Here is a 57671-nt window from a genome sequence, read left to right on the forward strand (position 1 = left end):
ATGGGGCGTTGCAATAAGCTTCCTTCACCATTAATGTTAATTGGAAAATTATTTAATGCAATTAATGGGGTAAACATTCTTATGCCAAGGCCACTTTCGCCACAATTAATTTCGTTGGTAGTTGCATGAATGCCTTTTGAAGATATGATGATGCGATTATTTTCGTTTTGTACTGTTGCTCCTAATTGTTGAATTACTTGTAATGCTGCTCGATCATCGTTTGAGTAACCCGGATTGTTAATAATGCTGGTACCCGTTTTAACCAAGGCTGCAGCACAGGCTCGCTGCATAGAACTTTTAGAAGCAGGAGCTTGAATAGTGCCTTTTATTGTAGATGGATGAATAGTTGCTATCATGTAATTAAATTATGATAATTGTGTATACATTTTTTCAAGATCTTTCAAAGGAATGGGAAGAATAACGCCTTTGCCAATTTTTTCCAATAAAATATAATGCACTTCTGCTTGTTGTCGTTTCTTATCCATTTGCAGCATTTGCATTACTTTTTCTGTATTAAAAGAAAAGGTGGTAGGTAATCCAAACTTTGTTAATAGATTAGATACTGCCTCTGCTTTTTTAAATCCTAATATTTGTTGTGATAGAAGGGCTGCATAATGCACACCAACTGCTACTGCATGCCCATGTGAAAGCCCATATTCATTTTCAATAGCATGACCTAAGGTATGGCCAAAGTTTAAAAGTTTCCGTTCACCCTTTTCATTTTCATCGTTCTTAACCACAGCCATTTTTATTTGCACATTTTTTTGAATCAACTGGTTTAATTGCAATTTATTTTTCTTTAATGCTGCCGGGTTTACCTTTTCTAACATAGTAAACATAGCTGCATTTTTTATGCATGCATGTTTTATTATTTCGGCAAAGCCATTTTGCCATTCCAGTTCAGGCAGTGTATTTAAGAAAGTAGTATCATACAAAAGAAATGAAGGCTGACGAATAGTGCCAATAATGTTTTTATACAAATTCCAATCAACACCATTTTTACCGCCAATTGAAGCGTCAACCATGGCTAACAAGGTAGTTGGCACAAAACCAAATGCTACACCACGCATATAAATAGATGCAACAAAACCGGTTATATCAGTAACCACACCGCCGCCTACGCCAATAATTGTAGCAGTTCGGTCGGCTTTTAGTTCAATTAATTGTTCAATAATTAACTGAACAGTTGCTAAATTTTTGTTGGATTCACCGGCAGCAATTACAATGGTTTTCCAGTTTTTAAATGCCGATTTATGTAATGCATAAACGTTAGCATCTGTAATTATAAATGTACTTTGAACATTCACTAACTGTTTTAATTGCTTAAAAGATGCATTAAAATAAAAATTTATTTTATTTTGGTTAACTTGAACAGATTTTTGAAGCATGTTACAATAAATTGGTTGCACAAATTGTAAAAACGGTTTGGCAATTGAACGCAGTTATATTTGCCAACAAAAAAATACAGCCAATAACTGTTTACATTATTGGCTGCAAATATTATGCGTTCATAATTTTATTTTGATGCTGAATACTTTCCATATGAACAGCATCGAAATACCGTGTAATGAATTCGCGGCTTAATCCCAATTTTTCACCTTTTGCGTATGCACGTTCCAAAATATGGTTCCAACGATTGGTTTGTAAAATAGTAATGTTATTTTCTTTTTTATACAAACCAATTTTTTCGGCTACTTTCATTCTTTGACTAAGAATTTGCATGAGTTCATCGTCTAAATGATTGATTTGTTGACGAAGTTTTTCCAATGCAGCATGGTATTCGGCAGAAGGTACATCTTCTTTACGCCAATTAATACTTCCAATCATTTCACCTAAACGCTCAGGCGTAATTTGTTGTTTTGCATCGCTCCAGGCATGATCGGGATCAATATGGCTTTCAATAATTAATCCATCATAATCCAAATCAATGGCGGTTTGAGCAACATCTTGTAAAATATCGCGTCGGCCGGAAATATGCGAAGGATCATTAATCATTAACATACCCGGATTTCTGCGCTTCATTTCAATAGCTAAATGCCACATAGGTGCATTACGATATTCCGTATTACCGTAGGAACTAAAACCACGATGAATAAGCCCGATATGTTGAATGCCAGCTTTAGCAATACGCTCCACTGCACCTGTCCACAATTCCAAATCAGGGTTAATGGGGTTTTTAATAAGAACAGGAATATTAACGCCTCTTAAAGCATCAGCTACTTCCTGAACACTAAAAGGGTTAACCGTTGTTCTGGCACCAATCCATAATACATCTACGTCAAAATTCAATGCATCTTCTACTTGCTTTGCGGTAGCCACTTCAACTGTAGTTAAAAGTCCGGTAACTTTTTTGGCTTGCAATAACCAGGGTAATCCCTTTACTCCTATGCCTTCGAACTGGCCGGGACGTGTACGAGGTTTCCAAATACCTGCTCTTAACATATCTACCTTACCCGTTGCGGCCAAACGGATGGCAGTTTGCAATACCTGCTCTTCAGTTTCAGCGCTGCATGGGCCACTAATGATGAGTGGGCGCTTTTGCCACACATCCATTACGTTTTTTGTTTGTTGGGTTGCCTGCTCCATGTTGTTACAATTTGTTGTTGATGAATGGTTGTTTAATTGCTTTGCATAAATAATTGTTGACCGCATTATTTACTTAAGCAAAAGTTTTTATAATTAATTGGCTTCGTTCATTCTAATTTTTCTGCCACGGTAATTTTTTCCATCTAGTGCTTTAATCATTTTAGATGCTGATTTCTTTTCAATTTCAATCCAGCTGTTCATTTCACGTAAATCAATTCTACCTAAAACATCTTTCTTCAACTCGCTCATATCTAAAATAAACTGTAAAAAACTGGCTTTATAAAAACCATCTTTACTACCTAAATTAATAAACAAACGAGTAGTATCAGAGTTGGCTGCATGATTACTTTTTTCATAATTACGGCTACGCGATTTTTCGCTAAAGTTTGTGTTACGCGTTTGATTGTCACGTTTATCGCGCCGTGCTTCCCGTACATTTAAATCTTCAGCATTTTCATAATATTTTAAAAACCGATCAAATTCAAGCGCTGCAATACGGGTTAACACTTCTTCTTTAGTTATATCGGCAAACTTTTCACGAAGCATGGGCACATAAGTTGCATATCGATCATCCGATACATCTGTTTGCAATAACTTATCCATGAATGCATAAAATTGTTTGCGGCATACATCTTTTCCTGATGGTAACTCTAATTTATGAAAAGGGCTTTGCACCAATTTTTCAATAGAACGGATTTTATAAATTTCTTTGGTATGCACCAAACTCATACAAATACCGGTACTGCCTGCTCTTCCGGTACGGCCACTTCTATGCGTGTAAACCTCGGTATCGTCGGGCAAATCGTAATTAATAACGTGTGTAATTTCTTTTACATCAATTCCACGAGCTGCTACATCTGTTGCTACTAAAAGTTGTAATGATTTTTCGCGAAACTCACCCATCACTTTATCGCGCTGTTGCTGCGACAAATCGCCATGTAATGCATCAATATCATATCCATCACGAGTTAATTTTTCTGAAATAGTTTGTGCATCTGCTTTTGTACGAGTAAAAATAATACCATAAATACCCGGATTAAAATCAATCAATCTTTTTAATGCTTCATATTTGTGATGCGCATTTACCACATAATATTGATGGTCAATATTTTTATTGGCAGTATTCACTTTTCCAACCGTAATTTCAAAAGGTTCGTGCATGTATTTTTTACTTACCCTTTTAATTTCCGGTGGCATGGTTGCACTGAAAAGCCAAGTAGATTCTCGTTTTGGAGTATTTTCTAAAATAAATTCAATATCATCTTTAAAGCCCATGTTTAACATTTCATCGGCTTCATCTAATACTACATAACTAATCTGGTCCAACTGAATTGCTTTACGTTCAATTAAGTCAATTAATCGGCCGGGCGTAGCCACTACAATATGAACGCCCTTTTTCAAATCACGAATTTGCAAACCAATAGAGGATCCACCGTAAACGGCGACTACCTGAATTTGTTGTTTAAACTTTTTAAACAATTCTATTTCATGTACAATTTGCAAACAAAGTTCACGAGTAGGGCAAACAATTAATGCCTGAGGATATTTTTGATTAGGGTTAATTAATTGTAATAATGGTAAACTAAAGGCAGCTGTTTTACCGGTGCCGGTTTGCGCCAAACCAATTAAATCTTTGGTTCCGCTAAGTAATACAGGAATAGCTTTTTCCTGAATAGGTGTAGGATGCTCAAATCCAAGAGCAGATGTGGCTTTCACTAATGTTTCATCTAATCCTAACGCTTCAAATGTTATCATGTCGTCTTAAATTTTGTGCAGGTTTATTTTAAAACACTGCGTTGTTTGTAAAGCATAACAGTTATATTTTTTTGTTATGCGTTTTAATGAAGAATGCGTTTTATTTTGTTAGCATTTTCCATTAATTCCTTTAAATAATCATAATTCTCTTTTTCCAAACATGCTTTAAATTTTCTCAATTGAACGATGTGTTCATTTAAAACATCTAAAACATTTTCTCTGTTTTGCATAAATATAGGTGCCCACATTGCCGGATTGCTTTTTGCTAAACGAACGGTACTTTCAAAACCTCCACCGGCTAAATCGAAGATGGCATCCTCTTCTTTTTCTTTTTCTAAAACAGTATTGGCTAGTGCAAATGAGGTAATGTGAGATATGTGGCTTACATAAGCAGCATGTACATCATGCGCATCCGGCTGCATATACACCAAGTGCATGCCCAATGTTGTGTAAATGTGTTCAATTTTTTGAACGGCATCAATGTCCGATAGTTGTTTTTCACAAATTACACATGAACGTCCTGTGAAGGCCTGACGTGTTGCAGCTTCAGGACCACTATATTCTGTACCCCACATGGGGTGTGTGGCAACAAACCGATGGCGCATAGGATGGTTTTGTATAGCATTACATAATGCTTGTTTTGTAGATCCTGCATCGGCCACAATTTGTGTTTCATTAATTTGATCAAGAATATCTTTTACTACGGGTATAGTAGCATCAACAGGAATGGCTACGTAAATAAAATCACTTTTTTTTATGGCTTCATTTAATGGCAATGCTTCATCAATCAATCCTAATTCCAAAGCCTTTTGTTCGCTTTCGCGGGTACGACTTACACCAATAATATGTTTAGCAAAGCCTTTATCCTTTAAAGCAATTGCAAAAGAACCGCTTATTAACCCAACACCTACTATGGTAACATTATTAAACATGCAAATTGTTCTTAATTCTGTTAATAGCTTCGTTTAACTTTTCTTCGGTAGCACAAAGGCTTATCCGTACATATTCATTTCCTGCGCTACCAAAAATTCCACCGGGCGTAATAAATACATTACATTGATATAAAACCGCATCGCTCAATGCATAACCATCTTTATAAATATTCGGGATTTTTGCCCAAACGAATAAACCCACCTGGTTTTTTTGATAAGTACATTGCAACATATCTAACAAATCAAACACTAGTTTGCGGCGGTTAGCATATACTTGATTTAAGGATTGAAACCAATCTTTTCCTAAAGTAAGTGCTTTGGCTGCCGCCAGTTGCAAGGGTAAAAACATGCCACTGTCCATGTTACTTTTAAACCGCAACACTTCAGTAATAAATTGTTGATTGGCACACAACATACCAACACGCCAACCCGCCATATTGTGGCTTTTACTTAAAGAATTAAGTTCTAATACAACTTCTTTGGCACCATCTACTTGTAACATACTTAATGGCTGTTCATTCAAAATGAAGCTGTATGGATTATCGTGTATAACTAAAATTTGATGTTTTTTAGCAAATGCAACAATCTTTTCAAACAAGTTTAAACTACCATTCTGCCCGGTAGGCATATGCGGATAATTTACAAACATCAGTTTTACCTTACTTAAATCTTGTTTTTCCAATGCGTTAAAGTCGGGTGCCCAATTTAAAGCTTCACTCATGGCATAATTTTTTACAACACCCTCGGCTAACGTAACCGCACTGCTGTATGTAGGATATCCCGGATTAGGCACCAATACTTCATCACCACTATTCAAATAAGTCATGCAAATGTGCATAATGCCCTCTTTACTTCCAATTAAAGGCAATATTTCAGTGTCGGCATTTAATGATACATTGTACCAGGTTTGATACCATTGAGCAATTGCATTGCGAAGAATTGGAGAACCTTTATAAGATTGATAGCCATGTGCATTGGGTAAAACCGCATTTTGATGTAACTCTGTTATAACATCAGGATGAGGAGGAAGGTCGGGACTACCAATACCCAAGCTAATAATTTGTTTGCCTTGGCGATTTAGAGTATCTATTTCACGAAGTTTTTCGGAAAAATAATATTCTCCTACTCCAGCTAATCTATTTGCTACACTTATCATTTTAAATATTGCCATTTTTATATATACCGAAATTTTTAAACATGTCAATATGCGGTTTCAATAATTTTAAAACCTTATTGAAATCGGCCATGGAATCAAATTCCATATCAGCATAAAAACTATATTTAAAGTTGGTACCGGCAATGGGCATGCTTTGTAGTTTGCTTAAGTTGATACCATTATCAGCTATAATAGATAACACTTTAGCCAAACTTCCGCGGGTATGGTCGGTAGCAAAATGTACGGTAGCCTTATTAGCACCATCAGTTTCTTTAGCATCTTCAGCACGTTCAACCACTAAAAAGCGGGTATAATTATTTTTTTGTGTTTGAATATTGCTGGCAATTATTTCTAACTCGTATAATTCGGCAGCCAAAGAACTGGCAATAGCAGCAATAGCTTTTTTATGTTGAGCAGCCAATAACTGTGCACTTAAAGCAGTGTCTTCGGTTTCTACTAATTTCCAATTATACTTTTCTAAAAATTCTAAGCATTGCTGCAAGGCCATTGGGTGAGAATGTACTTCTTTAATATCTTCCAAACGGACACCGGGATCAACCATCAAATGTTGTTTAACAGGCAAATAAACTTCACCGGTAATTTGCAAATTACTTCTTTGTAATAATCCATAATTAGGCAAAATACTTCCGGCAATAGAATTTTCAATGGCCATAATTCCACCATTGCTTTCTTTTTTGGTTCCGGCAATTTTTACTAAATCTTTAAAAGTGGCACAAGGAATCACAATTACTTCTTTACCAAAGTACTCGGTTGCAGCCATGTGGTGAAAGCTACCTTCATAACCCTGAATTGCTATTTTCTTTTCCATAAAATAAAAAGCCCGGTCTGAGACCGGGTGTTATATTGGTTGTTTTGAAATTAAACATTACAAATTACACCCGGTTACTGCTAATTAAAGTAGTAATAAAAAAAACAGAAAGCACCGGTATATTGTGTAGTTTGTTTCATTGCTGTTCAAAAGTAATCCTTAATACTTTCCCCACAAAATAAATTTTTAAATATTTTTAAAAACTAACATACTTTAGTTTCTAATAACACAAAAATTTATAATAATAAAATTTCAATATATTAAACATGGCTTAAAAATGAAATAAAAAAGCCCTTCCGTGGAAACGGAACGGCCTCTAACGATTGCTTGCCATATGAAAAAGAGTTGAATAAAATAAAAGCTGCAAGCGGGCTATTTATTTTATTATGCTAAATACAATTATTTTTTAGCAGCGCTATCTACTTTTTTAGCAGAAGTATCAACTTTTGCAGCACCAGTATCAACTTTAGTAGCAGAAGTATCAACTTTTACAGCTGTAGTTGAATCAGTTTTTGCTTCATCAGTTTTTGCATTGTTGCAAGCAACCATTACACCGGCTACTGCTAAAACGGCTAATAATTTTTTCATTGTTGTGAGCTTTTTTTGTGAATAAATTTCCTGTTAATACTCCAACGTGGTAAAAGGTAACCCTGTAAGTTGTATTTTTTTTGAAAAAAAATTTTGACTATTTTTTGGGTTACTTTTACCCCCAAATCAGTATTAAAAGTACAACCCGTGAAAGCTGAGTTAAACGAACAGGCATTACTGAAAGGTTTGGCAGAAAATGATACCAAAGCTATTGAAACCATATATAAAAATAATTTTAATATGGTTCAATCGTTTATTATCAACAACAATGGAACATACGACGATGCCAGAGATATTTTTCAGGAAGCAATGATTGCGCTATATGAAAAAGCAAAAAGCGAATCATTTGTTTTAACCTCAAAAATTAACACGTATGTATATTCCATATGCAGGCGATTATGGCTTAAACGCCTTCAACAAATGGGAAGATTTGTATTACAAACTGATAGTTTGGAAGAGACTGTTCAGGTTGAAGATGACCTTGAAATGCACGAAAAACGCAATGCCGAGTTTACGATAATGGAACGGGCATTAAATAGTTTGGGTGAGCCTTGTAAAAGTTTATTGGAAGGGTTTTACCTGAAAAAATTAGATATGCAGGAATTGGCTAAAGCATTTGGCTACACGAATGCAGATAATGCCAAAAACCAAAAATACAAGTGCTTAACCCGGTTAAAAAAATTGTTTTTTACGCAATATAATATTGGAGAATAAATATCATGGAAGATATTCTTTTAATACAAGCCATTGAACGCTACCTTGATGGGTCCATGCTACCGGATGAAAAGGCTTATTTTGAACAACTCAGGAAAAATTCGCCCGAAATTGACCAGATGGTGGTGGAACACAGTATGTTCTTAAATCAGCTGAATGCGTTATCCGATAGACAACACTTTAAGCAAACCTTACACCAAACACATCAAAAACTTGTAAATGAGGGTGTAATTGATGAAGGTACCATTGTACACACTCAAAGTAAAATAGTATCGCTTTGGCATAAATATAAAAGAGTTACCGCTATTGCCGCAAGTGTAGCCGGGGCTATTGCTATTATTACCAGTGCTATTTTTTCTTATTTTTCCCCCGCAGTGAATGCCAACCAAATTCAACAATTAAGTAAAGATATAGAGGTTATTAAACGCAATCAGCAAGTTCAAGGCAATATTATTAATGAAGTAAAAAGTAAGTTGCCTGAAAATGCTCGTTTAATTAGTGGCGGTACAGGCTTTTTAATTGACCCGAAAGGTTATTTAATTACTAATGCTCACGTATTAAGAGGTTCAGGCGCTATTGTGGTGAATAACAAAGGTCAAGAATTTACTGCCAGTATTGTAAACATAGATCCTAAAGTGGATTTGGCAATTCTAAAAATAAACGACAAGGACTATAAACCCTTAAAATACATTCCTTATAACATAGCTAAAAATTCAGGTGATTTAGGAGAAGAAATTTTTACACTTGGTTATCCTCGTAATGAAATTGTATACACTCAAGGTTATTTAAGTGCGAAAACCGGTTTTGATGGTGATACATTAAGCACACAAATTCAAATGAGTGCTTACCCCGGTAACAGTGGTGGACCCGTATTAAATAAGAAAGGTGAAGTAATTGGTATTTTAAGTACCCGCCAAACGCATGCTGATGGTATTACTTTTGCTATCCAAAGTAAAAATATCTATCACTTAGTCAATCATTTAAATGATTCTGATACAGCAAGTGGATTTTCTAAAATTAAATTACCTGCTAAATCATACCTCATGAACATTAGTCGTGAAGAACAAGTTAAGAAAATGGAAGATTGTGTTTTCTTGGTTAAAGCTTATAACAACTAATTTTTAAAATATAAACAACACACAATAAAAAATCCACTGATACAATTCAGTGGATTTTTTTTAGGTTTAACACGCTTACAATTATTTAAGCACTTACCACAAACTGGCAGGATAAACACCATTATTAATGAGTTGTTGGAAACTTTTTTTCACTTCGGGTGCATCTTCTTTATAGGTAACGCCAAACCATTGTGCCGAAGTGGGTAATACTTTCACTATGCCAATTTTTTGTTTCACAAACTCATCAACCACCAATGGAATAAAGAATTCTGATTTTATGTTCTGAATATTTTTATCCAAAAACTCATTGAATAATTTTTCAGCTAAAGCAATAATGTTGGGATGAAAACCAAAGAAGTTCATACTAACCGGTGTATGCTCAGGCAATTCAACAACACCGCTTTCATCTTCGTACACAATTTTTCCGGTATCAGCATTGCGGTAAATTTTAGTGCGCTCAGTTATGTTTACCAAATTACCTTCGGAATTTACCGAACATACACCCCTACTTACGCTTCCATGTCCACTTAAAGTTTTAGATAATTCATAACCCATAATTGCATAAGTGGTTTCGTTGCATTGGTTTTGTAAAAATGCAACTGCTTTTTCAAAAGCCTCTCTGCCATAAAAATCATCGGCATTTATAATTGAAAAAGGTTCATTCACTTTTCCTTTGCAACAAAGCAAGGCATGTGCTGTTCCCCAAGGCTTTACCCTATCGGCTGGTATAGGACGATTGCCAACAAAATCTTCTAAATGCTGATATACGTAATCAATGGCAATTTTTCCTTTTAAACGAGGTTCGAATTGTGCTTTAAAAGCTTCAGCAAATTCTTCGCGAATAATGAATACAACTTTACCAAAACCACTTCTAATGGCATCATAAATTGAGTACTCCATAATTGTTTCACCACTTGGTCCAAATGCTTCTGTTTGCTTCATTGAACCATATCTACTAGCCATTCCTGCTGCTAAAATTACAAGTGTTGGTTGCATAATTGTACATTTGAATAGCTGCGAAGCTAAAAGATATGTTTAAAACAGCCAATAGTTTTATTTAAATAAATTCATACATGTTTACGTTGGAATTTGAGCAAATGCCCTATTTACAAGCAATTCCATTGCCCCAAACCCTTCTTAACCAAAAAATAACATTTTCTGTATTGCGGTTAGATGTCATTCATTCGGAAATAAGCGGCAATAAATGGTTTAAATTAAAGAATTATTTAAATAATGCATTGCTACAAAATTGCCAACGTATTGTAACATTTGGCGGACCATTTTCCAATCATATTTTGGCTACGGCTGCAGCATGCCAACAAGCTAAAATTGCTTGCTTGGGTATTATAAGGGGTGAAAAAGTAAATAATTACACTTTAGCAGCTGCTGCTGAAAAAGGGATGGCCCTACACTTTGTTTCGAGAGAAGCCTATAAAAACAAACGATTGCTTCAGCAACAATTGCAACAACCTAACGATTATTTTATTAATGAAGGAGGTTATGGCCATTTAGGTGCACTAGGTGCCAAAGATATTCATTCATTCATTCCACCAACGGCCACTCATATTTTGGCTGCAGTTGGAACAGGTACCATGGCAGCCGGACTGTTAATGGCTGCCGAGCCCAATCAAACTATTATTGCAATTCCGGTTTTGAAAGGGGCCGATGCTATTCAACAAGATATTGCAGCATTGGTAAATGATTCTGACAAAATGAAACAAATGATTTGGAAAAATGAATACCATTTTGGTGGTTATGCCAAACATCCTGCTGCTTTAATTCAAAGCATGAATGAATGGTGGAATTTATACCAATTACCAACCGATATTGTTTATACTGCTAAACTTATATATGCTACCCGACATTTAATGGAACAACAATTTTTTCCACCCAATAGTCATGTTGTGGCTATTCATAGTGGTGGATTACAAGGCAACACTTCTCTTTCTAAAAACATTTTGCAATTTTAGTAACAGGCTGACTTGTATATTTGTTAGAATGAAACGTATATTATTTTTTACTATTTTATTTTTTATCGGGTTTGCAACTCACGCCAATGCACAAGCCATAGATACATTGCCCAATTTTTCGGTACATTTTTTAAATAAAAATAAGGTTCAGGTAAGTTGGATCAATCCTTACCCCGATTGTAACCAGTTGGTAGTGCAACGTTCTTATGATAGTATAAAGTTTTTTACAAGTATCTTTTCGGCCCAATCACCCGAACTGCAACAAAATGGTTTTGTAGATAACCAGTTTACACCGGGTGTAAAAGTATTCTATCGCATATTCTATGTATTAAAAGATGGGCATTATTTCTTTACTGCTTCTAAATCTCCGGCCAATGGTATAGCAACCAATGCCAATGCTTCACCTTCAATAATTACCAATGATAATAAAGTACTCTATAACAATAATGATGCGGTAATTATGTACCGCATTTTTAACAGAGATAGAGATTCATTATTGTATATGCTGGAACCTCAGGATTTTAAGCATTTTAAAGATTCGGTATATGCTCATTCAAAAGATACCTTAACCATGTTGGCGAATTATGAAGTGTTGTTGAAAAGATATGTACCTAAAATTGTTTGGAAACCATCTGTTTATGTCTTCACTAATAATAAAGGTTACGTTACCATTGCATTGCCCGATGCCAAAAAACATGAGTACCACCTAAAGTTTTTTAACGACAAAAATGAACTTATGTTCCAAATGAATAATATTCAGGAAAATTATTTGGTGGTTGATAAATCAAATTTTTTACAGGCAGGCTGGTACTTCTTTGAATTGTATGAAGACCATCATTTAAAAGAAAAAAACAAATTTTACTTGGAAAAAGAGTTTTAAGACATCCAGGTTACTTCAAACACTCGGGCAAAATTTTCTTTTACCAATTGTTTTACTTCTTCCATGGGAACGGTTCTTCCTAATTCTTTTTGCAAAGAAGTTACTTGTTTGTTTTTTATGCCACAAGGAATAATGTAATTAAAGTAATTTAAATCTGTATTCACATTCAATGCAAAACCATGCATTGTAATCCAACGGCTGCATTTAATACCCATGGCACAAATTTTTCTTTCAAAGCCCGGTTTATCAGGATCAATCCATACACCGGTTTCACCCTTACTTCTGCTGCCTGTAATACCATAATGCGCCAATGTTAAAATAATAACTTCTTCTAAACTGCGTAAATACCAGCCTAAATCAGTCTTAAATTTATCTAAATCTAAAATAGGATACCCAACCAACTGTTGTGGGCCATGAAAAGTAATATCGCCCCCTCGGTTTATATGAAAAAAATCAATGTTTTTTTCATGCATTTCTTCTTCTGAAATTAAAACATGTTCGCGTTTACCACTTTTACCCAAAGTATAAACGGGTGAATGTTCCACAAAAAGCAAATAATTGGTGGTTAAGTTCCGAGTAGTTTCATCCGATTTTAATGCTACATTACGGGCTAATAATCGTTCCTGATAATCCCAAACGCTTTTATAATCTCGAAATCCCAAATCTTCAAAATACACTAAATGTTCCATAGCAATATGGGCAAAATTAACGTTAACGAATTGTAAACCGGCAACAAAGTTACGAAAGCTTGGGCGTGAAATACATGCGCTTACAAATGCCTTTATATTTGCAACAATGAATACAGAGGATATACAAATAATGCCGGAAGAAGGAAATGAAAACCTGTATGAAAGGAAAACATTTTCTATAGATAAAAACCAAGAACCCATACGCATTGATAAATGGTTACAAATGCGTTTAGAAAATGCTTCGCGCAATAAAATTCAAAAGGGCATTGAAGCAGGTTTTTTAACCGTTAACGGTAAAATAGTAAAAAGCAATTATAAAATTAAACCCGGCGATGAGCTGGTATTGTTAAGTTATACCAATCCGGAATACACGGAAGTAAAAGCTGAACCTATACCACTGGATATCGTGTATGAAGATGATACTATTTTAGTTGTGAATAAGCCCGCTAATATGGTTGTGCATCCCGGAGTGGGAAATTATACGGGTACGCTTTTAAATGGCGTGAAATACCACTTACTACAACAAAATAAAAATGTTGATGAAGATGAACTGCCCCGGTATGGCTTAGTGCACAGAATTGATAAAAACACAACCGGCCTATTGGTATTAGCCAAAACTGCTGATGCTGCCGCACATTTAGCCAAACAATTTTTCCATCATACCGTACAGCGCAAGTATGTTGCATTGGTTTGGGGTAATGTGGAAGAAAATGAAGGAACCATTAATGCACATATTGCCCGACACCAGCAGTATAGAAAAATGTTTGCTGCCTACCCCGATGGCGAAACCGGCAAACATGCCATTACTCACTATCGCGTTTTAGAAAGATTTAATTATGTTACTTTGGTTGAATGTGTTTTAGAAACCGGAAGAACCCATCAAATTAGGGTGCACATGAAACATATTGGACATACGCTGTTTAACGACTACGAATATGGCGGCGACAAAATTTTAAAAGGCACTATCTATTCCAAATACAAACAATTTGTTGAAAATTGTTTTGAAGTATGCAACCGCTGTGCTTTACATGCCAAAACACTGGGCTTTGTACATCCTAAAACAGGTAAAGCATTATTGTTTAATTCAGAATTACCTACCGATATGCAACAGCTTATTGAAAAATGGAGAAATTATGTTCAACACAAAAATATAACGGATTGAACCCGGTAAACAACTTTAAAGCATTTGCCAAATTAATTGTAACAAAATTACCCTTTGCTATTACACGTAACGAGCAAATAGACCGCGCAACTGAAAGGGTAATAAAAAAAGTATTGGCACCTAACGGACTAGGAATTGACGTTGGCGCACATACCGGAAAAATTACCCAAATGATGGTAGCTGCTTCACCACAACAACATTTGGCTTTTGAGCCAATACCTGAACTATACACCGCATTACAAAAAAAATTTCAACAAAAAATTCGTTTGTATAATTATGCATTAAGCTATGAAATAGGGAATAGCAACTTTAACCTGGTAACTACCAACAAAGCATATAGTGGTTTATTAAAAAGGCCATATGATAAGTTAGAATCAGATACAACCATAACAGTAAATACAACAACACTAGACGCAATTATTGCACCTCAACAACGTATACATCTTATAAAAATGGATGTTGAAGGGGCTGAATATTGGGTATTAAAAGGGGCACAACAAACCATTGCACAACATAAACCCATTCTTTTATTTGAGTTTGGTAACAAAGGGGCAAGCACCTACAATATTACCCCTGAAAAAATGTATTCATTTTTGCAAAATGATTTGAAGTATAATATTTTCACTTTACAGGGATGGTTAAATCACCAACCGCCCATATCGTTTTCAATGCTGGAAAATTATTTTAACACAGATACTTGCTATTTCTATCTGGCAGCCCCAATTTAGCATTCAACCCAACTTTATTCAGGTATTCCTATATTTGTTGCTTCAAAAATGAAATTTGTTTTTTTATGCATAACGATATTAGAAACAATTGGACACTATCTGAAATTGAAGCCATATATAATACCCCTTTGTTGGATTTAATTTTTAAAGCAGCCAGCATACATCGTAAATACAATACTACTGCCGAAGTGCAAGTTTGTACTTTGTTAAGTATTAAAACCGGTGGGTGCACTGAAGATTGTGCCTATTGCCCTCAAGCAGCTCGATACAACACCGGTGTTGATGTGCATGCATTAATGCAAAAAGATGAAGTATTGGCTTATGCAAAAAAAGCAAAAGATGCCGGCAGTACTCGTTTTTGCATGGGAGCCGCATGGCGTGAAGTTCGCGACAATCGCGATTTTGATCGTGTGTTAGAAATGGTGAAAGGGGTAAATGAAATGGGCATGGAAGTATGTTGTACCCTTGGTATGTTAACGGAAGAACAAGCTAAAAAATTAGCTGATGCAGGTTTATATGCCTACAACCATAATTTAGATACGAGTGAAGAGCATTATCATGATATTATTACTACGCGTACTTATCAGGATAGATTGAATACCCTTGAGCATGTTAGAAAAGCAGGTGTTACGGTTTGTTGCGGCGGTATAATTGGTTTAGGCGAAACACAGGAAGATAGAATTAAAATGCTGCATACTTTGGCTACAATGCCTCAGCACCCGGAAAGTGTTCCCATTAATGCATTAGTACCCATTGCCGGTACCCCATTAGCAAACAATAAAAAGGTAGATGTGTGGGATATGGTTAGAATGATTGCTACTGCAAGAATTATTATGCCTGCCACTATGGTACGTTTAAGTGCAGGAAGAACAAGCATGTCGGTAGCTGAACAAGCTTTATGCTTCTTAGCAGGTGCTAATTCCATATTTGCAGGAGATAAATTATTAACCACACCTAACCCCAGTTTTGAAGAAGATAATGCAATGTTTGATTTACTAGGACTTGTTCCCCGGGAATCATTCAAAGAAGAGAAGCAAAAACTAAGTGAAATGGTTCAAGCAACTGTATAAAAACTACTTTTGAAAGTTGCGTTAAAGGCCTGTTCCTTTCCAATTAAAATTTAGGCTGATTTGGTGAAAAAGGTTTTGTTGGTAAAATCCTGTTGCATAACGAATGTGCAACTTATTTAACAACACACCGGCACCTAACGTAAACCCATTTAACCCATTAGCGGTGGTGTAAGCATTTAAATCATGCCGACGCAAAAAATTATAACCACTGGTAATTTCTACCTTGTGGTCAATTAACAGTTGAACAGAGCCAACTAAATGGGTAATTAATTGGTTTAAAAATCCACCATTCGAGTTAATGCCATAGGCTGCATTAAATGCAGTGTCATTGTATAAAGTGTTGAATGTTTGCAAGTGATGAGCAGTTAAAGAAAATTGAAATGGTGCTTTTGCTAATTTTTTTGTAAACCCCATTTGTACATCAAAGGGTAACTCTTCTTTTACGCCTTGGGTATAAGTATTGAACTGTGTACCCATATTTTTTACAACAAATGCAGCTTGAAACCCTTTAGCTGAATCGAAATAATTTAATCCTACATCAACTGCCATACCGCTACTTTTATATTGGGCATAGTGGCTATTAATGAATTTAATTGTACCACCCACATTCCATTTTTCGTGGTAGGCATGCGAAAACATTAATTGAGCAACATAATCAACCGGTTTAAAAGTGCCATATACATTTCCGGCGGCATCAGTTTGAGTTAGTGTACCATAATCAAAATAATTAATACCCAACGCCATATTGGTTTGGTATTTAGGCAAATACCAGGCAGTAGTTAAACTATAATTTTTTATACCCGCAACAAAATTGTTGAAAGAAGTATTTAATTGCTGCTGCATATTACTTCGCAATAAAGCAGGGTTTTGAAAAGCCATGCCTACATCATTGGTAATGTTTGAAATATTAACGCCACCCAAGGCAGATAACTGAGCGGTATTAGGTTGGGTAACAAAATTAAACACAGTATTCCCCCCCAAAGTTTGTGCTTTTACAAACTGAATACACATCATTAATAAAAGTATGGATAGCAGTTGTTTCATGTACGGGTTCAATATACTAAAACTTAACCATGTAATAGACTTTCAGCTATAAAGTTCACGATTTTAAAAAATGAATAGCAGCTCACAGCAGCAATAATTATATTTGTTGCCATGCAAAAGTCAGCTTCCGATACCCCATTAATGCAACAGCACAATGCTATTAAGCAAAAGTACCCCGATGCTATTTTATTATTTAGGGTGGGCGATTTTTATGAAACTTTTGGCGCCGATGCCATTGTTGCTTCCAATGTACTGGGTATTACACTTACCAAGCGCAATAATGGCGCAGCTTCATCATCAGAACTGGCGGGTTTTCCACACCATGCTTTAGAAACATATTTACATAAATTGGTAAAGGCCGGTTATCGTGTAGCCATTTGCGACCAATTAGAAGATCCTAAACAGGCAAAGGGTATTGTAAAAAGAGGTGTAACCGAATTAGTAACACCCGGCATTGCAACCAATGACAAATTATTAGAAAATAACAGTAATAATTTTTTAGCAGCCATTCACTTCAATAACAATATTGCAGGAGTTGCATTCTTGGATATTTCAACCGGAGAATTTTTCATTGCGGAAGGGAATACCGAATACGCCGATAAATTATTGCAAAGCTTAAAGCCTGCAGAAGTTATTTTTCAACGTAGTTATCAAAAGCAATTTAAAGAACTGTTTGGCAATAAATTCTATACTTATACTTTAGAGTCATGGATTTTTGATGAAACCTATGCGCAGGAAAGTTTATTAAAACATTTTCAGTCGCATTCTTTAAAGGGATTTGGTATTGAACATTTAAAAAACGGCATTATTGCCGCCGGTGCTATTTTACATTATTTAAAAGAAACCGAACATCCCAATCTGCAACACATTACCACTATTAAAAGAATTGAAAAGGATGATTTTTTGTGGATGGATAGATTTACCATTCGTAATTTGGAATTAATTGGCAGTAGTGTTAATGAAGGAAAAGGTTTACTGCAAATTTTAGATAATACTGTAAGTGCAATGGGTGCAAGGCTGCTACAACGTTGGCTTATCTTTCCTTTAAAAAACAAATTAGCCATTGAAGAAAGATTAGACGCAGTTGCTTTTTTAATTAAAGAAACCGACTTACGCCATAAGCTTGCACAAGCCATTAAACAATGCGGCGATGTGGAGCGACTGATTAGTAAAATTGCATCTAAAAAAATTTCACCCCGCGAAGTTTTACAAATTGCTAAAGGCTTACAACAAACTGCCATTATAAAAAAACAACTGGATAATTGCACTAATAAGTACCTGCAACGATTAGCAGATGGATTGAATACGTGTAGTGTAATTACCGATAAAATTTTAAGTGAATTAAAAGATCCACCACCTATTACTGCTCAAAAAGGCGATTTAATTCAATCAGGTATCAACAAAGAATTAGATGAATTGCGAAGCATTGCTTCAGGTGGTAAATCATACTTACTAAACTTACAACAAAAAGAAGCTGATGCTACTGGCATTACTTCATTAAAAATTGGGTTTAATAATGTGTTTGGTTATTATTTAGAAGTTACCAATGCACACAAAAACAAAGTGCCTAATCATTGGATTCGGAAACAAACTTTAACGAATGCTGAACGCTATATTACACCCGAACTAAAAGAATATGAAGAAAAAATTGTAGGGGCTGAAGAAAAGATGTTAGCACTAGAAACACAACTTTTTGATGCCTTACTCAATGCATTGCAAGATTATATAGCACCAATACAAGTAAATGGCACTACGTTAGCCATTATTGATTGCTTGATATGCTTTGCGGAAAATGCATTAAAATATCATTACCACCAACCCATCATTCATGATGGATTGACATTACAATTATTAGATAGCAGACATCCGGTAATTGAAAGGAATTTACCTGCAGGTGAAACATACATACCTAATGATATTACGTTGGATCCCGATAATCAGCAAATAATTATATTAACGGGCCCCAACATGAGCGGTAAAAGTGCCATTTTACGGCAAACAGCACTGATTACTTTAATGGCGCATATGGGCAGTTTTGTGCCTGCAACTGAAGCTTCCATACCATTAACCGATAAAATATTTACTCGTGTAGGCGCCAGCGATAATTTAAGTGGTGGTGAGTCAACTTTTATGGTTGAAATGAATGAAACAGCCAGCATTATCAATAATTTATCGGAACGTAGTTTGGTGTTATTAGATGAAATTGGACGCGGTACATCTACCTATGATGGCATATCTATTGCTTGGAGCATGGTAGAATATTTGCACAATTCCGTCTATAAACCTAAAACCTTATTTGCTACCCACTATCATGAATTAAACGCATTAGAGCATCATTTACCGGGCGTAAAAAATTTCCATATTACCAATAGAGAAACCGGAAATAAAGTAATTTTTTTAAGAAAATTAGCACCGGGTGGAAGTACACATAGTTTTGGTATTCATGTAGCAAAAATGGCGGGCATGCCACCTGAATTAATTGCACGTGCTAACGAAATATTGCAACAATTAGAAGGAAAAGAATTACAACAGGAAACACAAATTTATCATAACAACCCATTACCAACTGTGCGGTCCGGGAAACCAAAGCCAACAACTCAGTTACAACTGTCCATTTTTGATGCGCATACAGAAACATTTGAAGGCATAAGAAAAATGTTGGAAAATATTGATATTAATCGACTTACCCCTGTAGAAGCTTTAATGAAACTAAATGAAATAAAAAATATGCTTCATTAAAAAGCAAAGCGGTTATGCATTTTACATAACCGCTTTGTAAGCTGTTTGCTTTAGTTAGAATATTGGAAGGGACAGTTTTTACAAAGAATATTGTTTGTTTTGGTTTTTCATAGGATAATTGTTCACCCCTCGATAGAAAATATTTTATGGAAGCAAAACAGTATCCACTACGTGTATTACACCATTACTTTGATTCACATCTGCAATAGTAACATAGCTTTTACCGCCTTTTGCATCTGTAATCACCAATTTATTCCCTTCCATACTAGCCATTAAATTTTCACCTTCTACAGTTTTTAAAACAGCCTTACCATGTCCTGCTTTAATAAGCTTTGCTATATCTTTTGCATTATACTTACCTGCCACAACATGGTAGGTCAATACTTTTGTAAGCATTGCTCTATTTTCAGGTTTTAATAAGTTATCAACTGTTCCTGCCGGTAATTTATTAAATGCCTCATTGGTGGGTGCAAACACTGTAAAAGGCCCTGCACCTTGTAAAGTTTCAACCAAACCTGCAGCTTTTACAGCAGCCACTAACGTTGTATGATCGTTAGAATGAATGGCATTTTCTACAATGTTTTTACTTGGATACATAGGGGCACCACCCACTTCTACAGTTTTTTCATTTTGCGCCATAGCAACATGCATAACAAATGCAGAAGCCATTAAAAGGAAAAGTTTTTTCATAATATTCAATTTTGTTGTTCGTAATACATATACGGCACTTGTTTTACTTTGGATTGCGCTAAGTGCATTTTTTTTAAAAGATTTAGCCAATATGTTCTAAATTCACTTTTCAACCAACCACTAAACAAAAGCCATATGCATTATTGGAAAATTAAATTGTCCATATTTATTAACTATTTTGTTTTTGCCATTTTATTGAATAGTGTAGGCACGGTTATTTTACAAGTGCAAAACAATTATGGGGTAACACAAGGCGCAGCTGCTGTATTAGAGCCCTTTAAAGATTTAAGTATTGCAATTGTTTCATTTTTGGTTTCCTCATTTATTACAAAAATTGGATATAAAAAATCCATGCTAATTGCTCTGGCATTCATTTCAATTGTGTGTTTCATAATGCCATATACCCACAGCTTTTTAGCAACCAAATTATTGTTTGCTGCTATCGGTGCCAGTTTTGCGTTGATTAAAATATCGGTTTACAGCACTATAGGCCTGGTAACACAATCAGAAAAACAACATATTAGTTTAATGAATTTTGTTGAATCTTTTTTTATGGTGGGTATTTTAGCAGGCTACTTTATATTTAGTTATTTCGTTAATGATAAAGACCCCCATTCTACATCGTGGCTAAAAGTATATACATGGTTGGGCGGTTTTACAACTGTTGCATTTTTATTGTTATTAACAGCAACACTTGACGAATCAAAAGCTCAACATGAAATACAAAAAGAAACATTGTTACAAAGTTTTATTGCAATGCTTCAATTAATAGTATCACCTATTGTATTAATATTTATTGCCTGTGCATTTTTTTATGTATTAATTGAACAAAGCATTATGAGCTGGCTGCCCACTTTCAACAGTCAAGTATTAAAACTGCCCACTACTTTAAGTATAGAAATGGCCAGTATTTTAGCCGGTTCTACAGCAGCCGGACGTTTTGTGGCAGGGCTTTTATTGAAAAAACTAAATTGGTTTGTTATTCTTTTAATTTGTTTAATTTTAGCGGCTACGCTTGTATTAATAGCCATGCCGTTGGCAAAAAATAGTGATGGACATGAAATTACCGGTTGGGGAAATGCTCCTTTAGCTGCTTTTGTTTTTCCGCTTATTGGTTTATTAATTGCACCAATTTATCCGGCAATTAATTCGGTAATATTAAGCACTTTGTCGGTTGAGAAACAAGGTGTAATGGCCGGATTAATCATTATATTTTCTGCTTTAGGTGGCACAACAGGATCATTAATAACAGGAAATATTTTTCAATATTATGGCGGTTCAGCAGCCTTTTATTTTTCATTAGTTCCAATAACCATATTGGCCATTTGCTTATTCATTTTTAGAAGACTTCAATTGAAATATAAACAAAGTAGCGCTGTGTTCAATTCATAAACATGAACCCTATGCAAATTAACCATCAATTGTTAAATATAGAAGAACTTGGATCATTGTATATAGCTGTTCAACAAAGCAACTTATTCAGCGATTCAAAATTTTTTGTAGATGCAATTCCTTTGCACCCAATAGAAGAAATTCAACAAGCATACCATCTTGAAAAAGATAAACCTCATTTCAACTTATTGAATTTTATTAAGCAACATTTTAGTTTACCTGCAGAAAGCCATCAAGGGTATCAATCTAACAATAAACCTATTGATATACACATTTATGAATTGTGGAATGTACTAACCAGGCAACCGGATGAAGCGGCCGGCACACTTATTCCTTTACCTTATCCTTACATTGTACCAGGTGGCAGATTTAGAGAAATTTATTATTGGGATAGTTATTTTACCATGCTGGGTTTAAAGGAACACAACAGGTGGGACATCATTGAAAACATGATAAAAAACTTTGCTTATTTAATTGAAAAATTTGGACATATTCCTAATGGTAACCGCACTTATTACTTAAGCAGATCGCAGCCCCCATTTTTTGCACTTATGGTAAAATTATTAAGTGAAAAAAATGGATTACAAAGTTGTATTGAATACCTTCCAATAATTGAAAAAGAATATGCTTATTGGATGGATGGTGTTGAGACACTTAACCAACCCAATACAGCATATAGAAGAGTTGTAAAACTTTCTGAATCCTATATTTTAAACAGATACTGGGATGATAGTGATACACCCAGACCGGAGGCATATAAAGAGGATACCCATTTAGCAAAAAATTTGTCGGATGACAATGCCCGATTATTGTACAGAAACATTAGAGCAGCTGCTGAATCGGGTTGGGATTTTTCAAGCCGTTGGTTTGCCAATGCCTATGACATGTCTACCATTGAGACAACCGATATTATTCCCATTGATTTAAACTGCATTTTATTCAGCGTTGAAAATATAATGGCAGAATTATATACGTTTACCAATCAAACCGATAAAGCTAAAACAATGTTGGCCAAAGCAGAACAGCGTTCACAAGCCATTGAATATTTCTGCTGGAATGAGGAAAAAAATTTTTATTTCGATTATCATTTTATTCATCAACAACAAAAAGATACTTATTCATTGGCAGCTATGTATCCCCTATTTATCAAAATAACTAATAAGGATAAGGTTGAAAAGATAATTGAGGTTCTAACAAAGCAGTTGTTAACAACATCAGGCGGTGCACTAACTACCAACATTGAATCGGGACAACAGTGGGATGCACCTAACGGCTGGGCACCTTTACAATGGATAACTTACGTAGCATTAAAAAACTATTCACAAAACAAATTAGCCTTACAATTAAAACAAAATTGGATGGCTCAGAATGAAAATACTTACCAACAAACCGGTAAGCTAATGGAAAAATACAATGTAAAAAATACCAATATAAATGCTGGTGGTGGTGAATATCCTACGCAAGATGGTTTTGGATGGACAAATGGTGTTTATATTGCCATGCTAAATGACCAATTGATTTTTTAAATGATTTATCTATGGCACAAACCAGTACATTAAAGCAACTGGCACAAATTTTAAACATGAGTATTTCTACGGTATCTCGTGCTTTAAAAAACCATCCGGACATTGCAGAGAAAACCAAGCAAAAAGTAAGAGAATTGGCCGCTTCGCTGGAATATGAACCCAATGCATATGCTATTCAATTGCGTACTAATGTAAGTAACGTACTGGGTATTATGATACCCACCATTACCAATTTCTTTTATGATACTTTTATTGCTTCAGTTGAAGAAGAAGCGCGTAAAGCAGGCTACTCTTTACTCATTATGCAATCGGGTGAGAGTAGTGAGTTAGAATTAAATAATTTAAAACTGTTGAAGAAAAATCGGATATCGGGACTGTTTGTTGCAGTAACTAAAGAAAACAATGATATATCAGCATTTGAAAAATTAGAAGAACAAAATATTCCGGTTGTATATATTGACAGAGTACCACATGCCGATAATTGTAATAAAATTTGTTTAGCAGATAAGGAAAGTGCAACAATGGCGGCACATGCACTCATTCAACACAACAAAAAAAACATATTGGCTTTATTTGGTTACCCCAACTTAACTATTACAGAAAAACGATTAGCAGCTTTTACCCAAACCATTAATGAGTATGCACCAAAAACAAAGGTTCATTGCCGTTTCCCCGATCAAACCAAAGCTGCCAAAAAAGAAACTTTACATTTTTTAAATGCGCAACAAAAACCGGATGCCATATTCTGTATGGGTGACCAGATTTTAATGGGTGCCATGCAAGCACTTTATGAAAAGCAAATTGACATTCCAAAACAAACAGCAGTAATCAGTATTAGCAATGGTTTCATTCCCACCTTATTTAAGCCTACCATTACTTATATAGAAACAAGCGGACAGAAACTTGGCAAATATGCTTTTAAACGTATGATGGAATGTTTGAATGGCGATGCTTCATTCAAAGAAATTGTAGTACCCTCTATTCTGGTACAAGGGCAATCACTTTAATTGTGCATACAAATTAGGGTAATCGCTAATTAACCCATTAACACCCATATTTTTCAATTTTTGCATAGTGGGTAAATCATCCACTGTCCATGGTATTAATGCAATACCCATATCATGACATTGTTTTACTAATAAGGGTGTAACCATTGTATAATCGGGGGAATATATGGTAGGTATAAATCCTAATTGTTTTAATTGCCCTGCAAAATTTAAAGTTACCGGTGGTTCAACCAAAAGTGCTGTTTTTATGGTTGGGTAATGCTCGTGCAAATATTGTAAAGTTCTTATATCAAAAGATTGAATGATGACCCTCGATGCAATTCCTTTTTGCTCAATAACTTGCATAATTAATCGTACAAATGTTGCAGGATCGGGATGATAAATACCATCCGTTGAGTCGGTACTTTTGGTTTCAATATTATATTGTACAGGTGGTAAATGATGCTGTTGAATGTATGCTTCCACTGAATCAATAACAGTACTTAATAAAGGCTTATGTACTTTTATTTTTTGTTGTTGTGGAAAGCGAGGATAGTACTTAGAACCCACATCGTATTGCTGTGTTTCAGCATACGTCATTTTATAAATATTCAATTGTTTTTGATCGGCCTTTGTTAAGTTTTGCCCATTCGGACCTAATGAAAACTCGTAATTGATGTAGGGATCATGACTAATTAAAACTTGACTATCTTTTGTAATTACCGCATCCATTTCTAGTGTAGTAACACCTAAGTCAAGTGCTTTTAAAAAAGCAGGAATTGTGTTTTCGGGCATTAAACCGCGGCAGCCTCGGTGCCCTTCTTTATCAAAAGGCATAACGGTATGGGTTTGCTGTATTTTGGCAGATGTGCATGACATGAATAACAATAAAAAAAACCATCTATTTATTTTCATACAAACGATTTCTATTTTGATCCATCATTTCCTTGGCCAATTGTTGTTGCTGAGGTGTTCCATTTTGTAAATGCTGCACTACTGAATGAAATGTTGCATCATCCTTATTCTGACTTAACTTAAATACATGTTCGTAAGCAGCTATTTTAACTTCAAATGCAACAATGGCTTTCATGTTCGCTTTTAAATAATCATCAGGAATTTTTACCACATCATTAATACTATCGGCTTTACCCTCAAAAAAACGTGTTTGCTGCAATAACACATTATACAATGCAGCCTCATCCAGCATTCGCATGTAGCCTGTGGCATGAACTGCCATATAATTCCATGTGCTTGCTTGCAATGGCTGAGTGTACCAACTTGCACTCACATAACTATGTTCGCCTTGAAAAATAATCAATACCTTATTATTTTTTTCAAAAGCTTGTGTATGCATTTGCTTGCGCATTAAGTGGCCTGTAATAACAATATCTTCTTCATTATGATTGACCAAAACCGGCACCTGTGTGGCAACAGGCCAACCTTCATCAGTAACGCCACAAATAGTAACAAAAGGATGCGTTTGCATAAAAGCAAGTACATCCTTTTGTTCTAACGCCTTAAAATAAGGTACATTGTACATATAACAGAATTAATCACCCATGCTTTCGTCAAGCATTGCAGCCGTTTGTAATTTCATTTAAACAACGGCTGTTGCTGCTGCTTTAGCATTCTTAATGGCAATATTTCTAATGGCAATATTGGTAATATTTCTAAATGCTTCTTGTGTAATAGTATCATTGCTTACCATTGCGGGCAATCCGTTATCACCCCCTTCACGAATAGTTTGTACAATTGGAATTTGCCCTAAAAATGGCAGTTCATATTCTTCAGCCAATTTTTTTCCACCTTCCTTACCAAATAAATAGTATTTATTGTTAGGTAGTTCTGCCGGTGTAAAATAGGCCATATTCTCAACTAAACCAATAATAGGCACATTTACCTGCGCTTGTGAAAACATAGCAATACCTTTTTTAGCATCGGCTAATGCTACGGTTTGTGGCGTAGTTACAATAACAACCCCGGTTACCGGTACGGTTTGTAATAACGTTAAATGTATATCGCCGGTTCCCGGTGGCATATCAATAACCAAATAATCTAATTGCCCCCAATCAACATCAGTTACAAACTGCTTTATAGCACTACTAGCCATAGGGCCACGCCATACTACTGCATCTTTTTCGTCAATTAATAATCCAATACTCATTAATTGTATGCCATATTTTTCCAAAGGAACAATCATTCCTTTGCCATTTACTTCGCGCATCATAGGACGTTGACCACGAACACCAAACATAATAGGTACACTAGGGCCATAAATATCAGCATCCATTAAACCCACTGCAGCACCATTTTCAGCCAGTGCTAAAGCCAGGTTGGCTGCAACTGTACTTTTACCAACGCCACCCTTGCCACTAACTACGGCAATAATATTTTTAACACCGGCCAATAATTGCATGGCATCTTTTCTATTTGAGGTGGTATGCGCATCAAAATCAATTTGCACCAAAGCATCCTTATTTACATGAGTATGAATGGCGTCTTCACAATTTTTTCGAAGCATTTCTTTTAAAGGGCAGGCAGGTGTAGTTAACACCAAGGTAAATCGAACATTATTCCCATCAATTGAAATGTTACGAATCATATTTAAGGTAACTAAATCTTTCCCCAAATCGGGTTCCTGCACATGGCTTAAGGCTTTTAAAATATCGGTTTCTTTCATCACGTAAGTATTTGTTAAAAAAAACAATGTTTTTGCAAAGTTAGCCCCCTTCCCCCTTACTTTGTTAGGAATTAAATGGCAACGTTTGGGTTATTCCCTGCTTTAAAGTATAAACATAAGCGCACTAAGGTTAAATTAAGCCTATACAATTGGTGAAGCAAAGCATAATTTATACTAAATTGCAACATAGCTGAACGTATATTGCACCGAAAATTATTTACCAGATTTTTCGAATGAAAAAAACTTTACAATATTTTTTGCTTGCCTTCGGGGCGTTATTGTTAATGCCAAAACTACATGCACAAATTAGTAAGGCACCCAAAGACTCCGTTATTCAACTTTATGGTGTGGTAATGACTTCAGATAGTTTAAAAGCTATTCCATCAACCAGCGTTATTGTAGATGGAAAAGGAAGAGGAACTATTACCAATTATGATGGTATATTTTCAATTGCAGTATTGAAAGGCGATAGAATTACCTTTTCGTCTATAGGTTATAAAGATAAAACCTACGAAATTCCCAGTAACTTAACCGATAATCAATACAGTTTAATTGTTCTTTTAGTTAGCGATACCAACTATTTACCCGCCGCTATTTTAAAACCAAGGCCTACTCGTGAGCAATTTGAACGCGACTTTGTGAATACCGTAATTCCGGACGATCAGTATGAAATTGCCCGACAAAATACGGATGAATCGAAACGACGTGCACTATTAGCAGCTTTACCTGCCGATGGGCGTGAAGCAGTGAATTATCAATTAAGGCAACAAGCTAACCGCTATTACTATCAAGGTCAGTTACCCCCTCAAAACATATTTAATCCATTAGCCTGGGCCGATTTTATTAAGGCTTGGAAGCGAGGTGATTTTAAAAGCAAAAAGTCTTCTTCATCCGACTCGGGTAGCTATTAACTATAGGGAAGTATAAAACACGAACATTATGGAAAATATATCAGTGATTGGCGCTGGCACCATGGGCAATGGCATTGCACATGTGTTTGCACAGAATGGATTTAAAGTATCATTAATTGATGTACAACAAGCCCAACTGGATAAAGCATTAGCCACAATAGCCAAAAATTTAGATCGCCAAATTGCTAAGGGAACTATCACAGATGCCACCAAAGCTGCAACACTTAGCAATATTTCCACTTTTACTTCAATAGAAAAAGGTATTGAAAATGCAGCATTGGTTGTGGAAGCTGCTACTGAAAATATTGACATAAAACTCAAAATTTTTCAACAAATTGATGCGCATGCACCTGCAAATGCCATTTTAGCTTCCAACACTTCTTCTATTTCTATTACCAAAATTGCTTCGGTTACTAAACGCCCCGAAAAAGTAATTGGCATGCACTTTATGAATCCTGTACCGATAATGAAGTTGGTTGAAATTATTAATGGCTACAGTACCCATGCCGATGTTACGAATACTATTATTGCATTAAGTACCCAGTTGGGAAAAACACCCTGTGTAGTAAACGATTATCCGGGATTCATAGCCAACCGCATTTTAATGCCCATGATTAATGAAGCTATCTATAGTTTGTATGAAGGTGTTGCAAATGTTGAATCTATTGATACTATTATGAAATTGGGAATGGCTCACCCTATGGGCCCTTTACAATTAGCCGATTTTATTGGGTTAGACGTTTGTTTAAGTATTTTAGAAGTTTTACATAAAGGATTAGGGAATCCCAAATATGCCCCTTGTCCATTATTAATTAATATGGTTACTGCCGGTAAGTTAGGGGTAAAATCGGGCGAAGGCTTTTATGTGTACACACCGGGCAGTAAAGAATTGATTGTGAGCAATCGCTTTCGACATTAATACGAATTAAGCTTATATTTAAAACTACCTATTCAGGTAGTTTTTTTATTTTCAATCTTCATTCAAAAAGCATGTTCTTCTTACTATCCAAACTCTTATACTTTTTACTTTCACCGCTAACCTGGTGTGTTATTGCAATACTTATATATTTTCTATCGAAAACACCACTTATTAGAAGGTGGGCAAAAATAATTGCAATTGTTATTTTTTTAATATTTAGTAATACCTACCTGTATAACCTTACAGAAAGATACTGGCAAATAAACCCAATACCTTTACATCAGCACGTTGAAGCGGGAATTGTTTTAGGCGGATTGATAAGCTTTAATCAACAACACCAAGGATTTTTTAATGGTGCTGCTGAACGATATACTGCTGCATTACAATTATATGAAGCAGGTTATATAAAAAAGATTATTGTAAGCGGTGGCTCGGGCTTGTTACTTGATACAACAGATAAAGAAGCAATATTTTTAAGACAACAGTTTTTGAATGCAGCTGTGCCTGATAATGCTATTTTGGTTGAAGATCATTCGCGGAATACCTATGAAAATGCATTGTTTACAAAAAAATTAATTGAACAAAATAAATTACAACCTCCCTTTGTTTTAATTACCTCAGCAGAACATATGCGAAGAGCTTTAGCCGTATTCCATCAAGCAGGCATATCGGTTATTCCCTATCCGGTGAATTATAATGTATTACCTCATGGAAAAAATAACTGGTACGATTTCATCATCCCCAACTTGTGTAACTTTTATAAATGGCAAGATTTATGGAAAGAAATGATTGGCTATGCGGTTTATCACATTACACATAAATTGTAATTATAGAGCAGTTATTTCTACGCCTTGTAAATCATTCAATTTAAATAGCACTTCATTTTTTCTTACTTTAGGAATGCCCAACTGCATGTAGCAGAACAATTGAGTATCTTGTTGAATAATGCTGCAATTGTATTGTTTAACAATAAGCATTACATCATTCATTGCGGTATAATTAAAGTGCAAACTGTAGTTTTCTAAAACAGCACATTGAATAATGGGTACCATTTGCAAAGCCAATGCTGCAGCGGATTTATACGCATTAATTAATCCGGGAATTCCCAACAAAGTACCACCAAAATAGCGCACCACCACCACCAACACATTGGTTACTTGTTTACTGTCAATTTGGTTTAAAATTGGTTTACCTGCCGATCCCGAAGGCTCGCCATCGTCATTCACACGAAAATCATTTTTATCAAGCCCCAAACGATAGGCATAACAATAATGCACCGCTTTGGGATGTTCTTTTTTTAATTGAAGAAGATAATCTTTTACTTGTTCTTTATCTTTCAACGGATAGGCAAAAGCTAAAAACTTGCTACCACGATCTTTAAATTCGGCAGTAGCCGTTTGTTGAATAGTAAAATAAAAATCGGGTGAATCACTCATGTTCTGCAGGGATAAAATATTCAATAAAATCGTTTTGCAAAATTTGGGAATAAATGTATTTAGCACCAATCAATGAGGGGGCTTTAAGCCCATCACTAATGCTAAGGGTAGTATTGGTAATAATGCGTGCTTCATCCCATAAACCGGCATCAATCAATTGTTGTAACAAGTTAGTTCCACCTTCTACCAAAATACTTTGAATATTTTCTTGATAACAAGCTTCCAAAATAGCGGCTAACGTTGGTTTTTTATTATCCCATTGTTTGAAATGTACATTATTTTCAGAAACTGTTTTGTGCTGATTCCATACCCAGGTAACCTGTCCATCATTCAACAATTGCAAGTGATTTGGTAAATTAGCATGTGCATCAATGACCATTCGTATAGGTTGAGGTTTACCGGGCCAATATCGATTGGTTAATGCGGGATTATCTGCAATTGCCGTATTTCTTCCAACTAAAATGGCAGCTTCTTCACTACGCCACTCATGCACCATTCTATTCGTTAATTCGTTTGAAATATACATTCGATCCGAACTTTTGCCGGCAATAAAACCATTATTTGATTGTGCCCATTTCAAAATAATATATGGTCTTTTTTTTGTATGATAAGTAATAAATCTTTTATTCAATGCCTTACACTCGTTTTCTAACACGCCTAGCACTATTTCAACACCGGCTTGTTTAAGCTGTTCAATTCCCTTTCCATTAACTGAAGCGAAGGGATCTTGCATACCAATTACCACTTTGGGAATTTTGTGTTGAATAATAAGCAAACTGCAAGGCGGCGTTTTACCATAATGGGCACAAGGTTCAAGCGATACATATAAAGTAGCTTGTTGAATGAGATGGCGATTTTCGGGCTTCACGCTATTAATACAATTTACTTCTGCATGAGGGCCACCATATTGCCGGTGAAATCCTTCACCAATTATTGTATCATCATACACCAAAACAGCGCCTACCATTGGATTGGGTTGCACCCGACCGGCACCCATTTTAGCCAATTGCAAACAACGCTGCATATATGCCTCATTCCATTCCATATTCTAACACTAGTTGCGCAAATGTAGCAGAAATGGTGGTATTTTGCAGCATGACTATTAAAACCGCCTACCAACAATTGGTTTTGGCTTTATTTGAAATATATGATGACCGCGAGGCTGCAAACATTGCCAACTGGGTTATTGAAGCTGTAACAGGTTTCAATAAAATAAACCGCATTATGCACCCCGAAATAAATTTAAGCAGCAGCCAGCAAAACTTATTAGAAAACTATACCGCCGAATTACTGCAACACAAACCGGTTCAATATGTATTGAAGCAAGCTTGGTTTTGTGAATTGCAGTTTTATGTAAATGAATCAGTATTAATTCCAAGACCGGAAACTGAAGAATTAGTGGCATGGATATTAGAAGATACGAAAGGATTAAATGGCAATATTATAGATATTGGTACAGGCAGCGGCTGCATTGCCATTGCATTAAAAATACAAAATCCTGCACTAAATGTAACAGCAATTGATATTAGTGAAAAAGCATTGGAAGTTGCAGAACAAAATGCAGAACAAAACCGAGCTGACGTTCAATTTAAAAAAATAAATATTTTAAATAAAGAAGAATGGGCTGCATTACCTGAATTTGATTGGATAGTTAGCAACCCACCCTATATAACTTTACACGAACAAAATGAAATGCCCATTAATGTGGTAAAATACGAACCCCATCAAGCACTATTTGTACCCGACAATGAGCCTTTAATATTTTATACTACAATTGCAGTTTTTGCCAAAAAACATTTGAAAAAAAATGGTTGTATTTTTTTTGAAGTACACGAACATTTTGCCAATGCAACTGAGCAAGCATGTATTAATATGGGTTTTAAAACTGTTTTAAGAAAAGATATGCAAGGAAAAAACCGCATGTTAAAAGCAATTAAATGTTTTGAATAGAAAAAATAGTATATTACTGCAAATAATTGCATGGAAAATATTCTTACTACAACCAATATTTCAAAAAGTTATGGCCCGGTAAAAGCACTCAACAATTTGAATATTGAAGTGCCGAAAGGTTCCATATTTGGCATTTTAGGACCAAATGGCAGTGGCAAAACAACTACGCTAAGCATATTATTAGATGTATTAAAGCCCGATACCGGTACATATTGCTGGTTTAATAATCCTAATGATATTTATTATAGGAAAAAAATTGGCACTTTACTTGAAACGCCTAACTTCTACCATTATTTATCAGCAAAAGATAACCTAAAGATTACTGAAGCCATCAGCGGCAGAGGAAATGAAGCAGATATTGACAAAGCTATTGCAATGGTAGGATTGCATACAAGAAAACATGATAAATTCAGCACTTACAGTTTAGGCATGAAACAACGGTTAGCCATTGGTGCAGCATTATTAGGAAATGCGGATGTGCTTGTGTTAGACGAGCCTACCAATGGACTTGATCCGGTAGGAATTGTAGAAATTAGGAATCTGATAAAACAGTTAGGAGAACAAGGTAAAACCATTATTATGGCCAGCCATTTATTAGATGAAGTTGAAAAGGTTTGTACACATTTTTGCATATTGAAACATGGCAATTTACTTATTAGTGGTCCTGTAAAGGAAATTTTAAGAAATGAGGACATATTAGTGATTGAAACTGAAAATATGGCTGCTTTACAACAACTACTAACTACTTTACCTCATTTCATTGAATTAAAACAACAAAAAAGTTTTTGTGAAATTTACTTTAAAAGCAATAGTATTTCACCCGCTGAATTTAATGCTTATTGTTTTAATAACGGTATAGTATTGTCGCATTTAGAAGTTAAAACTAAAAGCTTGGAAGAAAAATTCTTTGAATTAACTGAAAATTAGGATTAAATAAAAACGAATGAAACAATTATTACGAATTGAATGGTTAAAAATAAAGCACTATGCCGCATTTTGGTGGATGCTTGGTATTGTACTTTTTACCTACCCTGCCATTAATTTGCTATTTCAAAATATTTATCAAAACATTACCTCAAGAAAAGATATGGCCGGCAATGCGGCAAAGTTTCTATTAGGTAATCCATTTGCCTTTCCCGATGCATGGCATTCTATTGCTTATTTTTCTTCCTGGTTTTTACTGGTTCCTGCAATTCTAATTATAATGCTGATTACCAATGAATATCATTACAAAACACACCGGCAAAATATAATTGATGGTTGGACGCGTAATCAATTTATTACTGCTAAACTTTTAGATGTAGTAATTATAGCATTCATTGTTACAATTGTATATACACTTGTCGCAGCTATTTTAGGTATCTATTATTCTGATGCGGTTAATGCACAAAGATGGAGCGAGGAATTGTACTTTATACCATTATTTTTTTTAATGACTTTTGCTCAGCTAAGTATTGCTTTTTTTATAGGCTACCTAATAAAAAAAGCATTTATTGCCTTAGCCGTTTTCTTTTTTTATATGCTAATTGTAGAAAACCTTATTAAAGTGTACTTTGCCTATAAAAGTATTCCTCTAAATGCCTATTTACCCTTTGAAATTTCTAACCGATTAATCCCACGCCCTAATTTTTTGGGTAAAATTGATGAAGCCGCAAACAAAGCTTATTTGGATAGTTTGGCCGCTATTCAATGGCATGTAATTTATACCTTAATTTTTACAGCTATCATTTGGTGGATTTGCTATCGTTTATTCAAAAAAGCTGATATATAATTATTCGGAATTTTTTAAATGACTTAATGCCGGCTCAATGGTTGGATACAAAAATGTAAACCCTGCATCACGAATTTTTTGATTATTAACGGTGGTACTTTTCAGTACTTCAATACTCATTTCACCCATTGCCACTTTTAAAAGTATAGAAGGAACATAAACAGGAATGTAGCGTTTACCGCGTTGTACTTTAGCCAATGTTAAAGTAAGTTCTTTATTTGTTACTGGAACATTTGCAACAGCATTATATACGCCATTTAAATGATTATTCTCAATAGCGAATAAAAACATTCTGCACAAATCTTCTATATGAATCCAACTTACCTTTTGAGAACCATTACCCAAAATAGCAGCAATACCCATTCTTAAGGGTTGTTTAAACGCAGTTAAGGCACCCCCTGTGTTACTTAATACAATTCCAATTCTATATTTTACCAAGCGAATATTTAAATCAATTAAAGGGCTAATACTCTCTTCCCAAAGTTGGCAAGTCTTCCCTAAAAAATCATTATACGGCATATCTGTTTCAACAAAACCATTCAATTTACTTTCGGGTGTATCTGGTCCATACCAACCAATTGCAGAAGCACTGATACAAGTTTGCACTTTATGATTGGGCAAATTTCTTAAGGCACTAACCAAAAGTTTACTACTCTCTATCCTACTTTGTTGAATTATTTTTTTTCTTTTGCCAGACCAACGTTTATCAGCCACTCCGGCACCTGCTAAATGTATTATTACATCAGCTTTTGCTAAAGCTTCTGTGTCAATTTCTCCATTATCAACATTCCATGCTGCATATTGTAAATTATTCAACAACGGCTGTTTTGGTGGGTTTCTACTCAATACAATAACACTATAACCATTTTCCAATAATTTTTTTATAAGGTAAGTACCTACCATACCTGTGCCGCCTGTAATTAAAACTGTTTTCATTTTTGCTAAATGATTTCAATAAACAAATCAACAATAAAAGATAATAGTTTGTTGTAAAAAATAAACCCTTCGTTACCTAAAGCGAAGGGTTTTATGTATTCTACCAACTAAACCAAATAGTTAATCGGGCTTTTTACCGTCCAAAAAACTATTTAAGCTTGAAATTTGTGTTTTGTTATTATCGTCTTTTTCTACAGTAAGTTTGCTATAAAAATTTTCAACTGATGCCAATTGGTTATTGCCAAACAATTCCATTTTTTTACGTACATAAGCAGGCACTGTATCAAACTCATTGTTTGGATCATTAGAATTCATATTGAATGATAAATTTCTTAATCTATGAATTCTTTCTGCTGCACGGCGACGTTGTTCTTCACTTTCGTCTACATCATTATTATATTGAAATAATGAAGGCTGTTCAGCTTGTGTACGTTCAGTAAAATGGCGGGGGTTATTTTCTGAAACTGTTTTTGATGCATCTATTACAGGAGGTTTAACATTACTTTGTGCAGGAGTTTCATTTACCTCATTGGTTGAATTGGCATTTAAAGTTTTTGAAGCATCCGGTTCAGCATAAATATTTACCGGTTTAGATAGTATAGAAAAGTTAAGAGGTTTTGCACATTCTTCAGGTTTTTCCGTTAGCTTCATCCCTGCAATATTTTCCTGAATAGCAGTTTGAAAATCACTTTCTTTTTTTACCTCTTCTTTTGGTGATACTACGTCTGTAATTTCTGTACTTAATTCAAATTGCAATATTTCGGTTTCACGTGCTTCCAACAACTCGTCATGATTAGACACAGAGACAATTTCTTCCTGCTGAGTTTCTTCTTTAATGTGGGGTGCATAAATATCCTGACCTGATGAAACTGATGTATCAGCAGTGTTAACAGTATTGTTAGTTGGAGTAGTACCGTTTGAATAATTTTCATGTGCATTTAAAGTAACTACAATTTTTTCAGGCTTTGTCTCTACCTTATGTGGCGCTGCAGGTTTCGCAAAGGGATTTTTATGTTCAAATCCGGTTGCAATCATAGTAATACCAATTTTCTTATCAAGCGAGTTATCATAACCCATACCGACAATTACATCAGTATTTTCGCCTGCTTGCATACGCAAATAGTTATTAATAATTTCAATTTCATCCATCGTAACCTCATGATCACCTTCGGCACTATTAATATTAATTAAAATCCACTTAGCACCTCTAATATCATTATCATTTAATAATGGTGAGTTCAATGCTTCTTCAATAGCACGTTCAGCCCTATTTTCTCCTTCAACTTCTGCTTTTCCTAAAATGGCAACACCACCATTTTTCATAACTGTACATACATCGGCAAAGTCAACTATAATATGTCCGCGACTATTAATAATATCGGTAATACATTTAGCAGCAGTAGCTAAAACATTATCGGCCTTACTAAAAGCTTCTTTCATTTTTAAGTTACCATATTGCATGCGTAACTTATCATTGCTAATTACCAGTAATGTATCTACATAAGGTTTCAATTGTTTAATGCCTTCTTCAGCCTGTGCCATACGCCGAGGGCCTTCAAAACCAAATGGTGTTGTAACAATACCAACAGTTAAAATACCCAAGTCTTTACATGTTTGTGCAACAATTGGTGCACCGCCTGTACCGGTTCCACCGCCCATACCCGAGGTAATGAAAGCCATTTTGGTATTAACTTCTAAAATACTTTTTATTTCTTGTAAAGATTCTTCTGTAGCTTTTTTCCCAACTTCAGGATTGGCACCTGCACCCAGACCTTGTGTAAGATGGGGGCCTAATTGAATTTTATTAGGCACCTTGCTTTGCTCTAATGCTTTAGCATCAGTATTACAAATAATGAAATCAACACCTTCAATGTTTTGTTCATACATAAAATTAACGGCATTGCTTCCACCGCCTCCAACACCAAGCACTTTGATGATGGAAGATTTTTGTTTAGGTAAATCGAAGTGAATCATAATGTACGGTTTAATGGTTAGTTAGTAGAATAAACAGTTTTGAATTTATTTAATTATTGGGTCATCTTCTTCCTTGAACAGTTCAATAATACTATTTTTAAATTTATCCCAGAATCTTGTACCTTCTTTTATTGTGCCGGGTTGTTGTCGTATTGCAGTATTTTCTTTAGAAACTTCAGTTTTTATCCCGCTAATCAATCCTTCCGGTACTTGTACAATATTTGTTTGTTTAGAGAACTCTTTTGATTTAGATTCATAATCATTGTAACCTTTTAAAATTAATCCCAAACAGGTAGCATACATAGGCTGTCTTAATTCAGCAATTTGATTAGGCGCTAAATGCTCATTTGGATATCCAATCCGAGCATTTAAACGTGTAACATATTCTGTTAATAGTCTTAAATCTTTTAATTGCGAGCCGCCACCGGTTAGTATAATGCCACCATTAAGGGCTTTTTCATCTAAACCAATTTGTTTAATATGATAACTAATGAATTCTAAAATTTCAGTCATTCTTGCCTGAATAATTTGGGCAAGATTACGCATACTAATTTCTTTTGCAGGCAACCCTTTCAATCCGGGAATAGTTATGTACGTATTGGCCTTTGCTTCATCGGCAATAGCGCAACCAAATTGTACTTTAAGCGCTTCAGCTTGTTGTTTTAAAACACCAAGGCCCATCCGTATATCGTGGGTAATATTTTCACCGCCAAATGGTATTACCGCTGTATGCTTTAAAATCCCTTCATAAAATATAGCTAAATCGCTGGTACCGCCGCCAATATCCAAAATTGCTACCCCTGCTTCTAAATCTATATCACTCATTACTGCAGCAGCACTGGCTAAGGGTTGTAATACCAAATCTTTGGTATGCAAACCACTTTTCAATACTGCACGATTAATATTCCGAATGGCATTTTTATCGCCGGTAATTAAGTGGAAATTAGCACCCACTTTCACCCCATTATAACCTACCGGGTCTTTAATGTTTTGAATATTATCTACTTTAAAATCCTGCGGAATTACGTCAATAATTTCATCACTGGCCGGAATAAATGTTCTTCTTTGATCTGCAATCAGTTGATCAATTTCTCTTTTCTGAATTTCGGTTTCAGCATCTTGACGAACAATATCACCACGAGTTTGTAGGCTTTTGATATGTTTACCGGCAATTCCTACATATACTTCTTCTATTAATAATTGAGGATTACTTTTTAAGCAGTTATGCAATGCTTGTTGTATTGACTTGATGGTTAAGTCAATATTCAACACATCGCCATGTTGCACACCATTGCTATTGGCTTTTCCAAAACCTAAAATCTCTAACTTTCCTTGTTCATTTTTTCTTCCTGCAATAACGGCAACCTTGGTGGTACCTATATCAAGACCAACAATAATTGGCGACTCCTGATTCTCTATAACACCCGTATTTGGCGTCGCCGACTCTTTGATATTTGGTTGATTTTGCTGCATCATACTAACTAGTTTTGTATAAGGTACGTTTTAAAATTTTATTGTTTTTTCATTACAGCTTTTGGAACATGATTGTTTTTTTTGTGTAAAGTGTTTTTTGTTCCTAATTTCTGATTAACTGATAACGTTGGTTTAGATGTTTTATTTTGTTTATCACTTATTTGTTTTTTTTCGCTCACAACATCAGTTTTATTAGAAGTGCCTTCCTTCAAATTTTGTACACCTAAAGGCTTATTTATTTGTTTAACATAGCCGGAATCACTTACCCATGATACCTCATTATTATTCATTGCTTTTGCAGAATCCGACAAAAGCTGTGCAGAATTATCTTTAACTCCTACAACCTGATTATTAAACCGTACATCAATTACTTTATAAGCACTCATGGAAACGTGTGGAAATATTTGCTGATAAAATGCCAACAGATTATTAAACTTCTTTCCCAAACTATCCGCAGTACCGAAGTTTATAATATGGTTACCAATAGCCGGAACAATTTGAAATTCTGCATTGGGTTCAATATTAATTTGCGCCACTTGCGCATTCCAAAACTTATTGGCATTAATGTACGCAGCCATCTGAACCATATTACGCAACAATAAGCTATCAGGTTTTGAAATTTTTGCAGCCATATTGCCCGGATAAGCTGTAAAAACAGGTACATGTGCCGCAAACTTATCACTAACCGGTAATTGCATAGCTGAACTATCAATATAAAATGTATTACCGTTAGTAGTAACTACTAAAGCAATCGGTATTCTTTCTTTAACTTTTACATGCAAAACATTTTGATTATCAAAATACAATGCAGCATCTTTCACCCACGCATTCTTTTTAACCAAAGACTCGTAATATTTTAAATGAATAGCCGAAAGAGGCTGATGATCAATGTTACCACCTTTCTTTAATATATCTGCAATATCACTTTCATCTATAAATGCTTCCTGATAATCTTTATCCAATTCCACACTAATACCCGAGCAAAGTTGTTTATTTTGTCGCTGCATGGCTGCGGAAAAAAGTACAATTACACCAATACCCAAAGCAATCCAAAACAGCAATACTATACCGTTTTTTTGGAATAACTTTTTGGGCTGTATGTAATTTTTTAATGTCATTAATGTGTTAATATATTTTTTAAAGGTTCTACTAATTGGTCAATATCACCAGCTCCGGCAGTCACAATCAATTCCGGCTGATTTACATTTACCCATTGCAATAATGCTTCTTTGTTCAAGAGCAAAGTTTTTTCAGCTGGCATTTTAGAGGCTAACCAAGCACTGTCTATACCTGGAATTGGTAATTCACGAGCCGGATATATTGGCAACAGTATAACCTGATCGGCTTTTTGTAAAACCGCAGCAAAATCATTTCCAAAATCTCTGGTTCTGGTAAACAAGTGCGGCTGAAACACCAATACAAATTTTCTATTGGGAAACAATGTACGTACACCTTCAATTAAAGCATTTAGTTCTGCAGGGTGATGGGCATAGTCGTCAATTAGACTATGTTTATCTGTATTTACAATCATTTCAAACCTCCGCTTCACTCCTTTGAAAGATGCAATAGCTGCTTGAATTTTATAATTGTCAATACCCAACTGTTTGGCTACCCATATGGCTGCTAAAGCATTTTCAATATTATGCATCCCCCCCATGTGTAATTGAAGATCAGCAATTAATCCCTTGGGGGTTTGTGCAGAAAAATGAAGAGCACCTTGCTGTACACTGATATTTGTTGCATACACATCGGCTTGTGTATTGTTTAAACTATAAGTAAAATTTTCTACTCCTTTATTCAATTGGTTGCCACAATGTATAGAAGCATGATACAATAAACTACCTTCATTTTTAACTTGATGCGTAAACGCAACAAATGCTTCCTCAACTGCTGCAGCTGTACCATAAATATCTAAATGGTCAGCGTCAACTGCTGTAACAATGGCCAAATTAGGATGTAATTTCAAAAAACTTCTATCATATTCATCTGCTTCAACCACCACAACATTATTATCACTGCTCCAGAAATTCGTACCGTAATTGGCAGCAATTCCTCCCAAAAACGCACTACATCCAAACCCGGAATGCCTTAATATATGCGCTATCATAGTACTGGTAGTAGTTTTACCGTGTGTGCCGCTAACGCAAATATTAAAACTGTTAGCGGTAATCCATTGTAAAACATCACTTCGCTTTACCAATAAAAAATTATTTTCTTTACAATAAATAAACTCTTTATTATTTGTTGGAATTGCCGGTGTATAAACAACAACATCCGGATTAAGAGGAATTGATGTTACATCTTCTTCATAATGCACACTAATACCTTCTTTATTCAACTGTTCGGTTAATGCCGTTTTTGTTTTATCATAACCACTAACGGTTGCCCCCTTTGCATGAAAATAACGAGCCAAAGCACTCATGCCAATGCCGCCAATGCCTATAAAATAAATGTTCGTTATGGTTTTAATATCAATCATTGAATAGTATCTAAAATTTTTTCAGCAATGGTTTCTGCTGCATGTAATTGCGCCAAACCGGCAATATTTTGTGTAAACTTTTCTTGCATTATTTCATTGGTTAATAATGAAATAATAGTAGGGACCAACTGTTCTGCAGCGTTGGCATCTTTCACCATTAATGCAGCATCTTTATTTACTAGATATTGTGCATTAATTGTTTGATGATCTTCTGCCGCATATGGATAAGGCACAAATACAACCGGCTTTTTAGCTACACATAATTCTGCAACCGACATGGCTCCTGCACGAGACACTACGATATCTGCTGCTGCATATGCCATTGCCATATTTTCTATAAATGGCTTTATACAAACAAAACTGTATTCTTTAACCAAATTTTGATATTCACTATACAAAGCCGTACCCGTTTGCCAAATTATTTGCGCATCGGCTTCATTAATCAAATGCAAGTTTTTAGCTATAGCTGAATTAATACTTTTTGCACCTAAACTGCCGCCTAAAATCAAAATAGTTTTTTTATTTTCATTTAACTGAAAGTATTGTATTGCTTCTTTCTTGTTAATGTTATTATAGATAATTTCTTCACGAACAGGATTACCTGAAAATATAATTTTGTTGGCAGGAAAATACTTTTCCATTCCATCAAAAGCTACAAAAACAAAATTGGCTTTTTTGGCCAATAGCTTATTCGATTTGCCAGCCAAAGAATTGCTTTCATGAATAAATGTGGGGATATTTTTGCGTTGAGCAGAACGTAAAACCGGGAAAGTTGAATAACCGCCAACTCCAATGACAGCATTGGGTTTAAATTGTTGCAATATTTTATTTACCTGCCAAAAACTTTTGATTAACTTAAATGGTAATGAAATATTTTTGAAAATATTGCTTCTATTATATCCTGCAATGTCAATTCCAATTATTTTATAACCTGCCTTAGGAATTTTTTCCATTTCCATTTTGCCCTTTGCACCAACAAACAGCAAAGAAACAGCAGCTTTCTTTTCCAATGCTTTAGCAATGGCTAAAGCAGGAAAAATGTGGCCACCTGTACCACCACCAGCTATTAATATGTTCACTTTATTTTGCATTACTGTTTGTGTGTATAAGAATTATGCATTCGCTACTGCTGCTGTTAAAGTTTCAGATTTATTATTTGTAACTTCTCCAATATCTTTTCCTTCTAATTGTTCCACATTGCGTGCTACACTTAAAATAATACCAATAGATGCACAAGTGAATAAGAAGGAACTACCACCCATGCTAATTAATGGAAGTGTAACACCGGTTACAGGAACAATATTTACGTTTACAGCCATATTGGCTAATGCTTGTATTGCCAATGTAAAGCTTAGTGCTAAAGCTAAAAATGCTCCAAATGCATAAGGACAACGTCGGAAAATGCTAATACATCTGTACAAGAAAAGCAAATAAATAAAAATAATAAACCCGCCACCTAAAAGCCCATACTCCTCAATTATAATGGCGTATATAAAATCGTTATAAGCTTGCGGTAAATAATTGCGCTGGCGACTATTTCCGGGCCCAAGCCCCACCAATATACCACCGTTGGCAATCGCTATTTTAGCTTGTTGTACTTGGTAAGGCACATCGGTGCTGTTACTATAAATAAAATCCTGCACCCGCTTTACCCAAGTAGTAAATCGGCCAACATGATTTAATTTTTCAATGCTGTTCGTTTTTTCTGCCACTTCAGACTTCACGGGTTTGTATGTTGAAACTGCCACTAATACAATAACCAATAATGGAATTGCTGCAATAGCAATAACCAATAATAAATGCTTAATACTTACCCTACCAATAAACATAAGCAGTAATGAAGTAGCAAATGTTAGTAAAGCATTAGAAAGATTGGCTGGTGCAATTAGCACACACACTAATGCAACGGGAATTATAATAGGTAAAAATCCTTCTTTGAAATTTTTAATAACTTGTTGCTTTTTGCTTAACATTTTTGACAAGTACATGAAAAGCGCAAGCTTAGCAAAATCGCTGGTTTGAAAGGACATATTAATAATGGGTAAACGAATCCAACGACTACCATCATTAATACGTGTTCCAAAAAATAAAGTATATGCTAACAAGGGTATTGAAATATAAAATAGAAAAGTTGCTATTCTAGAAAAAATGGTATAGTTTATTTTATGTAAGAAATAGATAAGCAGCATACCCATTACCATAAATGCCAACTGCTTAAACAAATAAACTTCATTGTTACCCTTGTTCATTTTGTATGCCAGCGATCCGGTAGCACTGTAAACTACCAATACCGATATCAAAGCCAACAAAATAACAATACCCCAAATAAACTTGTCACCTTTTGTTTTTTTCAAAAGATTCCCCTTTACTTCTTCAATAGAAGAGAGTTGCGCAAATAGTGTATCGTTATTAAGTTGACTCATTTTTATAGATCTTTAACAGCCAGTTTAAATTGGTTACCTCTATCTTCAAAATTTTTAAACAAATCGAAGCTTGCACAAGCAGGACTCAATAAAACCACATCGCCTTTTGCAGCTAACTTAAAGGATTGAGCTACAGCATCAGTAGCACTGGCAGTTTCAACAATTACCGGAACAACGTTTTTAAAAGCAGCAATGATTTTTTTATTATCGGTGCCCATACAAACTATTGCTTTCACCTTTTCCTTTACTAAGTCAGTAATCAAGCTGTAGTCGTTTCCTTTATCAACGCCACCTAAAATTAAAATGGTAGGCTTGGTCATACTTTCTAAAGCAAACCAGGTACTATTAACGTTGGTAGCTTTACTGTCGTTAATAAAATCAACACCACGAACAGTAGCAACATATTCCATTCTATGTGCCAAACTTTGAAAATCGTTCACCGCTTCGCGGATTTTTTCTTTTCTAATGCCAACTGTTGTTGCGGCAATGCATGCAGCCATAGTGTTGTAAGTGTTATGCTTTCCTTTTAAAGCGAAATCGTAAATACTCATACTTACGCGTTCTTCTTGAATGCGTAACATCATTTGGTCTCCTTTAAGGTAAGCTCCGTTTTTAATTTCGTGTTTCATAGAGAATGGTAGTGGGTTAGTATGTGTGATTGAAATATTTTTTAATTGTTGTTGAATTACCGGATCATCATCACAGTAAATGAAATAATCTTCATTAGTCTGATTTTCAATAATTCTAAACTTACTGTTGATGTAGTTTTGAAAATTGTATTCATATCTGTCTAAATGATCCTCAGTAATATTTAGCAATACTGCTATGTATGGTTTAAAGTTTACAATGTCGTCTAATTGAAAAGAACTTATTTCGGCAACATACCATTGCTTAGGATCTAATGCTACTTGTTTTGCAAAAGAAATACCGATATTGCCTACCAAAGCCACATCAAAACCACCTTCATTTAAAATATGATAGGTTAATGCAGTTGTTGTACTTTTTCCATTACTACCGGTTATGGCAATAATTTTACTTTCGCCGCAATATTGAAAAGCAAATTCAACTTCACTAATAACGGGTATCCCTTTCTGTTTAATTTTTTGAATAATAATAGTGTTATTAGCTATACCGGGGCTTTTTACAACAAGAGCAGATTGTAAAATTTTATCTTCTGAATGCTGTTTTTCTTCAAAAGCAATTTCGTACTTGTACAACTCATGTTTATATTTTTCGGCAATAGCATTAGCATCACTAACAAATACATTAAATCCTTTTTGTTTTGCCAAAATAGCTGCACCCACGCCACTTTCACCGGCACCTATTATTATAAGAGGCAGGTTATTTGGTGAACTAAAGTTGATATGACTTAATATATTCATCATACTATCACTATCGAATTTTTAAGGTTACAATTGAAAGCAATACACAAAAAATGGTAATTATCCAAAACCGAACTGCAATTTTGCTTTCATGAAAACCCTTTTTTTGAAAGTGGTGGTGCAATGGACTCATTAAAAAAACTCTTCGTCCCTCGCCATATTTCTTTTTGGTGTATTTAAAATAACTAACTTGAATAATTACACTTAATTCTTCAATTAAAAACACTCCGCAAAAAATAGGAATTAAAAGTTCTTTACGTACAATAATAGCCAATGAAGCAATAATGCCACCTAAAGCAAGACTACCGGTATCTCCCATAAATACTTGTGCAGGATATGCATTATACCATAAAAAACCAATACATGCTCCAACAAAAGCACCAACAAAAATGGACAACTCACCCAAGTTAGGGATGTACATAATATTTAAATATTCAGCAAATTTTAAATTGCCACTAACATATACGAATATGCCGATTCCAGCTCCAATTATAGCACTTACACCTGCAGCTAAGCCATCTAAGCCATCGGTAATATTGGCACCATTTGATACTGCTGCAATAATAAATGTTACAATTAGTATATAGATTATCCAAGTATATCGATCAGCACCTTCACCTATCCAACTGATTAATTTGCTATAATTAAATTCATGGTTCTTGGTAAATGGAATAGTTGTTATTGGTGTTTTTACTTCAACAAATTTTCTGTTTTCACCTTCAATATTTCTTGTAACTACATTTGAACCTTTAGCTACAATTTCACCGGGATGCAATGATTTGTTTACTTCTTTTGTAATCACTTCTCTTTCCACAGTTACATTACTATTGAAATATAAGGTTGCACCAATAATAATTCCTAAACCAACCTGACCAATTATTTTGCTAACTCCCGCTAATCCATCACTATCTTTCTTTTTATATTGTTCACCGCGTTGAGTAGCCAATTTTCTTGCCTTTATTTTAAAGTAGTCATCTAAAAAGCCAATAATTCCTAACCAAACTGTACACAACAACATGAGTCGGATATATACTTTATTTAAATCTGCAAATAATAAAGTAGGGATAATAATGGCCAATAAAATAATAATACCGCCCATTGTTGGTGTACCTTTCTTTTGTTGTTCACCTGCCAATCCTAAATCGCGAACAGTTTCACCTAATTGTTTATTTTTTAAAAACTGAATCAATTTTTTTCCATAAACAGTAGTTATAATTAACGATAATAATATAGCCATGGCTGCACGGAAAGTCAGGTATTGAAATAACCCGGATCCCATGATATTATAATGTTGTTTCAGCCAGCTAAATAATTCGTATAACATGATTTATATTATTATCGGTTATTGTAATGTTTACTACAGGTTAAAAAAATGATTCAAAACTTCTTTATCATCAAATGGATGTTTTACGCCATTTATTTCCTGATACTTTTCATGTCCTTTTCCGGCTATTAGAATTATATCCCCTTCATTTGCCAATTTCACGGCTTGCTCAATGGCATTTCTTCTATCGGGAATTACAATGTATTTTTTCTTTGCTGCCGTAGTTAAACCTTTTTCCATATCGGCTAATATATCCATTGGATTTTCGGTGCGGGGGTTATCGCTTGTAAAAATGGCTTTATTACTGTAATCGCAAGCTGCTTGCGCCATTAATGGACGTTTTGTTTTATCCCTATCACCACCACAACCAACTACGGTAATAATGTTTTGGTAATCTTTTTTTAATTTCTTTAAAGTGGTTAGTACATTTTCCAATGCATCAGGTGTATGTGCATAATCTACAATACCAATCACATTTTTATTGCTAATAATATAATCGAATCTGCCTTCAGCACCTGTTAACCCACTAAGTGTTGTTAATACTTTTGTAGGTTCTTCATGCAAACAAACTGCAGCGCCATAAACTGCCAACAAATTATAAGCATTGAATTCGCCAATGAGTCTGAAATGCACATCTGTATTATTAATTTGCATTTGCAAACCGGTTAATGAATCGTCTAAAATTTTACCTTTAAAATCAGCAGAGGTTTTTAAACTATAATAATATTTTTTTGCTTTTGTATTTTGCAACATTACCTCACCACGCTTATCATCTTTATTTGAAATTGCAAATGCAGTTTCAGGTAAATTATCGAAGAAACTTTTTTTAGCTTTTAAATATGCTTCAAATGTTTTGTGATAGTCTAAATGGTCAAGTGTAATATTCGTAAACAAAGCACCGGTAAAATTCAACCCTGTTATTCTATGCTGATGAATGGCAATACTACTGCACTCCATAAAGGCATGTGTACAATTTTCATTTACCATTTTATGCAATAATGCATTTAAGCTAATAGCATCCGGTGTTGTTAATGACGCAGGAATTACAGTTTGTTGAATTTTATTTTCAACGGTACTAATTAATCCGCATGAATATCCCAAAGCTGAAAATAATTTGTACAACAATGTGGCTACCGTTGTTTTTCCATTAGTACCCGTAACACCTACTAATTTTAATTTTTCAGAAGGACAATCATAAAAATAATGAGCCATATAAGCTGCTGCCTCATGAGAATTAGCAACTTTAATATATGTTACACCTTCCACCTTATTTTCCGGCAACTCTTCTGCAACAATAATTGCAGCACCTTTATTAATTGCAGCAGCAATAAATGTATGACCATCAACTACAGTACCTTTTATAGCAATAAAAGCAGAGTTTTTTTCAACTTTACGAGAATCAATACATAAAGCTGCAACCGGTACATTAGTGGATCCATGTACTTCGAGTAACTTTATTTTATACAATATGTCCTGCAATAATTTCATCGCAATTAATTTAATGTTACCGATACAACCATTCCTTTTGAAATGGATTCTCCCGGCATTACTGATTGATTGATTACTTTACCTACACCTTTTACATTTACTTTTAAACCCATATTGCCACATAAATACATTACATCTTTTAACCCCATACCGGTTAAGGCGGGCATTTTATTCAATTGCACACTTTTAGAATATAACTTTGCACCTGCTTTTGTTCCTGCAATTCCAACCCAGTCATCAACAATATTCGCTGAATCCTTTGTTTTTATTTTCAATGATTGTACCAAGGTTAATGCATCATTTTTATATCCTATATAATTAAAATAGCTACTGTCAATTGCAGAAGCAAACATTTGCGTATTATTTTGCTTTACGTATAAAGTATATAACCTGTCGGCAATTTCTTTGAATACAACACCTGCCACATCTGCACCATAAAAAACTTTAGCAAATGGTTTGTTTTTTATTACCACTATACAAGTGTATTGTGGATGATTAGCCGGGAAATAACCGGCAAAAGAAGACTGATATACTTTATTGGCATATCCCTTATTTCCCTCGGCCACAAGTGCAGTTCCGGTTTTTCCTGCAACGGGATAGGGTGAGTTTTTAAATAATTTTTTAGCTGTGCCATTAATGCAAACCCCTTCTAAACTTTCTTTTACTTGTTTTAAAGTACTGTTGCTGCAAATCTTATTAATCAAAACTTCCGGTTCAATTTTTTTCAATACTCTCCCTTCCTCAGTTATTGCATTCACCAAATAGGGTTTCATCATTTTACCATTATTGGCAATGGCATTGTATAATGTAAGTGTTTGCAATGGTGTAACCTCAACATTATAGCCAAAAGCCATCCATGGCAAAGTGGTAGCACTCCAATTTTTACTACCGGGCTTAATAATGGTTGAATTACGTTCACCTACTAAATCAATTCCGGTTTTTTCGTCTAATCGAAAATTGTGTAATTGTTTAATGAAAGCGGATGGATTATTCCTATAAGCTTCTAAAGCCATTTCGGCCATACCAACATTCGAACTTAATTCAAAAGCTTGCTTAGCAGTAACTTCATAATTCCCATGTTGCTCGGCATCTAAAACTGTTCTGTCTGCAATTTTGAGAGTTCCACCATGCAAGTTCACCGTTTGATTGAGGGTTATTTTTTTATCTTCCAACAAAGCCATCAGGGTGGCCAACTTAAATGTTGAACCGGGCTCAGATGCATTTATGGCATAATTATAATTTTCATAATAATTACCATCTTGCCCTTTTCCCAGATTAGCCATTGCTTTTATTTTGCCTGTACTTGTTTCCATTACAATAGCGCAACCATGCTCAGCATCATTTTGAACCAACATTTTCAATAATGCATTCTCGGTAATTTCTTGGATTAGAACATCTATATTGGTAATAATATCTTTCCCATTAACTGCTTCCGACTCATATGCGCCATCAACAGGAACACCCACGCCACCGGCAATAAAACGAACCAACCTTGTTCCTGATTTACCTTTTAAAATGCTGTCGTAGCTTAATTCCAAGCCCACCTTAAATGAATCTCTATCTAAACCAATGGTTCTAAAAGCCAACATTTTATATGGATTTAACCGAATACTTTTATCATCGGCAATAAAACCACTTTTATTTTTACCTAACCGAACAAGCGGAAAACTTTTCATGGCTGTATATTGCTCGTATGAAATATTTTTTTTCAGCAAATAATACCTGAATTTTTCTTTATAGCCTTTTATCAAAATGCGCTTGTATTCTGCAGCAGATGCATCTTTAAACAAATTAGCCAAAGCAATGCTTAAAGAATCAATGTTTTCTCTAAACCTTTTACCATTTTTTTCCCTTAATCCTTCTGCACCAAAATCAACATAAATATCAAACTGAGGAATACTTGTACTTAACATTTCACCATCTTCACTGTAAATGGTACCTCTTTCTGCATCTGTTTCTACATAACGTTCATGTAAACTGTCACTTAAGCTTTTCCAGTACTTCCCTTGCACTTGTTGAATGTAAACAGCTTTGCCAAAAATGAAGACACCTGCCACTACTACTAAAATGTAGATTAGGTAAACTCTCCATAATATGTCGTTTTTTACATTCACTTGTATTCTTTATTTTTTGTTGATATAAATTTTAACAGGCAGTTCTTTATTTATTTGTAAACCCATTGGTTGTACTTGTTTTAAAATTTCCGATTCCTCGGTTTTGTACATAACCTCACTTTTTAAAGTTTTGTACTGATACTGTAAATCAGTTATTTCATTTTTTGTTTTACTTATGTCACGAATGGTTTTGTCAGCTATATGTCCGTTAGCTATGTATAACACAATTAAAAAGCTTACAAACAGAATAAATACCAGGTTATTGGTTATCCATTCCGACTTAAAAAGTTTATTCAACTTTTTGTTTTTTTTATTTTTAGATTGACCAGACACCATTCTATCTTCATTTTAAATTTTTTCAGCAACGCGCAATTTGGCGCTTCTGCTACGTGTATTCAATTTCATTTCTGCTTCACCGGGCACTATGGGCTTTTTGGTAATTAATTTAAATTTGGGTTGAAAAGAACTATTTCCAAAAGGATTATTTTCTTCTTCATCCATAACACCTTTAAAACTGTTTTTCACCAACCTATCTTCCAGCGAATGAAATGTAATTATCACTGCTCTTCCCCCTGACACTAGCACATCGGGTAATTGCTTCAGCAAATCAGTTAATGCCCCTAATTCATCATTCACAGCTATACGCAACGCCTGAAAAACTTGAGCAAAATATTTATTAGGATTACCCTTAACCATGTTGGCAATAGCAGATTTAAATTGTGCTATTGTACTAACGTGGGTGTGCTGACGAAACTGAATTATATGCTTTGCCAGTGTTCTGGAATTGGTAACCTCACCATACTTTTCAAATAACTGATGCAATTTTTGCTCTGAATATGTTTCAATAATCTTTTCAGCCGTTAATTCATTTCTATTATCCATCCTCATATCCAATGGACCATCAAATCGAATTGAAAATCCACGTGATGGCTCATTGAACTGATAACTACTTACACCCAAATCTGCCAGCACACCGTTTACCTGATTAATACCATAAAGCTTTAAAAAACGAGCTAAATGACGAAAGTTTTCAGGAATGAATACAACCCTTTCATCAGCCTTAAAATTTTTAAAAGCATCCGCATCCTGGTCAAAAACAAACAAACGCCCTTCATTATTTAACTTTTGCAGAATAGCGGCTGAATGCCCCCCACCACCAAAAGTGCAATCAACATAAATACCATTAGGTTGTATGTTTAACATATCAATGGCTTCATTAAGCATTACGGGTATATGGTAAGCAGCGTTCATTATATATTATTTAAAATAAATACCAATTTATTGCCTGCTATCCTCTAACCCACCCATAACATCTTTAGCCAAATTGCTGAAATCTTCAGGTGAAAAATCTTCAAAGAGCTGTTTATATTTAACAGCATCCCAAATCTCAAACCTATCTATGGCGGCAGCTAATACAATATCTTTTTGTAACGATGCATATTCTTTTAAAGAAGCAGGCAACAACAAGCGTCCTGCAGTATCCAATTCAACTTCGGTAGCACCACCTAAAAACTGGCGGCGGAATTGCCTTACTTTTGGGTCAAAATCATTTAACCGATTAATTTTTGCAATGATGGTTTCCCAACTTTTCATGGTGTACAGGGTAAGGCATTTTTCAAAACCACGACTTACAATAAAACGAGATTCTCCCTCCGGCAACTGCTTTTTTAAGCCACCGGGCAACAGGAAGCGACCTTTCGCATCAACTGTAGCCTCATATTCGCCGTGAAATCCGTTCATGTTATTGTTTGTGGTTTAAAATTACCATTTATTTACACAAAATAACACTTTTTCCCACTTTAAATGCAAATTTTGGGCTTTTCAATTTATCCACAGATGAAAATGAACGAAAAGCCTTATTCAGCCTATATTTGCTGCGAAAAACGAAACAAAACCCATTAATAAAATGTTAATTAGTGTGGATAAGCAATCAAAATTTGTGAATTAACATGTGAATAAGGAAGAAAACTGCCTAAAATTCAAACAACAACTCGCAGGTTCAATGAAAAAGGCCAATATGGAAAGAAAAACTTTTGATTGTATAATGCGGCGTAACCTCATACCAAAAAACCAAAGTGCATGAAACCCATCCCTTATATAGAAATAAAAGATTACCAATATGAACTACCTGAAAAGGCAATTGCCAAATATCCTTTACCGGAGCGAGATGCCAGCAAACTTTTAGTTTATAAAAATGGGAAAATTGAAACCAGTCAGTATAAATTTTTAGCTGAGTTTTTACCCGAAAATGCCACTTTGGTATTTAATAATACGAAAGTAGTTGAAGCACGTTTACAATTTTCAAAGCCAACTGGAGGCCAAATAGAAATTTTTTGCTTGGAACCTTTTGATGAAAATGAAGATATTATTGTGGCCATGCAAACTACCGGAAAAGTGAATTGGAAATGTTTAATTGGCGGTGCCAAAAAATGGAAAAGCGGAAACTTAGAAAAAAATATTGCTACGCCCAACGGTAATGTATTGCTGCAAGCCTGTAAAAAAGAACAAAGTAACGAAACAGGTGTTTATGTTATTGAATTTATATGGAATAATGATTCGTTAAGTTTCGCAGAAATTTTGCACTATGCAGGTATTATACCTTTGCCACCTTATTTAAATAGAGAAACAGAAAAGGAAGATGCCGTTCGCTATCAAACCGTTTATGCACAAAAAGATGGTTCAGTAGCAGCACCCACTGCGGGCTTGCATTTCACTACCCGTTTAATGAACGAATTGCAACAAAAAGGCATAAAGGAAGTTTACATTACGCTGCATGTTGGTGCGGGTACCTTTAAACCCGTTAAAGCAAATAACATTGCCCAACATGAAATGCATGCTGAATTTATTGATGTTCAAAAAAATACAATTGTTCATCTTTTACAACAAATAAATGCACCCATTGTAGCAGTAGGTACTACCTCTTTGCGCACATTAGAGTCGTTGTATTGGATTGGAGTTAAAATTCATGAATGGTTTCAAATACACCGAAATTACAATGAGTTAAATGATTTGCATGTGGAACAATGGGCACCTTACCAATTGAACAACAATTCCATTACCGCAAGCGAAGCATTGCAAGCTATTTTATACTGGATGGATGCAAAGGGAACTGAGCGGCTGATAACCAAAACCAGTATTATTATTGTACCGGGATATACATTTAAAATTATAAAGGGCCTCATTACCAACTTTCACCAACCACAATCAACTTTACTATTGCTCATTGCCGCAATTATTGGCAGCGAATGGAAAAAGGTTTATCAATTTGCACTGAACAACAATTTTAGATTTTTGAGTTATGGTGATGGCAGCTTATTGTGGCTGTAATTAACTATGCATTATTCATAGGCATTTCAATAGTAAAAGTGGTTCCTTTACCCAGAGTGCTATCAACTTTTATTTTGCCTTTATGTGCGTCAATAACTGTTTTAACATAGCTCATACCTAACCCAAATCCCTTTACGTTATGCACGTTACCTGTATGAGCCCTATAAAATTTTTCAAACACACGTCTAACGGTTTCTTTACTCATGCCAATACCATTGTCTTCAATTTGAATTATGAAGTTTTTACTTGCGTTTTGTGTAGTAATTTTAATTATCGGCTGTTCTTGAGAATACTTGATGGCATTGTCGACCAGATTGGATAATAAGTTGGAAAAATGTACCTCATCAACTACCAATAAATCATTTTTAGCATTGAGTTGAAGAATGACTTTCGCATTTTTTTCATTGAGCTGCAACTGGTAATTATCTATTACTTTTCTAATTAAATCGTGCACATGTATTTGTACTTTTTTCAATTGCAATTCCTGTTTCTCCGTAATAGCAGCCTGTAAAATAGTTTCCACATGTTTATTCATGCGTTTATTTTCTTCTTTAATAATGCCGCTGAAATAGTTTAATTTTTCTTTGTCAGATTGTACTTTTTCGTTGCGAATAGCATCAACAGCCAAAGAGATAGTTGCCAAAGGCGTTTTAAACTCATGCGTCATATTATTGATAAAATCACTTTTTATTTCACTTAATTTTTTCTGATTAATAAGGGTACGAACAGTAACATAAAAAGCTGCTAATATTACTAACATGAATATGGCAGCGCCAACTATTATCCACTTCAAAGAATCCCAAACTTGATGTTGAAAATCGGGTACAACTATTATTAAGTTTTCATATGGTCCTATTCCTTCTAAATCACTTCCACTTTCAGGCATTACCGGAACAAAAATTCTACGATTGTGCAGTGTGTCCCAAAATTCTTTTTCGAAGCCCGGTGACTTCATCTCTATTTCATCATTGTTGTTGGTAATGGCAAACTCAAAATTTAAATCTTTAATATTCGACTTATGAAATGCAGATCTTAATTTTTGATCAATATCCTGTTGAGAAAATCGGTCGCTTATGGCGGGTGGCTTTATTAAACTTAAAAAATCATTGGCAATTCTAAAACCGGGGCGTTTTGGAAAACGAAGTGATGGTGTATAATGCATGCTTTTACTTAAATCAACAGCTACATTAATACAAGCCTCTTTTACATTACGCTGTAGTTGCTCCTGCCTAACTGCCAGTAAGTTTTTTAACCAGGAAGCCTGTAATAAAAATAACCCGACAAGCGATAGAGATATTAAAACAACAATTAATGGAAAAGTTTTCTTCATCATTTACATCAAATATAATGTACCTGCTCTTAGCATAGGCAAAGGTTAAAGTTTTATAAAGCCTTTAACTTATTAAAATTATTAGTGATTAAAGTTCTATGTCAGGCACATTATCAGGGCAAATCAGCTTTCCCAAAGTTTTTCTTTTAATTTCTTCAACAGTAACTCCGGGTGCTTTCTCTTTTAACAGAAAACCATCTGGGGTAATTTCTAAAACAGCCAAGTCGGTAATTACCTTTTTTACACATCGCAATCCTGTTAATGGTAATGTGCAAGCCGGTAATAACTTACTTTCTCCTTTTGGATTTGTATGCATCATGGCAACGATAATATTTTTTGCACTGGCCACTAAATCCATAGCGCCGCCCATTCCTTTAACCATTTTACCGGGAATTTTCCAGTTAGCTATATCGCCTTGTTCACTAACCTCCATAGCACCTAGTACAGTTAAATCAATTTTTCCGGCTCTTATCATTCCAAAACTTTCTGCACTGTCAAATAAAGCAGCGCCTTTAATAAGCGTTACAGTTTCTTTTCCGGCATTAATTAAATCGGCATCTACTTCTTCTTCAGTCGGATAAGGCCCCATTCCCAAAATGCCATTTTCAGATTGAAATATAATGGTCATATTTTCAGGAACATAATTTGCTACTAAAGTAGGTATGCCAATACCTAAATTAACATACATGCCATCTTTCAGTTCTTTGGCAATCCGTTTAGCTATCCCAAATTTATCTAATGCCATAAATATGTGTATTAAAATAAATAAATTATTTATTAACTATTTTAACAGTGCGCTTTTCTATTCGTTTTTCGTAATTAACTCCTTGAAAAATTTTATGTACATATATACCTGCAACATGTACATCATCGGGGTCAATTTCACCGGGCTGTACTAAATGCTCTACTTCTGCAATTGTAATATTACCGGCTTTTGCCATTGAAGTAGAAAAGTTGCGGGTAGTTTTCCTAAATACAAGGTTTCCCATTGTATCTCCTTTCCAAGCTTTTACAATAGCAAAATCGGCATGCAATGCCAGTTCCATTAAATAAGGTTTATTATTAAAATAGCGGACCTCTTTACCAAAAGCCACCTCGGTTCCGAATCCGGCGGGTGTATAAAAAGCAGGAATACCCATGGCTGCCATTTGAATACGAGTAGCTAAAGTTCCTTGAGGAATTAAATCAACTTCTAATTCACCATTCAACAACTGTCGTTCAAATTCTGCATTCTCACCAACATAACTGCTAATCATTTTTTTTATTTGTTTTTTTTGCAACAACAATCCTAATCCAAAATCGTCAACCCCTGCATTGTTCGATATGCAAGTCAATTGATTAATTCCTTTTTGTACTAATGCCGCAATACAATTTTCAGGAATGCCATTTAAACCAAAACCACCCAACATTATTGTTGAACCACTTTCAATTGGTTGGATGGCTTCTTGGGCATTTGATACTACCTTATTCATACTTTATTTTAAGTTGATTTTAGAAAAATGAAAATTACCACAATCGCTAAAACTAACAATTGTTCACTTGCAATTTAATACAAATATTCTTAGCATGAGGAATAAAAAATAGCGTAGAACTTTCAGGCTATTTGTTTAATTTAAGAGAATCAACCGGTTGCATGGTAATACGTTTGCCATATGCCGAAAGTGAGTCAATTAATTTTTTCATTTTATCGGGATGCTGTTCGTAATAGGACAAACTATGGTAAAAGCTGCTTTTAGTAATATGGTGCCAATAAAAAACCTGTTCAAATTGTTTTCGATCATCTCTCATTTTTCTAAACACGGTATCCTGCCCTGCCTTCATGTTATTCCATTCATTAGCATTCAACAAATCCCACATTACCACTTTCATAGTATCGAAATTAAGTATGGGCATTTCAGATTTATGATGGTTACATGCAGTTAGTGCGATAAAAAAACAAATCAGGATTAAAAATTTCTTCATTTTATATTTAGAAAATAATAATATATTAAATTACAGTTGCAATTGTTCTTTGTATTTTGTTGCATTACCTACATCTAAATTGGTGAAAACATCAAGTGCTTTCATTTTCTCATCAGCATTTGCTTTTACAAATAAGCCAATTAATTCCTGCACTTTTGTTTGCATAAAAAATTGAACGAACATGGTATTAGGGTGTTCCCGATTAAATGATTGTAATAAATTTAATGCTTGCAATACACCTGAACGGCCTTGTTGCTCATTATCATACATATTATCTAAGCCTAAACGATAGTAATCATAAATAACAGTATGCAAAATATTGTTGGCATTGTTTGTTAAATTATCAACTAACCAATATCGGTTTCGTAAACCATCAAATGCGCGCCAGCCACTAATACTGGCATCTTCGGGTGCATTATTAACAATATTTTGCGCTTTTAAAAAATAGGGCTGACCTGCTTTTGGCGCAAACGAATCATAATCCAAACCAATAATAACATAAGCATAATATGCTAATACAGCAGTTAAATTGGCTACCAAGGGATCGCTTCCCTGTACTCTATTATCATTAAATTCAATTGGTTGAAATTCAATATATTTAAATGTTACATCCGGATCTTGAAAATTTACCAATGCCGCCTGATAGGTACTATTATAAACTGGCCTGGCTGCCTGAATTATTAAAGAAGAAGTAAACACATTGGTTTGTGGCATTGATTCAATATTGAACAAGAAACTACAAACAATTTTTTCGGCAGGGTTGAATTGATCGTCAGTCCACTTACGACTATTTAAAAAATTGGTTAATTGTGACTGTAGTGTTGTAAAAATTTTTTTATCAATAGTAGTATTTACCCTGCTTGCATTAATAGTTACCTTGGCTTGCAACTCTTGGGCAAAACCAAAATGAACCAATGAAAAAGAAAAGACAAGTAATATAATAAAAAAATTACGCATTTATTTCTTTACTTATAAAAACAACAATTTCTTTTGCCACTTCGGTTTTAGATTTTAATGGTACAACCTCTTGATTACCGTTTTTTGAAATAATGGTAACTTGGTTGGTATCGAAACCAAAACCTGCATGTGCATTATTGAGTGAATTTAGGACAATACTATCAATTTTTTTTGCATTTAATTTTTCTAAGGAATTTTTAAGTTCATTTTCTGTTTCTAAGGCAAAGCCCATAACATATTGATGCGGAAGCTTACTATGACCTAATAAAGCTAATATATCA

General features: G+C 34.8%; 55 protein-coding genes (2 of these 55 running past the window's edge). 18 read left to right on the forward strand and 37 right to left on the reverse strand.

Annotated features, from left to right (window positions below; genetic code table 11):
- From aroA to LX80_RS06225, 8 genes are all read right to left on the reverse strand, one after another.
- On the reverse strand, positions 1 to 356 hold the 5' portion of the coding sequence (gene aroA / locus LX80_RS06190) for a 3-phosphoshikimate 1-carboxyvinyltransferase (protein WP_111294335.1). It extends 925 nt beyond the left edge of the window; only the first 356 of its 1281 coding nucleotides appear in the window; the start codon lies at positions 354 to 356; its stop codon lies off the left edge, out of view.
- 9 nt (positions 357 to 365) lie between these two features.
- Positions 366 to 1388 (reverse strand): 3-dehydroquinate synthase, encoded by a 1023-nt coding sequence (gene aroB / locus LX80_RS06195; protein WP_111294337.1) that lies wholly within the window; start codon positions 1386 to 1388, stop codon positions 366 to 368.
- A 112-nt stretch (positions 1389 to 1500) separates the two neighbouring features.
- Positions 1501 to 2586 carry a chorismate mutase gene (locus tag LX80_RS06200; RefSeq protein WP_111294670.1) on the reverse strand — a complete coding sequence of 362 codons (1086 nt, stop codon included), beginning with the start codon at positions 2584 to 2586 and terminating at the stop codon, positions 1501 to 1503.
- Between the two features lie 93 nt (positions 2587 to 2679).
- The gene (locus tag LX80_RS06205; protein WP_111294339.1) at positions 2680 to 4341 is read right to left on the reverse strand and encodes a DEAD/DEAH box helicase; all 1662 of its coding nucleotides are present in this window, start codon (positions 4339 to 4341) and stop codon (positions 2680 to 2682) included.
- An 83-nt stretch (positions 4342 to 4424) separates the two neighbouring features.
- Positions 4425 to 5273 carry a prephenate dehydrogenase gene (locus LX80_RS06210; RefSeq protein WP_111294341.1) on the reverse strand — a complete coding sequence of 283 codons (849 nt, stop codon included), beginning with the start codon at positions 5271 to 5273 and terminating at the stop codon, positions 4425 to 4427.
- Positions 5266 to 6429, reverse strand: a complete 1164-nt coding sequence (locus tag LX80_RS06215) for a pyridoxal phosphate-dependent aminotransferase (protein ID WP_111294672.1) — start codon at positions 6427 to 6429, stop codon at positions 5266 to 5268. Before LX80_RS06215 ends, LX80_RS06210 begins: the two co-directional genes overlap by 8 nt.
- A 1-nt stretch (position 6430) precedes the next feature.
- Positions 6431 to 7258 (reverse strand): prephenate dehydratase, encoded by an 828-nt coding sequence (locus LX80_RS06220; protein WP_111294343.1) that lies wholly within the window; start codon positions 7256 to 7258, stop codon positions 6431 to 6433.
- 399 nt (positions 7259 to 7657) lie between these two features.
- Positions 7658 to 7846, reverse strand: a complete 189-nt coding sequence (locus tag LX80_RS06225; RefSeq protein WP_111294345.1) for a hypothetical protein — start codon at positions 7844 to 7846, stop codon at positions 7658 to 7660.
- A 93-nt stretch (positions 7847 to 7939) separates the two neighbouring features.
- On the opposite strand from LX80_RS06225, the gene LX80_RS06230 reads away from it, so the two are divergent.
- Together LX80_RS06230 and LX80_RS06235 are read left to right on the forward strand one after the other, a co-directional pair.
- A complete protein-coding gene (locus LX80_RS06230; protein ID WP_245898001.1) occupies positions 7940 to 8560 on the forward strand; it encodes an RNA polymerase sigma factor in 621 nt (206 codons plus the stop codon).
- 5 nt (positions 8561 to 8565) lie between these two features.
- Positions 8566 to 9678 (forward strand): S1C family serine protease, encoded by a 1113-nt coding sequence (locus LX80_RS06235; RefSeq protein ID WP_245898002.1) that lies wholly within the window; start codon positions 8566 to 8568, stop codon positions 9676 to 9678.
- A gap of 93 nt (positions 9679 to 9771) precedes the next feature.
- On the opposite strand, the gene LX80_RS06240 is transcribed toward LX80_RS06235, so the two are convergent.
- Entirely contained in the window at positions 9772 to 10674 is a 903-nt protein-coding gene (locus tag LX80_RS06240; RefSeq protein WP_111294349.1) for a sugar phosphate nucleotidyltransferase, read from the reverse strand.
- A gap of 77 nt (positions 10675 to 10751) precedes the next feature.
- Between LX80_RS06240 and LX80_RS06245 the strand changes: the two genes are divergently transcribed.
- A complete protein-coding gene (locus LX80_RS06245) occupies positions 10752 to 11648 on the forward strand; it encodes a 1-aminocyclopropane-1-carboxylate deaminase/D-cysteine desulfhydrase (protein ID WP_111294351.1) in 897 nt (298 codons plus the stop codon).
- Between the two features lie 28 nt (positions 11649 to 11676).
- Positions 11677 to 12528, forward strand: coding sequence for a hypothetical protein (locus LX80_RS06250; protein WP_111294353.1), 852 nt, complete (start codon positions 11677 to 11679; stop codon positions 12526 to 12528).
- Here LX80_RS06250 and lipB read toward each other — a convergent pair.
- Positions 12525 to 13217: a lipoyl(octanoyl) transferase LipB gene (gene lipB, locus LX80_RS06255; RefSeq protein WP_111294355.1), complete on the reverse strand. Its 693-nt coding sequence runs from the start codon at positions 13215 to 13217 to the stop codon at positions 12525 to 12527. The genes LX80_RS06250 and lipB overlap by 4 nt on opposite strands.
- A 106-nt stretch (positions 13218 to 13323) precedes the next feature.
- Between lipB and LX80_RS06260 the strand changes: the two genes are divergently transcribed.
- From LX80_RS06260 to bioB, 3 genes are all read left to right on the forward strand, one after another.
- Positions 13324 to 14379, forward strand: a complete 1056-nt coding sequence (locus LX80_RS06260) for an RluA family pseudouridine synthase (protein WP_111294357.1) — start codon at positions 13324 to 13326, stop codon at positions 14377 to 14379.
- Positions 14340 to 15107 (forward strand): FkbM family methyltransferase, encoded by a 768-nt coding sequence (locus LX80_RS06265; protein WP_111294675.1) that lies wholly within the window; start codon positions 14340 to 14342, stop codon positions 15105 to 15107. The genes LX80_RS06260 and LX80_RS06265 overlap by 40 nt, the downstream gene beginning before the upstream one ends.
- A 65-nt stretch (positions 15108 to 15172) precedes the next feature.
- On the forward strand, positions 15173 to 16177 hold the full coding sequence (bioB, locus tag LX80_RS06270) for a biotin synthase BioB (protein ID WP_111294359.1): 1005 nt from the start codon (positions 15173 to 15175) through the stop codon (positions 16175 to 16177).
- A gap of 21 nt (positions 16178 to 16198) precedes the next feature.
- Here bioB and porQ read toward each other — a convergent pair whose 3' ends face one another.
- Positions 16199 to 17221: a type IX secretion system protein PorQ gene (porQ, locus tag LX80_RS06275; protein WP_146250402.1), complete on the reverse strand. Its 1023-nt coding sequence runs from the start codon at positions 17219 to 17221 to the stop codon at positions 16199 to 16201.
- A 111-nt stretch (positions 17222 to 17332) separates the two neighbouring features.
- Between porQ and mutS the strand changes: the two genes are divergently transcribed.
- Positions 17333 to 19960, forward strand: a complete 2628-nt coding sequence (gene mutS, locus LX80_RS06280; protein WP_111294363.1) for a DNA mismatch repair protein MutS — start codon at positions 17333 to 17335, stop codon at positions 19958 to 19960.
- Between the two features lie 144 nt (positions 19961 to 20104).
- Here mutS and LX80_RS06285 read toward each other — a convergent pair whose 3' ends face one another.
- A complete protein-coding gene (locus LX80_RS06285; RefSeq protein ID WP_111294677.1) occupies positions 20105 to 20650 on the reverse strand; it encodes a fasciclin domain-containing protein in 546 nt (181 codons plus the stop codon).
- A gap of 135 nt (positions 20651 to 20785) precedes the next feature.
- Between LX80_RS06285 and LX80_RS06290 the strand changes: the two genes are divergently transcribed.
- From LX80_RS06290 to LX80_RS06300, 3 genes are read left to right on the forward strand one after another with little or no spacing between them, the layout of a single operon-like run.
- A complete protein-coding gene (locus LX80_RS06290; protein ID WP_111294365.1) occupies positions 20786 to 22042 on the forward strand; it encodes an MFS transporter in 1257 nt (418 codons plus the stop codon).
- 2 nt (positions 22043 to 22044) lie between these two features.
- Positions 22045 to 23568, forward strand: coding sequence for an alpha,alpha-trehalase TreA (treA, locus tag LX80_RS06295; RefSeq protein WP_111294367.1), 1524 nt, complete (start codon positions 22045 to 22047; stop codon positions 23566 to 23568).
- A gap of 11 nt (positions 23569 to 23579) precedes the next feature.
- A complete protein-coding gene (locus tag LX80_RS06300) occupies positions 23580 to 24575 on the forward strand; it encodes a LacI family DNA-binding transcriptional regulator (RefSeq protein WP_111294369.1) in 996 nt (331 codons plus the stop codon).
- On the opposite strand, the gene LX80_RS06305 is transcribed toward LX80_RS06300, so the two are convergent.
- The 3 genes from LX80_RS06305 to LX80_RS06315 are packed head-to-tail and all read right to left on the reverse strand — an operon-like array spanning position 24567 to position 27234.
- Positions 24567 to 25469, reverse strand: coding sequence for a glycerophosphodiester phosphodiesterase (locus LX80_RS06305; RefSeq protein WP_111294371.1), 903 nt, complete (start codon positions 25467 to 25469; stop codon positions 24567 to 24569). The two genes, LX80_RS06300 and LX80_RS06305, sit on opposite strands and share 9 nt — an antisense overlap.
- Positions 25456 to 26094, reverse strand: a complete 639-nt coding sequence (locus LX80_RS06310; RefSeq protein WP_111294373.1) for an FMN-binding negative transcriptional regulator — start codon at positions 26092 to 26094, stop codon at positions 25456 to 25458. Before LX80_RS06310 ends, LX80_RS06305 begins: the two co-directional genes overlap by 14 nt.
- Before the next feature lie 57 nt (positions 26095 to 26151).
- Positions 26152 to 27234, reverse strand: coding sequence for an Mrp/NBP35 family ATP-binding protein (locus tag LX80_RS06315; RefSeq protein ID WP_111294375.1), 1083 nt, complete (start codon positions 27232 to 27234; stop codon positions 26152 to 26154).
- A 233-nt stretch (positions 27235 to 27467) separates the two neighbouring features.
- Here LX80_RS06315 and LX80_RS06320 point away from each other — a divergent pair, with 233 nt between their 5' ends.
- The 3 genes from LX80_RS06320 (at position 27468) to LX80_RS06330 (ending at position 29891) form a co-directional block, all read left to right on the forward strand.
- On the forward strand, positions 27468 to 28145 hold the full coding sequence (locus LX80_RS06320; RefSeq protein ID WP_111294377.1) for a carboxypeptidase-like regulatory domain-containing protein: 678 nt from the start codon (positions 27468 to 27470) through the stop codon (positions 28143 to 28145).
- Between the two features lie 28 nt (positions 28146 to 28173).
- Positions 28174 to 29064, forward strand: a complete 891-nt coding sequence (locus tag LX80_RS06325; RefSeq protein ID WP_111294379.1) for a 3-hydroxyacyl-CoA dehydrogenase family protein — start codon at positions 28174 to 28176, stop codon at positions 29062 to 29064.
- A 71-nt stretch (positions 29065 to 29135) separates the two neighbouring features.
- Positions 29136 to 29891, forward strand: coding sequence for a YdcF family protein (locus tag LX80_RS06330; protein WP_111294381.1), 756 nt, complete (start codon positions 29136 to 29138; stop codon positions 29889 to 29891).
- Here the strand turns inward: LX80_RS06330 and LX80_RS06335 are convergent, their stop codons facing one another.
- Both LX80_RS06335 and ribD read right to left on the reverse strand, forming a co-directional pair.
- On the reverse strand, positions 29892 to 30500 hold the full coding sequence (locus LX80_RS06335; RefSeq protein WP_111294383.1) for an IMPACT family protein: 609 nt from the start codon (positions 30498 to 30500) through the stop codon (positions 29892 to 29894).
- Positions 30493 to 31545, reverse strand: coding sequence for a bifunctional diaminohydroxyphosphoribosylaminopyrimidine deaminase/5-amino-6-(5-phosphoribosylamino)uracil reductase RibD (ribD, locus tag LX80_RS06340; protein ID WP_111294385.1), 1053 nt, complete (start codon positions 31543 to 31545; stop codon positions 30493 to 30495). The genes LX80_RS06335 and ribD overlap by 8 nt, the downstream gene beginning before the upstream one ends.
- Here ribD and prmC point away from each other — a divergent pair.
- The 3 genes from prmC to LX80_RS06355 are packed head-to-tail and all read left to right on the forward strand — an operon-like array spanning position 31527 to position 34221.
- Positions 31527 to 32450 carry a peptide chain release factor N(5)-glutamine methyltransferase gene (gene prmC / locus LX80_RS06345; RefSeq protein ID WP_111294387.1) on the forward strand — a complete coding sequence of 308 codons (924 nt, stop codon included), beginning with the start codon at positions 31527 to 31529 and terminating at the stop codon, positions 32448 to 32450. The genes ribD and prmC overlap by 19 nt on opposite strands.
- Before the next feature lie 30 nt (positions 32451 to 32480).
- The gene (locus tag LX80_RS06350; protein ID WP_111294389.1) at positions 32481 to 33377 is read left to right on the forward strand and encodes an ABC transporter ATP-binding protein; all 897 of its coding nucleotides are present in this window, start codon (positions 32481 to 32483) and stop codon (positions 33375 to 33377) included.
- 16 nt (positions 33378 to 33393) lie between these two features.
- Positions 33394 to 34221, forward strand: a complete 828-nt coding sequence (locus LX80_RS06355; protein ID WP_111294391.1) for an ABC transporter permease subunit — start codon at positions 33394 to 33396, stop codon at positions 34219 to 34221.
- On the opposite strand, the gene LX80_RS06360 is transcribed toward LX80_RS06355, so the two are convergent.
- From LX80_RS06360 to mraZ, 14 genes are all read right to left on the reverse strand, one after another.
- Entirely contained in the window at positions 34222 to 35157 is a 936-nt protein-coding gene (locus LX80_RS06360) for a TIGR01777 family oxidoreductase (RefSeq protein ID WP_111294393.1), read from the reverse strand.
- Between the two features lie 120 nt (positions 35158 to 35277).
- Entirely contained in the window at positions 35278 to 37131 is a 1854-nt protein-coding gene (gene ftsZ / locus LX80_RS06365) for a cell division protein FtsZ (protein ID WP_111294395.1), read from the reverse strand.
- A gap of 45 nt (positions 37132 to 37176) precedes the next feature.
- Positions 37177 to 38607 carry a cell division protein FtsA gene (ftsA, locus tag LX80_RS06370; RefSeq protein ID WP_245898003.1) on the reverse strand — a complete coding sequence of 477 codons (1431 nt, stop codon included), beginning with the start codon at positions 38605 to 38607 and terminating at the stop codon, positions 37177 to 37179.
- A gap of 35 nt (positions 38608 to 38642) precedes the next feature.
- The gene (locus tag LX80_RS06375) at positions 38643 to 39722 is read right to left on the reverse strand and encodes a cell division protein FtsQ/DivIB (protein ID WP_111294397.1); all 1080 of its coding nucleotides are present in this window, start codon (positions 39720 to 39722) and stop codon (positions 38643 to 38645) included.
- Positions 39722 to 41083: a UDP-N-acetylmuramate--L-alanine ligase gene (gene murC / locus LX80_RS06380; RefSeq protein WP_111294399.1), complete on the reverse strand. Its 1362-nt coding sequence runs from the start codon at positions 41081 to 41083 to the stop codon at positions 39722 to 39724. The genes LX80_RS06375 and murC overlap by 1 nt, the downstream gene beginning before the upstream one ends.
- On the reverse strand, positions 41080 to 42174 hold the full coding sequence (gene murG / locus LX80_RS06385) for an undecaprenyldiphospho-muramoylpentapeptide beta-N-acetylglucosaminyltransferase (RefSeq protein ID WP_111294401.1): 1095 nt from the start codon (positions 42172 to 42174) through the stop codon (positions 41080 to 41082). Before murG ends, murC begins: the two co-directional genes overlap by 4 nt.
- A 21-nt stretch (positions 42175 to 42195) precedes the next feature.
- On the reverse strand, positions 42196 to 43506 hold the full coding sequence (locus tag LX80_RS06390; protein ID WP_111294403.1) for an FtsW/RodA/SpoVE family cell cycle protein: 1311 nt from the start codon (positions 43504 to 43506) through the stop codon (positions 42196 to 42198).
- A 2-nt stretch (positions 43507 to 43508) separates the two neighbouring features.
- Positions 43509 to 44891, reverse strand: a complete 1383-nt coding sequence (gene murD, locus LX80_RS06395) for a UDP-N-acetylmuramoyl-L-alanine--D-glutamate ligase (protein WP_245898004.1) — start codon at positions 44889 to 44891, stop codon at positions 43509 to 43511.
- A 7-nt stretch (positions 44892 to 44898) separates the two neighbouring features.
- Positions 44899 to 46212 (reverse strand): phospho-N-acetylmuramoyl-pentapeptide-transferase, encoded by a 1314-nt coding sequence (gene mraY / locus LX80_RS06400; protein WP_111294405.1) that lies wholly within the window; start codon positions 46210 to 46212, stop codon positions 44899 to 44901.
- 33 nt (positions 46213 to 46245) lie between these two features.
- Positions 46246 to 47700: a UDP-N-acetylmuramoyl-L-alanyl-D-glutamate--2,6-diaminopimelate ligase gene (locus LX80_RS06405; protein WP_111294407.1), complete on the reverse strand. Its 1455-nt coding sequence runs from the start codon at positions 47698 to 47700 to the stop codon at positions 46246 to 46248.
- A 5-nt stretch (positions 47701 to 47705) separates the two neighbouring features.
- Positions 47706 to 49814, reverse strand: coding sequence for a penicillin-binding protein (locus LX80_RS06410; protein ID WP_111294409.1), 2109 nt, complete (start codon positions 49812 to 49814; stop codon positions 47706 to 47708).
- A gap of 9 nt (positions 49815 to 49823) precedes the next feature.
- Positions 49824 to 50150, reverse strand: coding sequence for an FtsL-like putative cell division protein (locus tag LX80_RS06415; protein ID WP_111294411.1), 327 nt, complete (start codon positions 50148 to 50150; stop codon positions 49824 to 49826).
- 12 nt (positions 50151 to 50162) lie between these two features.
- A complete protein-coding gene (gene rsmH, locus LX80_RS06420; RefSeq protein WP_111294413.1) occupies positions 50163 to 51065 on the reverse strand; it encodes a 16S rRNA (cytosine(1402)-N(4))-methyltransferase RsmH in 903 nt (300 codons plus the stop codon).
- A 27-nt stretch (positions 51066 to 51092) separates the two neighbouring features.
- Positions 51093 to 51554, reverse strand: coding sequence for a division/cell wall cluster transcriptional repressor MraZ (gene mraZ, locus LX80_RS06425; RefSeq protein ID WP_111294415.1), 462 nt, complete (start codon positions 51552 to 51554; stop codon positions 51093 to 51095).
- A 339-nt stretch (positions 51555 to 51893) separates the two neighbouring features.
- Between mraZ and LX80_RS06430 the strand changes: the two genes are divergently transcribed.
- On the forward strand, positions 51894 to 53141 hold the full coding sequence (locus LX80_RS06430; RefSeq protein ID WP_111294417.1) for an S-adenosylmethionine:tRNA ribosyltransferase-isomerase: 1248 nt from the start codon (positions 51894 to 51896) through the stop codon (positions 53139 to 53141).
- Positions 53142 to 53145: 4 nt separating this feature from the next.
- Here the strand turns inward: LX80_RS06430 and LX80_RS06435 are convergent, their stop codons facing one another.
- The 6 genes from LX80_RS06435 to coaBC all read right to left on the reverse strand — a co-directional run.
- Entirely contained in the window at positions 53146 to 54474 is a 1329-nt protein-coding gene (locus tag LX80_RS06435; protein ID WP_245898005.1) for a sensor histidine kinase, read from the reverse strand.
- 85 nt (positions 54475 to 54559) lie between these two features.
- Entirely contained in the window at positions 54560 to 55216 is a 657-nt protein-coding gene (locus tag LX80_RS06440) for a CoA transferase subunit B (protein WP_111294419.1), read from the reverse strand.
- Between the two features lie 25 nt (positions 55217 to 55241).
- Entirely contained in the window at positions 55242 to 55943 is a 702-nt protein-coding gene (locus LX80_RS06445) for a CoA transferase subunit A (RefSeq protein ID WP_111294421.1), read from the reverse strand.
- A 127-nt stretch (positions 55944 to 56070) separates the two neighbouring features.
- Positions 56071 to 56364 carry a DUF4296 domain-containing protein gene (locus LX80_RS06450; protein WP_170120392.1) on the reverse strand — a complete coding sequence of 98 codons (294 nt, stop codon included), beginning with the start codon at positions 56362 to 56364 and terminating at the stop codon, positions 56071 to 56073.
- A 99-nt stretch (positions 56365 to 56463) separates the two neighbouring features.
- Entirely contained in the window at positions 56464 to 57390 is a 927-nt protein-coding gene (gene porD / locus LX80_RS06455) for a type IX secretion system protein PorD (RefSeq protein WP_111294425.1), read from the reverse strand.
- Positions 57383 to 57671: the 3' portion of a bifunctional phosphopantothenoylcysteine decarboxylase/phosphopantothenate--cysteine ligase CoaBC gene (coaBC, locus tag LX80_RS06460; protein WP_111294427.1), read on the reverse strand. It continues 914 nt past the right edge of the window; 289 of the gene's 1203 nt are visible here — the last part of the coding sequence; its start codon lies beyond the right edge, outside the window — the gene reads right to left on this strand; its stop codon occupies positions 57383 to 57385. The genes porD and coaBC overlap by 8 nt, the downstream gene beginning before the upstream one ends.

This window comes from Hydrotalea sandarakina (genome assembly GCF_003254115.1).
In the GTDB taxonomy this organism is placed as follows: Bacteria; Bacteroidota; Bacteroidia; order Chitinophagales; family Chitinophagaceae; genus Hydrotalea; species Hydrotalea sandarakina.

What these genes read in the sequence shown, in the direction of transcription:
- LX80_RS06440 (WP_111294419.1), bottom strand. Translation starts at nt 55,216, where the DNA reads ATGGCATTAGATAAATTTGGGATAGCTAAACGGATTGCCAAAGAACTG.
- LX80_RS06415 (WP_111294411.1), bottom strand. Translation starts at nt 50,150, where the DNA reads ATGGTGTCTGGTCAATCTAAAAATAAAAAAAACAAAAAGTTGAATAAA.
- LX80_RS06200 (WP_111294670.1), bottom strand. Translation starts at nt 2,586, where the DNA reads ATGGAGCAGGCAACCCAACAAACAAAAAACGTAATGGATGTGTGGCAA.
- prmC (WP_111294387.1), top strand. Translation starts at nt 31,527, where the DNA reads ATGCCTCATTCCATTCCATATTCTAACACTAGTTGCGCAAATGTAGCA.
- lipB (WP_111294355.1), bottom strand. Translation starts at nt 13,217, where the DNA reads ATGGAACATTTAGTGTATTTTGAAGATTTGGGATTTCGAGATTATAAA.
- LX80_RS06260 (WP_111294357.1), top strand. Translation starts at nt 13,324, where the DNA reads ATGAATACAGAGGATATACAAATAATGCCGGAAGAAGGAAATGAAAAC.
- LX80_RS06335 (WP_111294383.1), bottom strand. Translation starts at nt 30,500, where the DNA reads ATGAGTGATTCACCCGATTTTTATTTTACTATTCAACAAACGGCTACT.
- LX80_RS06355 (WP_111294391.1), top strand. Translation starts at nt 33,394, where the DNA reads ATGAAACAATTATTACGAATTGAATGGTTAAAAATAAAGCACTATGCC.
- LX80_RS06325 (WP_111294379.1), top strand. Translation starts at nt 28,174, where the DNA reads ATGGAAAATATATCAGTGATTGGCGCTGGCACCATGGGCAATGGCATT.
- LX80_RS06375 (WP_111294397.1), bottom strand. Translation starts at nt 39,722, where the DNA reads ATGACATTAAAAAATTACATACAGCCCAAAAAGTTATTCCAAAAAAAC.
- LX80_RS06390 (WP_111294403.1), bottom strand. Translation starts at nt 43,506, where the DNA reads ATGAGTCAACTTAATAACGATACACTATTTGCGCAACTCTCTTCTATT.
- treA (WP_111294367.1), top strand. Translation starts at nt 22,045, where the DNA reads ATGAACCCTATGCAAATTAACCATCAATTGTTAAATATAGAAGAACTT.
- LX80_RS06430 (WP_111294417.1), top strand. Translation starts at nt 51,894, where the DNA reads ATGAAACCCATCCCTTATATAGAAATAAAAGATTACCAATATGAACTA.
- bioB (WP_111294359.1), top strand. Translation starts at nt 15,173, where the DNA reads ATGCATAACGATATTAGAAACAATTGGACACTATCTGAAATTGAAGCC.
- LX80_RS06305 (WP_111294371.1), bottom strand. Translation starts at nt 25,469, where the DNA reads ATGAAAATAAATAGATGGTTTTTTTTATTGTTATTCATGTCATGCACA.
- LX80_RS06405 (WP_111294407.1), bottom strand. Translation starts at nt 47,700, where the DNA reads ATGAAATTATTGCAGGACATATTGTATAAAATAAAGTTACTCGAAGTA.
- LX80_RS06320 (WP_111294377.1), top strand. Translation starts at nt 27,468, where the DNA reads ATGAAAAAAACTTTACAATATTTTTTGCTTGCCTTCGGGGCGTTATTG.
- murD (WP_245898004.1), bottom strand. Translation starts at nt 44,891, where the DNA reads ATGATGAATATATTAAGTCATATCAACTTTAGTTCACCAAATAACCTG.
- LX80_RS06215 (WP_111294672.1), bottom strand. Translation starts at nt 6,429, where the DNA reads ATGATAAGTGTAGCAAATAGATTAGCTGGAGTAGGAGAATATTATTTT.
- LX80_RS06350 (WP_111294389.1), top strand. Translation starts at nt 32,481, where the DNA reads ATGGAAAATATTCTTACTACAACCAATATTTCAAAAAGTTATGGCCCG.
- LX80_RS06205 (WP_111294339.1), bottom strand. Translation starts at nt 4,341, where the DNA reads ATGATAACATTTGAAGCGTTAGGATTAGATGAAACATTAGTGAAAGCC.
- LX80_RS06310 (WP_111294373.1), bottom strand. Translation starts at nt 26,094, where the DNA reads ATGTACAATGTACCTTATTTTAAGGCGTTAGAACAAAAGGATGTACTT.
- LX80_RS06245 (WP_111294351.1), top strand. Translation starts at nt 10,752, where the DNA reads ATGTTTACGTTGGAATTTGAGCAAATGCCCTATTTACAAGCAATTCCA.
- ftsZ (WP_111294395.1), bottom strand. Translation starts at nt 37,131, where the DNA reads ATGATTCACTTCGATTTACCTAAACAAAAATCTTCCATCATCAAAGTG.
- mutS (WP_111294363.1), top strand. Translation starts at nt 17,333, where the DNA reads ATGCAAAAGTCAGCTTCCGATACCCCATTAATGCAACAGCACAATGCT.
- LX80_RS06435 (WP_245898005.1), bottom strand. Translation starts at nt 54,474, where the DNA reads ATGATGAAGAAAACTTTTCCATTAATTGTTGTTTTAATATCTCTATCG.
- LX80_RS06330 (WP_111294381.1), top strand. Translation starts at nt 29,136, where the DNA reads ATGTTCTTCTTACTATCCAAACTCTTATACTTTTTACTTTCACCGCTA.
- LX80_RS06315 (WP_111294375.1), bottom strand. Translation starts at nt 27,234, where the DNA reads ATGAAAGAAACCGATATTTTAAAAGCCTTAAGCCATGTGCAGGAACCC.
- LX80_RS06220 (WP_111294343.1), bottom strand. Translation starts at nt 7,258, where the DNA reads ATGGAAAAGAAAATAGCAATTCAGGGTTATGAAGGTAGCTTTCACCAC.
- porD (WP_111294425.1), bottom strand. Translation starts at nt 57,390, where the DNA reads ATGCGTAATTTTTTTATTATATTACTTGTCTTTTCTTTTTCATTGGTT.
- mraZ (WP_111294415.1), bottom strand. Translation starts at nt 51,554, where the DNA reads ATGAACGGATTTCACGGCGAATATGAGGCTACAGTTGATGCGAAAGGT.
- LX80_RS06300 (WP_111294369.1), top strand. Translation starts at nt 23,580, where the DNA reads ATGGCACAAACCAGTACATTAAAGCAACTGGCACAAATTTTAAACATG.
- LX80_RS06290 (WP_111294365.1), top strand. Translation starts at nt 20,786, where the DNA reads ATGCATTATTGGAAAATTAAATTGTCCATATTTATTAACTATTTTGTT.
- LX80_RS06240 (WP_111294349.1), bottom strand. Translation starts at nt 10,674, where the DNA reads ATGCAACCAACACTTGTAATTTTAGCAGCAGGAATGGCTAGTAGATAT.
- ribD (WP_111294385.1), bottom strand. Translation starts at nt 31,545, where the DNA reads ATGGAATGGAATGAGGCATATATGCAGCGTTGTTTGCAATTGGCTAAA.
- LX80_RS06450 (WP_170120392.1), bottom strand. Translation starts at nt 56,364, where the DNA reads ATGCCCATACTTAATTTCGATACTATGAAAGTGGTAATGTGGGATTTG.
- LX80_RS06285 (WP_111294677.1), bottom strand. Translation starts at nt 20,650, where the DNA reads ATGAAAAAACTTTTCCTTTTAATGGCTTCTGCATTTGTTATGCATGTT.
- LX80_RS06360 (WP_111294393.1), bottom strand. Translation starts at nt 35,157, where the DNA reads ATGAAAACAGTTTTAATTACAGGCGGCACAGGTATGGTAGGTACTTAC.
- LX80_RS06445 (WP_111294421.1), bottom strand. Translation starts at nt 55,943, where the DNA reads ATGAATAAGGTAGTATCAAATGCCCAAGAAGCCATCCAACCAATTGAA.
- rsmH (WP_111294413.1), bottom strand. Translation starts at nt 51,065, where the DNA reads ATGAACGCTGCTTACCATATACCCGTAATGCTTAATGAAGCCATTGAT.
- LX80_RS06250 (WP_111294353.1), top strand. Translation starts at nt 11,677, where the DNA reads ATGAAACGTATATTATTTTTTACTATTTTATTTTTTATCGGGTTTGCA.
- LX80_RS06210 (WP_111294341.1), bottom strand. Translation starts at nt 5,273, where the DNA reads ATGTTTAATAATGTTACCATAGTAGGTGTTGGGTTAATAAGCGGTTCT.
- murG (WP_111294401.1), bottom strand. Translation starts at nt 42,174, where the DNA reads ATGCAAAATAAAGTGAACATATTAATAGCTGGTGGTGGTACAGGTGGC.
- aroB (WP_111294337.1), bottom strand. Translation starts at nt 1,388, where the DNA reads ATGCTTCAAAAATCTGTTCAAGTTAACCAAAATAAAATAAATTTTTAT.
- porQ (WP_146250402.1), bottom strand. Translation starts at nt 17,221, where the DNA reads ATGAAACAACTGCTATCCATACTTTTATTAATGATGTGTATTCAGTTT.
- LX80_RS06235 (WP_245898002.1), top strand. Translation starts at nt 8,566, where the DNA reads ATGGAAGATATTCTTTTAATACAAGCCATTGAACGCTACCTTGATGGG.
- LX80_RS06265 (WP_111294675.1), top strand. Translation starts at nt 14,340, where the DNA reads ATGGAGAAATTATGTTCAACACAAAAATATAACGGATTGAACCCGGTA.
- ftsA (WP_245898003.1), bottom strand. Translation starts at nt 38,607, where the DNA reads ATGATGCAGCAAAATCAACCAAATATCAAAGAGTCGGCGACGCCAAAT.
- mraY (WP_111294405.1), bottom strand. Translation starts at nt 46,212, where the DNA reads ATGTTATACGAATTATTTAGCTGGCTGAAACAACATTATAATATCATG.
- LX80_RS06225 (WP_111294345.1), bottom strand. Translation starts at nt 7,846, where the DNA reads ATGAAAAAATTATTAGCCGTTTTAGCAGTAGCCGGTGTAATGGTTGCT.
- murC (WP_111294399.1), bottom strand. Translation starts at nt 41,083, where the DNA reads ATGATTGATATTAAAACCATAACGAACATTTATTTTATAGGCATTGGC.